We start from the raw sequence: 57,671 nt of genomic DNA on the forward strand, positions 1-57,671 counted from the left end.
AGAAGTTGACCTTGGTGCCTTCGGTCTCGGCGGCCGCGGCGGCTTCCTCCGCGGCGAGGCGGCGGCGCACCGGGGCCAGCGCATCCTCCACCGCGAGGCGCAGGGCCGGCTCCTGCCAGAAGGCGTCGAGGGTGGCGGCGGCTTCCGCTTTCTCCGGCACGCGGCCCAGCATGTAGGAAATGCCGGTGGGCCCGCCCTCCACCTGCATGGCGGCGCGGGTCACGGTGGTTTCCCCCAGATTGAAGGGCGCGCCGTCGCCGCCGGTGCGGCCCTGCACCATGGCGAGCCCGACCTCGGAGGGGCGCAGCCTCTTCAGTGGCGGGAAGGGGCGGAAGCGTTCCACCGCCGCCTCCAGCTCCTTGCGGGTGGCGCGGGCGAACAGGGCCATCATGGCTTGGCGCTGGGTGGTCTCGGTGGCGGGCGCGCCGGGGGCGGGCGGTGCCGGGGGCTGTCCTGAGGAAGGGGCGTCGGGCAACATGCTTGCCTCGAAGGCTGGTGCCGGGCGGGTGCAGGCACGCGGTGACCGCTTGCGGAGCCCGTGGCTCTGCTGGACATGATTTGTATAATAGTCTATACAAATATGCAAGACGGCTTGGCCGTCACGGGGGCGAAAAATGTCGGGAACGCCGCGCAGTTTCTCCGCGAAGGGTCACAAGGCGATGACGGACGTCCCGGACGGCGCCGGGGAAACCGCGCCGGCGGAGGGGCGGGTCGCGCGCGGCAGTGGCGTGACCCTCTGGCGGCAGATCGCCGAGACCCTGGCGCAGGAGATGCAGTCCGGCGCCCTGAAGCCGGGCGCGCGCCTGCCGGTGGAGGCGGAGCTGGCCGAGCGCTTCGGGGTGAACCGCCACACCCTGCGCCGCGCGTTGGCGCATCTGGCGGAACAGGGCCTGATCGAGGCGACGGCGGGGCGCGGCACCTTCGTGAAGGAGCCGCCCCTGCGCTACCCCATCGGCGCGCGCACGCGCTTCTCGGAGATCGTGACGGCGGGCGGGCGCGAGCCGTTCGGCCGCTACCTCGGCTCCTCGGTGGAGCCGGCCTGCCCGGACGTGGCGCGCGAGCTTGCCATCCCCGAGGGGACGCCGGTGCTGCGCATCGAGACCACCCACGAGGCGGACGGCGTGCCCATCTCCTGCGGCACCGCCTGGTTTCCCCATGCGCGCTGCCGCGACCTCGACCTCATCTATGCGGCCACCGGCTCGCTGACGCGGGCGCTGGCCACCCTCGGCATCGAGGATTTCCGCCGGCGCGAGACGCGCATCACCGCCCGCCCCGCCAACCCGCGGGAGATGGAGATCCTCTCGCTGGCGCCCGGCCGCGCGGTGATGGTGCTGGAGCGCCTCGACGTGGACGCGAGCGGCACGCCCCTGCAATGGGGCCGCTCCTCCTTCGCCGCCGACCGCGTGCAGCTGGTGCTCAAGCCATAGGCAATTCCACTGCGTGCGCAGCGGCCTTCCGCCAGGAGTTGCGCAGGAACAAACGGATCGGGCATTTCCGGTGAACCGGGGCTTGCCGGAAATGCTCTGGTGCCGCCGGTCCCGAGGCGGTCGTTCAGGACCCGGACACAGCAGGAGAGGCTCTATGGCCCGCATCGACGACGAGGGCGCGCTGCGCCGCATCTATGGCCAGGCGAACGGGCGGAGCGTGGACAAGCAGCTCGACCGGCTCGATGCCCATTGCCGGCGCTTCATCGCCCTCAGCCCGTTCGTGCTCATCGCCACCGCCGATGCCACGGGCGCGACGGACGTCTCCCCCCGCGGCGACACGCCGGGTTTCGTCGCCGCCACCGAACGCGAGCTGCTGATCCCCGACCGGCCGGGCAACAACCGGCTCGACTCCCTGTGCAACATCCTCGCGAACGGGCAGGTGGGCCTGCTCTTCCTCATCCCCGGCGTGGACGAGACTCTGCGCGTCAACGGCCGTGCCGCCATCCACGACGACGCGGATCTGGCGGCGCGCTTCGCCGTCGCAGGCAAGGTCCCGCGCACGGTTTTGAAGGTCGAGGTGGAGGAGGCGTATCTCCACTGCGCCAAGGCTTTCATGCGCTCCCGCCTGTGGGATCCGGATGCGCAGCTGGAGCGCTCGGCGCTGCCCACCATGGGGGAGATGCTGCGCGACCAGATCGCCGCCAAGAAAGGGAGCGGCAGCCCGGCCGAGGCGGAGAGCCAGGAGGCGATGGTCGCCCGCTATCGCGGCATCCTCTACTGAGGCCTCGGGGCCGGCCGTTCCCCGATCGCTGCGCGGGCCTCAGGGCTCCAGGCGCGCCCGCCCGATGATGGAGAAGCGCAGGCGCGAGGAGATGAAGTCGATCACCGCCACCATCACCAGCATCATCAGGATGAGGAAGGACACCTTCTGCCATTCCAGCACGCGGATCTGCTCCGCGAGGTGGAGGCCGAGGCCGCCCGCCCCGACGATGCCCACGATGGTGGACTGCCGCGCATTGGATTCGAAGTAATAGAGCAGCTGGCTCGCCAGCACCGGGAGCACCTGCGGCAGCATGCCGAAGCGCACCGCCTCCACCTGCGAGCCGCCGGTGGAGGTGACGCCTTCCACGGGCTTGCGGTCCAGCGCCTCCACCGCCTCGGAGAACAATTTGCCCAGCTCGCCGAAGCTGGCGGTGGCGATGGCGAGGATGCCGGCGAACGGGCCGAGGCCCACCACCGTCACATAGATCAGCGCCCAGATGAGGCGGTCGATCCCGCGCACCGTGTCCAGCACGCGCCGCACGGCGAAATGGGCGAAGATGTTGGGGATCACGTTCTTGGCCGCGAGGAAGCCGAACGGGAAGGCGAGGATCGCTCCGCCCAGCGTGCCGAGGAAGGCGATGGCCAGCGTCTCGCCCAGCGCGTGCATGTAGAGCGGCAGCTGCGTGCCGGGGTTCGGCGGCAGCATCAGCGTCACGAAATGCCCGAGCTGGACGATGCCCGAGCCAATGCGGTCGAAATTGAAGCCGAGCCGCCAGAAGCCGAACAGGGCGATGCCAGCCGCGGCGGCGATGAGGAGCAGCGTCCGCATCCGCTCGCCCGGCGCGCCGGAGAGGGCGGCCGGATGGGCGCTCGCGAGCCGCGCGCGGTCCTCGGGGGAAAGGGTGATGCGCGCCCGGTTCATTGCCGCGCCTCCCATCCGATGAGGCGGTGGCGCACCTGCTCCGTCACGAGGTCGATGACCACCACCGCGGCGATGATGAGGATGAGGATGGCCGACACGTCCGAGTAATAGAACTTGCGGATGGCCTCCACGAGGTCCTGGCCGATGCCGCCCGCGCCCACGAAACCCATGATGGAGGCCTCGCGCACGTTGATCTCGAAGCGGAGCAGCCCGTAGGACGCGAAGTTGGAGGTGACCTGCGGCACCACGGCGAAGCGCACCATCTGCGCCCAGGAGCCGCCCGAGGCGACGGCCCCGTCCACCGGCTTCATGTCGATGTTCTCGACCACCTCCGCGAACAGCTTGCCCAGCGCCCCCATGGTGTGGATGGCGAGCGCCAGCACGCCGGGCATGGGCCCGAGGCCGAAGGCCACCACGAACAGCAGCGCGAACACCAGCTCCGGCACCGTGCGGCAGAATTCCAGGAAGCGGCGGGCGGCAATGCGGATGAATGGGTTCTTCACCAGGTTGGCGCTGGCGAGGAAGCAGAGGAGAAAGGCGCCGATGCCGCCGAGCAGCGTGCCGAGATAGGCGATGAGGATGGTGTCGAGGAGCAGCGCCAGCCAGTGGTCGAGGTTCCAGTACCATTCGGACAGGTCCGCCCACAGGCTCGACCAGCGCAGGGTGGGCGTGATGCTCCAGAAATAGTTGGTGAGGCGCCCCGCATTGGCGATGAGGACCGCCGGCTTCACCTCGCCCATCCATGAGGAGAGGGCGATGCACAGGAGCACCACGGCGGCCACGATGAAGGTGTGGCGCCGCCGCGCCTGCACCGCCGCCTCGTAGCGGGCGATCAGGGGCGCGAGCTGCTCGTCGGGCAGGCGGGCGATGGCGTGGGACACGGGCGTTGCTTCACGTGTGGGCCTCGCGCCGGAGGCCGGGTTCGGGATGTCGTCCCCCGGCGGACCCGGAGGATCCACCCGGCCGCAGTCCTGCGGGCGCATGACCGGAGCCGGGCGAAGCCGGACGACGTTGGGCCTGGATGCCCTCCCCCGCCAGGCGGGGGAGGGAAAAGCGATCCCCGGACGGAGATCAGGACGTCGCGATCAGGACTTCTTCTTGCGCAGCTCGTCCACGAACTTGTTGAGCTCGATGATCGAGACGTAGGACTCGTTGTCGATGGGCTGCCAGGGCTGCTGCTTGCCTTCATAGATCTTGTCGAAGGCGGCCTTGTCGTTCTGCTGGATGGTGAAGAACGCGTCGCGGATCTTCGCCTTCAGCTCGGCCGGCATGTCGGCGAGATAGGCGTAGGGCGAGTTCACGATCTGGTCGGACTTGAAGATGATGCGGAAGTCGTCGTACTTCGCCATCCCCTTGCGCTCCATGCGCTTCAGGTTGGACTCCTGCTCGTCGTTCCACCAGTTGAAGGCGGCGTCGCAGGTGCCCTGCTGCACGGCGATGACCGCGTTCTCGTGCGAGCCGGCGTAGACCACCTTGCTGAAGAACTCGTCCGGCTTCAGGCCCATCTTGTTGAGGGCGAAGCGCGGCACGTTGTTGCCGGAGGTGGAGTTGGGATCGACGAGGCAGAGGTTCTTGCCCTTCAGGTCCTCGATGGACTTGTAGGGGCTGTCGGCCTTCACGTAGAGCACCGAGTGGTAGCCCTTGGTGCCGTCCAGGTTCACCTCGATGGCGAAGGCCTCGATCTTGGCGCCGGTCATCAGCGCGCGGGCGAACGAGGACGGGCCGTAGGAGGCGATGTGGATGTTGCCGGCGCGCTGGCCCTCGATCACCGCCGCATAGTCGTTGGCGATGCGCAGGGTCACCTTGGTGCCGAGCTGCTTGGAGAGATAGTCCATCAGCGGCGCGAAGCGCTCGGTGACGCCCGAGGCGTTCTCCGCCGGGATGATGGCGAAGACGAGCTCGGGATACTTCGCCTTCCACTCCTGCGCGGCGGCCGCGCCGGTGGAGACGGCAAGCGCGGCGGCGGCCGCGATCAGGGTACGACGGTTCAGCATGTCTCGGCTCCTGTCGGACATTTCTCGACGTGAACGAACGGATGGGGCCGGCGGCGCCGGGACTGCGGTGCCCTGGCCGGCGGGGCGGCTGGCCGTTCAGGCCATCGCCGCGGCTTCCGGAAGGCCGGCGTCCACGGCGGCCGGCTGCCGGACCTGGGGCGTGTCCATGACCTCCCCGGCCTCCAGGCCGTAGAGGTCGTGGGCGACGCTGTCGGTGAGGGCGGAGGGTGCGCCGTCGAACACCACGCGGCCCTGCGCCATGCCCACGAGGCGGTCGCAATAGGTGCGGGCGAGATCGAGGGAGTGCAGGTTGCACAGCACCGTGATGCCGAAGTGCTTGTTGATGCGCAAAAGCGCGTCCATGACGATCCGGGTGTTGCGCGGATCAAGCGAGGCGATGGGCTCGTCGGCGAGGATGAGCGACGGCTCCTGGGCCAGGGCGCGGGCGATGGCGACGCGCTGCTGCTGCCCGCCGGACAGGCTGTCGGCCCGCTGGGCGGCGAGCGGGGCGATGTCGAACTGGTCGAGGGCGGAGAGGGCGACAGCCCGGTCCTCCGGGCGCCAGGTCTTGGTCAGCGAGCGCCAGGCCGGAACGGCGGCGAGGCGGCCCATGAGCACGTTGGTGAGCACGTCGAGCCGGCCCACCAGGTTGAACTGCTGGAAGATCATGGCCGCCTGGGCGCGCCATTCGCGCAGCGCCCGGCCCTTCAGGGCGGTGACGTCCTGCCCGTTGTAGAGGATGCGGCCGGACGAGGGCTCCTGCAGGCGGTTGATCATGCGCAGGAGCGTGGACTTGCCGGCGCCGGACCGGCCGATGACGCCGATGAAGGCGCCGTCGCCGATCTGAAGATCGACGTTCGAGACGGCCTCCTTGTCGCCGAAGCGGCGGGTCAGGCCTTCGATCACCAGCATCGGGTCGCTCCGTTGCGCGTCGAGGACCCGATAAGCCCGGTGCGCAACACCCGTATGACGCTCCGGCGACCCTTCCATTCCTTCGGCGCGCCGCGGCCGGCGTCAGAAAACTGTCATGCCGGCGGGACGCCGATTGTGACGGTCCCCGGGGTCGCGCCACGGCCCCAAATGCAGCGACGCCGGAGGGGATCTCCCCTCCGGCGTCGCGGATCGACCGGACCTCACATTGTTGTGTTCTTCGGTCCGGCGAGGGCGATGGCAGCCCCTGGCGTCAAACCATGCCGAACAGCACCGCACCCACGAAGGCAAAGGCGGCGCACGTCTCGATCACGGTGAGCAGATGGCCAAATGTCATCTTCAGCCTCGCACGGTCGATCTTGGAAGCGAACTTAGCAAACTCTCATGGGGCCGGAAGAGGTAAGTTGTGCTGCATTGCCGATGCCTTCCGCTGCGGCGCAATGACTGATGCGGCACGAGGCGGTGGGCCCACTTCCTTTTCCCCGACGCTGCGGCGCACGACGAAAGCTTCTGAAATATTGTATTTCAGCTGGTGATCGCCGCTTCCAGCAGGTTGGCCACCGCGAGCGCCTGGCGGTCGCGTCCGAACCGGCCCACCACCTGCACGCCCACGGGCATGCCATTGGCCGCGGTGAGGCCGGCGACGTTGAGGGCGGGGCAGCCCATGAGGGTCCACAGCCGGTTGAACATGGCCGAGCCGGTGGTGGCATGGCCTTCCGGTGCCGGCCCGGGGGCGGAGAAGGTGAGGATGGCGTCCACGTCGCGGAACAGGTCGCCCAGCACGTGGCGTCCGCGCTTGGCCGTGCGCCGGGCGTTGTCATAGGCCTCGGGGGTGATCGTCCGCGCCGCCTCCAGGTGGGCGGCCAGCAGCGGCGAGAGCTGGTCGCGGGCGAAGACATACTCGTCCATGAAGGAGAGGGCGGCCTCGAAGTCCTGGATGACGGGGTGGGCGGCATCCGCCTCCTCGAGCGCTTCGGGCAGGTCGAGGTCGAACACGCGGGCACCCTTCGCCTCCAGGGCACGGGCGGCGGTTTCCAGCGCGGCGTGGGAGTCGGTCGAGGCGTTGTCGGCCCGGGCGGTGCGCACCACCGCGACCCGCGGCGCCTCAGCCATCTCATCGCCGATGTCGAGGTCCCGCCCGGTGAGCGCGGCGACGGCGAAGGCGGCGTCCCGCACCCGGGCGGCGAACAGGCCGATGGTGTCGAGGTGCCAGGAGAAGGTCTTCATCCCCAGCGTCGGCAGCAGGCGGAAGGTGGGCTTGTAGCCGGTGACCCCGCAGAAGGCGGCGGGGCGGATCACCGAGCCGCCGGTCTGCGTGCCGATGGCGAGCGGCAGCATGCCTGCCGCCACCGCCGCCGCGGAGCCAGCGGAGGAGCCGCCCGGCGTGTGGCTGAGCCGGCGCGGATTGCGGGTGGCGCTGGGCTCCAGGAAGGCGAACTCGGTGGTCACCGTCTTGCCCACCACGATGCCGCCGGCGCGACGCGTCATGCCCACCACGGGGGCGTCGGTGATGGGCCGGTGCTCCTCATAGATGGGACTGCCGTAGGCGGTGATGAAGTCGCGCGTGTCGAGAATGTCCTTGATGCCCACCGGCAGGCCGGCCAGCGGCAGCGCATCGAGCCCCTTCAGCATGCTCGCCCGCAGGGCCATGTCGAGGTCGAGGGCGGCGAAGGCATTCACCTCCCCTTCGCAGGCGGCGATGGCGGCGGCCGCCTCCTCCATCACGGCGCGCGGCGTGGTGCGCCCCGCGCGGATGGAGGCGGCGAGGTCGCGGGCGGAAAGCAGGGACATGGAGGAGGACTCGAACGTTCGGACAGGAAGAGGGCGCACCATGCGCAACGGGCGCGGCGAGGGCAACCGCCTTCGCCGGTGCCGGCGCTGGAGCTCGAGGCGGGCCTATTGCACCGGCAGGATGCGCTTGCCGGTGCGCGCCGCCTCGTCATAGACGCGGGTGTCGCCCGGCTTCAGGGAGTAGCAGGTGGCGGCGATCACCGGCTTCCCGGCGGCGAGGAGCTGGCCCACCGTGGCGAAGCGGTAGCCCTTCGCCCTGAGCGCCGGAATGAGGATCTTCAGCGCCTCCGCCGTGTGCTTCCCGCGCCCGTTGGCGTGCATCAGCACGATGGAGCCGGGGCGGATGGCGCGCAGCATGTCGTCGGCCATGCCCTTGGCGCCGATGAAGGCCGGGTCGCCCGAATCCACGTCCCACTGGATGGCGAGGTGGCCGGTGTCGTTCACATAGTCGAGGGATTCGGCGCTGCACGAGCCGTAAGGGAAGCGGAAGAGGGCGGCGGGCGCTGCGGATTTCGGGATCATGCAGCCCTTGGCCTCCACCTCCTTGCGGCGCAGCGCGAGGGCGATGTCCGCATCGTCCACCTGGCGGCGCATGGTCTCCCCGGTGCGGACCGTGAGGTTGGCGTGGGACCAGGTGTGGTTGCCCGTCTCGAACTGCGGATCGACGGTGATCTGGTCGCCCCGCTCCGCATGGCTCATCAGCCACTTGCCGCCGGCGAAGAGGGTGGCGGCGACGCCCTCCGCCCGGAGATAGTCGAAGATGGCGCCGTCATAGCCGGAGGTCTCGCCGGAGGCCTCGCACAAGTCGAAGGTGAGGGCGACCAGCTTCTCCCCCGGCGGCAGGTCCACCCGGCGGATGGAGCCGCGCAGGCCCGCCGGCACGGGCGCGAGGGCGGGGATGGCGATCTCCGGCAATTCCACCTGGCCGCCGGTGCGCGGCCGCACGACCTCCTCGCCCGGCCGGGCCGCGAGGGCCGCGGGCGGGTAGCAGGCGGGCCCTGCCGCGCCGGCACGGGCGGGGGCCGCCGCGAGCAAGGCGGGGCCGAGGAGAAGAAGGGCGCGCAGGGCGCGGGACAACAGGGGGCCGGTCACGGCAGCACTCGCGAATGTATGTTCAGCCCGCCCGGAGGACGGTTCACTGTGGCGGACCCGGCTCCAGAGCGCGATTCGAGCAAAGTGAATCCGTTTGCTCGGTGAATCGCCCTCTGGCTTCAAGCTGGAGAACGCGTGGCTCAGCCTGCTCTAGGCCGGGCGGCACGGCCTTTCCAGACCGAGGCGGTCACTTGCTGTTTCCGCCTGAAACATCAATCCGGAGTGACCGCAGGATCAACAGATTCCATTTGAAGAAGGCAGCAATGGGGGAGTAACCGGCGAAAGGGGCGCGAATCGCGTCCCGTGTCATCGTCTCGCAGACGGCGCCCAGCCGACGGATCGCCCTGATGAACCTGCTCTCCATCCAGTCCCATGTCGCCTACGGCCATGTGGGCAATGCCTCCGCCGTCTTCCCGCTGCAGCGGCTCGGGGTGGAGGTGTGGGCCATCAATACGGTGCAGTTCTCCAACCACACCGGCTACGGCGCCTGGCGCGGGCAGGTGTTCGAGGCGTCGGTCGTCGGCGAGCTGGTGGAGGGCATCGCCGAGCGCGGGGTTTTGCCGCGCTGCGACGGAGTGCTTTCCGGCTACATGGGCTCGGCCGATATCGGCGCCGCCATCCTCGATGCGGTGGCGCGGGTGAAGGGCGCGAACGCCAACGCCACCTATTGCTGCGACCCGGTGATCGGCGACGTGGGGCGTGGCATCTTCGTGCGCCCCGGCATTCCCGAGTTCATGCGCGAGCGCGCGGTGCCGGCGGCGGAGGTCATCACCCCCAACCAGTTCGAGCTGGAGCTGCTCTCCGGTCACGCGGTGGCAACGCTTCAGGACGCCATCGCCGCCTGCGACGCGCTGCACCGGCAGGGGCCGAAGGTGATCCTCGTCACCAGCCTGCACGTGGCGGAGACCCCGCCGGACCGCATCGACCTGCTCGCCTCCGGGCCGGACGGGCGCTTCCTGGTGCGCACGCCGCGGCTCGACGTGTCGCTGAACGGGGCGGGGGACGCCATCGCCGCCCTGTTCTTCTTCCATGTCACGCGCACCGGCTCGACGGCGCAGGCGCTGTCCCTCGCCGCATCCTCCATTTACGGGGTGCTGGAGCGGACCGAAAAAGCACAGTCTCGCGAATTGCTGCTGGTGGAGGCGCAGGAGGAGTTCGTGCGGCCCTCCCGCCTCTTTTCGGCCTCGGCGATCTGAGGCAAAATTGTGGCAATGTCGCAGGGGCTTGGCCCGTGAGGGCGCGGCTGCTGCGGTGAAGGGGCGGAAGGCCGCGCGCGGGGGTGCGGGCCAGTTCGCCTCGTGTTCGAGGCCTGACGGCCTTGGTGTCCTGTCGTCTGCGTCCCGTTGCCCGAGATCTTCCGCCCATGCCTCCGCAAAAGCCCCGCCGCTACGTCACGCTCGACGTGTTCACCCAGCGCCCGTTCGGGGGCAATCCGCTCGCCGTGGTGCTGGATGCCCAGGGCCTCGACGACGCGGCCATGCAGCAGATCGCCCGCGAGTTCAACGTCTCCGAGACGGTGTTCGTGCTGCCGCCCCGGCATCCGGAGAACCGCGCGCGCATCCGCATCTTCACCGTGGCGCACGAGATGCCCTTCGCCGGCCATCCCACCGTGGGCGCGGCCGTGCTCCTCGCCCTGGAGGACAAGCTCGACAAGGGCACGCTCCGGATCGAGGAAACCATCGGCACCATCACCTGCGAGGTGGCGACACAGGGGGCCGGCTCCCGCAGGGGAGCGGCGGTGTTCACCGCCCCGCGCAAGGGCGAGATCGAGACCACGGACATCTCCCGCGAGGCCTGCGCCGAGGCGCTGAGCCTCGATCCGGAGGACATCGGCTTTGATGCGCACCGCCCGGTGGTGGCCAATGCCGGCGTGCCCTTCCTGTTCGTGCCGCTGGCCAACCTCACCGCGCTCGCCCGCGCCCGGCCGGACGAGGCGGCCTTCATCGCCTCCCTCGGCGGGTTCGGCGAGGCGCTCTACCTCTACACCCTCGACGAGGAAGGCGACGCCGACTTCCGGGCCCGCATGTTCTCGCCCGGCCTCGGTACGGAGGAGGACCCGGCCACCGGCGCCGCCGCCGCCGCGTTTCCATGGGTGCTGCTCGACGCGGAGAACCTCGTGGACGGAAACCACAAGGTGCGCATCGACCAGGGGTTCGAGATGGGCCGCCCCAGCCGCATTGACCTCGGCTTCACGGTGCGGGACGACGTGGTGGTGAGCGCCACCATCGGCGGCGGGGCGGTGGTCATCGCCGAGGGCGTGCTCCATCTTTGAGCCCCGCCAATACGTGGAATTGAAAGAACTCAGAGACCGGCCCGTGAAAATCGGGATTGTCCGCATTGCGCGGGGTTGGCGGCGGCGGGATCGTGCCTATCTCCGCTGCATTGCACACGGCCGCGCAGCTGGCGCGGGCCGGCCTTCCTATAGGGAAAGTCTCACATGAGCGAGAGCACCCCGTCCCTGTTCGGTCCCTTCCGCCTCGGCGACCTGACGCTTGCCAACCGCATCGTCATGGCGCCGCTGACCCGCAACCGCGCGGTTGAGGGCTTCGTGCCGAGCCCGATGGCGGCGGACTATTACGCCGCCCGCGCCGATGCCGGCCTCCTCATCACCGAGGCCTCGCAGATCTCCCAGCAGGGCCAGGGCTACCAGGACACGCCCGGCATCTATACCGACGCCCAGGTGGCGGCCTGGAAGAAAGTAACCGATGCGGTCCACGCCAAGGGCGGGCATATCGTCATCCAGCTCTGGCACGTGGGCCGGGTGTCCCACACCTCGCTGCAGCCCGGCGGCGGCGCGCCGGTGGCCCCGTCCGCCATCCGCGCCGAGACCAAGACCTTCGTGAGCAACGCCTTCGCCGCCACCTCGGAGCCGCGGGCGCTTGAGCTGTCCGAGATCCCCGGCATCATCGCCGACTACCGCCGCGCCGCCGCCAACGCCATCAAGGCGGGCTTCGACGGCGTGGAGATCCACGGTGCCAACGGCTACCTCATCGACCAGTTCCTCAAGGACGGCTCCAACACCCGCACGGACCAGTACGGCGGCTCCATCGAGAACCGCGCGCGCTTCCTGCTGGAGGTGGTGGACGCCATCACCGCCGAGATCGGCGCGCGGCGCACCGGCCTGCGCCTCTCCCCCGTCTCGCCGGCCAACGGCATTTCCGACAGCAACCCGCAGGCGCTGTTCAATCACGTGGTGGAGGAGCTGGAGAAGCGGCACCTCGTCTACATCCATGTGGTGGAGGGCGCGACCGGCGGCCCGCGCGACATCGCGCCGGACTTCTCCTTCGAGGAGCTGCGGAAGCGCTACAGCGGCGCCTGGATGGTGAACAATGGCTATGACCTGGCCCTGGCGAAGAGCGTGATCGCCGAGGGCAAGGCCGACCTCGTGGCCTTCGGCAAGCCCTTCATCGCCAATCCGGACCTGGTGGAGCGCCTGCGCCGCGACGCCCCGTTCAACGAGCTGGACCGCGATACGCTCTATGGCGGCGGCGCCAAGGGCTACATCGACTATCCGACGCTGGCGGACGCCGCCGCGTGAATGCGGCATCGGCCGTAGATAACGGCTGGGGCCTTGCCTGGCCCGTGGACCGGCGCATCGCGCCGGTCCATCGCCTCAACTTCCGGGCGGAGCCGGGCGGCTGGCCCGAGCTTGCGCCACGGCAAGAGGAGGTCGAGGCCCATTTTGCCCGCCGTGCGGCGGATAATCCGCATCTGTGGAACGGCCCGATCCTGCTGCTGCGGGACCATGCCTTCGCCGACGGCGCCCTCTCCGGCGCCTTCCGGCAGACGGACTTTGCCGCCTTCACCTGGTGGCGCGACCATGGCTGGCGGGACCTCGGCATGGTGAACGCCTTCGCGCTCGCCGCCATCGAGGGGGCGGACGGCGGCTTCGTGCTGGGGGTGATGGGGCCGCACACGGCCTCCGCCGGGCGCGCCTATTTTCCCGGCGGCACGCCGGACCCCTCCGACATCACCGCCGATGGCCGGGTGGACCTCCACGCCTCCATGCTGCGGGAGCTCAAGGAGGAGACCGGCCTCTCGGCCGCCGACATCGCCCACGACGCCGGCTTCACCGGCCTGTTCGATGGCCCGCGGGTGGCGCTGCTGGGCCGGCTCGTGTTCGATGCGCCGGCAGACGCGCTCGCCGCCCGCATCCGGGCCTTTCTCGCGTCCGAGGCGCAGCCGGAACTGGCCGACGTGGCGGTCGTCCATTCGGAAGCCGACATCACTCCCGCAATGGCGCCCTTCGCCGTGGACTACATGCGGGCGCGCTGGGCGGCGCGATGAGGCGCCACCCCTTGCGCTTCGGCCTTGGCTCCGGTATGAGCACCCTCCCGAACTTCTGAGCGAAGAGTAGAGCGCCCCGTGTCGTCCCGCACGACCAAGACCGCCGCTTCTGCCCCCCGGACCGTCAAGGCTCCGGGCAACGCTCTTATTCTGCGCGCGCTTCTTCTCCTTAGCCGCCCCTGAGGGCCGGCCGGGCTTGCGCCTGGGCACTCAGGGGATCGCACCGCCGCCGGGCACAAGACCCGGCGCCTGTTTCGGCTTATGATCCGGCAAACCCCGCCTCGTGACAGGCGCCCCGGCCGGACCCGCGAGAAGGACCGCTCCCCATGACCGACGCTGCCTCCACCCCCGTTGCGCCCGTATCCGGCCAGGGTTCCGGCAAGGACCGGGTCATCATCTTCGACACCACCCTGCGCGACGGCGAGCAGTGCCCCGGCGCCTCCATGACCTTCGAGGAGAAGCTGGAGGTGGCCGCGCTCCTCGACGAGATGGGCGTGGACGTGATCGAGGCCGGCTTCCCCATCGCCTCCATCGGCGATTTCGAGAGCGTGGCGGAGATCGCCCGCCGCTCGAAGAACGCCACCATCGCCGGCCTCTCCCGCGCCGCCCTCAATGACATCGACCGCTGCGCCGAGGCGGTGAAGCACGCCCGGCGCGGGCGCATCCATACTTTCCTGTCCACCTCCCCCGTGCACATGAAGTACAAGCTCCAGAAGGAGCCGCACGAGGTGCTGGAGATGATCGTCGCCTCCGTCACCCGCGCCCGCAACCACGTGGAAGACGTGGAATGGTCGGCGGAGGACGGCACCCGCACCGAGATGGATTTCCTGTGCCGGTGCGTGGAAGCCGCCATCAAGGCCGGCGCCGGCACTATCAACATCCCGGACACGGTAGGCTACACCACCCCGGCCGAGTATGAGGCGCTGTTCCGCACCGTGCGCGAGCGCGTGCCCAACTCGGACAAGGCCATCTTCTCCGTCCACTGCCACAATGACCTCGGCATGGCGGTGGCGAACTCGATGGCCGGCGTTGCCGGCGGCGCGCGGCAGATCGAGTGCACGGTCAACGGCATCGGCGAGCGGGCAGGCAATGCCGCGCTCGAGGAGATCGTGATGGCCATCGACACCCGCTCGGATGTCTTCCCCTACGAGACGGGCATCAACACCCGCATGCTCACCCGGGCCTCCAAGCTGGTGTCAGCGGTGACCTCCTTCCCGGTGCAGTACAACAAGGCCATCGTCGGCCGGAACGCCTTCGCCCACGAGAGCGGCATCCACCAGGACGGCATGCTGAAGCATACCCAGACCTATGAGATCATGACCCCCGAGAGCGTGGGCGTCTCCAAGACCTCGCTGGTGATGGGCAAGCATTCGGGCCGCGCCGCCTTCCGCGACAAGCTGAAGACGCTGGGCTACGAGCTGGGCGAGAATGCCCTCAACGATGCCTTCGCCCGCTTCAAGGATCTCGCCGACCGCAAGAAGGTGGTCTATGATGAGGATATCGAGGCGCTGGTGGATCAGGGCATCGCCGCGGCCCACGACCGCATCAAGCTCATCTCCCTGTCCGTCATCGCCGGCACCCGCGGCCCGCAGCGCGCCACCATGCGCCTGGAGGTGGATGGCCGCACGGTGACCGAGGAGGCCGAGGGCAACGGCCCGGTGGACGCCACCTTCAACGCCATCAAGGCGCTGGTGCCGCATCAGGCGAAGCTCGACCTCTACCAGGTGCACGCCGTGACCGAGGGCACGGACGCCCAGGCTGAGGTGTCGGTGCGGCTGGAGGAGAACGGCAAGGTCGTCACCGCCCGCGCCGCCAATCCGGACACGCTGGTTGCCTCCGCCCAGGCCTACATCACCGCGCTCAACAAGCTGCACATGAAGCGCCAGAGCGTGAACCCGCAGAGCGCGGCGGGTTGATCCACGTCCCAGCCGCGGACAATCGCGAAGGCCGCCCCTCGGGGCGGCCTTTTTGCTGGGCGGCTGGCCGCCGAATGCCCCGCCGGCCGCAACACGGCTTCCGCGCCCCGGAAGTGTGAGGATACCCCTTATCGACTTTAGTAGGGGGCCGGCGTGGCCGCTTCCGCGTGGGTTTCAGCGGTATCTTCGTAGCTATTAAAAATATTCCTGCTTTTTCAATGCATTATGCGCAGCTTGCCGCGGCGGCGTGGCGACGGCGGGCCTGCGGGATCTGCCGTAGCGGATGCCCCAGGGGAAAAGCTCCCGGCGAGGTGCTTGACGGCTGCCGTTGCGCGACCTTCAAAAGAGAAAAAAGCTTCGCCAAAACACGACGGAGGAAACGATGCGTATCCTGTCAGCCGCGCTGGCGCTTGCCGCCGCGCTCGGCCTCTCTACCGCTGCGGGAGCACAGGGCTACCCCAGCCGGCCCATTACCATGGTCGTCCCCTTCGCTGCCGGCGGCCCCACCGACACGGTGGCGCGTCTGGTGGCGGAATCCATGTCCAAGACGCTCGGCCAGCAGGTGATCGTGGAGAATGTGGGCGGCGCCGGCGGCACCCGCGGCGCGGGTCAGGTGGCGAAGGCCGCGCCGGACGGATACACGGTGCTGCTGCACCATATCGGCCAGGCGACCTCGGCCTCCCTCTATCGCAAGCTGCCCTACAATCCTGCCACCGACTTCGAGACGGTGGGCCTCGTCACCGCCGTGCCCATGACGCTGATCGCCAAGACCAGTTCCACCCCGAAGTCCATGCCCGAGGTGGTCGACTATGTGAAGGCGAACAAGGACAAGGTCACCTACGGCAATGCCGGCGTCGGCTCCGCCTCGCATCTGTGCGGCATGCTGTTCATGTCCACCGTCGGCGCGCAGATGACCACCGTTCCCTACCAGGGCACGGGTCCGGCGATGAACGACCTTGTGGGCGGGCAGATCGACCTCCTGTGCGACCAGACCACCAACACCACCGGCCAGATCAGGGGCGGCAAGGTGAAGGCCTATGCCGTGACCACCAAGGACCGGGTGAAGTCCCTGCCGGACCTGCCGACCATGCAGGAAAGCGGTCTGAAGGACTTCGAGGTGGCGGTGTGGCACGGCGTCTATGTGCCGAAGGGCACGCCCAAGGAGATCGTGGACAAGCTCAACGCCGCCCTCAACGTCGCCCTCAATGACCCCAAGGTGATCGCCCGCTTCGCCGACCTCGGCACCGAGCCGGAGCCCAAGGACCGGCGCAGCCCGGCCTTCCACCAGCAGTTCCTGGCGGCGGAGATCGCCAAATGGAAGCCCGTCATCCAGGCGGCCGGCGTCTACGCCGATTGAGGCGCGCGCCTTTCTGAGGGCGAGGGGCGGATGCTGCGGCCGGTTTGGTTCGATCCGGCCGGCTGCTGCTGCGCGTCCTCGTCATTTCTTCCTTGAGCCGTGGACGCTCCGTGCGGTCGCCGCCGCGCCGGGCGCCCGCCTCGGGTCCCGCCGAAACCAGATCCGGCCGCCTTGTCCACCAGGCCGCGCTCGGGCGCGCGTGGCTGGCTCCACGTCCTTGAAACAAACAGAACAACTCTGAGGGTGGGCCCCGCCCCGCCCGAAGGCGCACTCCAGGGGGGCAAATGAACATCATCCGCAATCCGAAGGACGTCATCTCGGGCCTGCTGTTCATCGCGCTCGGCGCACTGTTCGCCTGGCAGACGCAGGACCTGCCCATGGGCACGGCGGTGCGCATGGGGCCGGGCTATTTCCCGCTGGTGCTGTCTGGCCTGCTGGCGCTGCTGGGGCTGGCGGTGCTGGTGAGCGGCCTGCGCTTTCCCGGCGAGATGCCGAGCGGGATCGCCTGGCGGGCCCTCCTCATCCTCACCTTCTCGGTGGTGTTCTTCGGCTTCGCGGTGCGCCCCCTGGGCTTCCTGCCGGCGCTGGCGATCTCGGTCTTCGCCTCGGCGCTCGCCAGCACCAAGTTCCGCCTCGTCACCGCTTTCGCGAACACGCTGGTGATGACGGTGTTCGCCTGGGCGGTGTTCATCAAGGGGCTGGGGTTGCCCCTGCCGCTCCTCGGGCCGTGGCTCGGCGGCTACTGAGGGGGCGGCGATGGAACTCCTCGACAACCTCACCCTCGGCTTCTCGGTCGCCCTCTCCCTGCAGAACGTCATGTACTGCTTCGTGGGCGTGCTGCTGGGCACCCTCATCGGCGTGCTGCCGGGGCTCGGCCCCATCGCCACCATCGCGATGCTGCTGCCCATCACCTTCGGCCTGCCGCCGGTCTCGGCGCTCATCATGCTCTCGGGCATCTATTACGGGGCGCAGTACGGCGGCTCCACCACCGCCATCCTCATCAACCTGCCGGGGGAATCCTCGTCGGTGGTCACCGCCATCGACGGGCACCAGATGGCCCGGAAGGGCCGTGCCGGGGCGGCGCTGGCCACCGCCGCGCTCGGCTCCTTCTTCGCCGGCACGGTGGCCACCTTCCTGCTCGCCGTGTTCGCCCCGCCGCTGGCGGAGCTGGCGCTCCAGTTCGGCCCGCCCGAATATTTCTCGCTGATGGTGCTGGGCCTCATCGCCTCGGTGACGCTGGCCTCCGGCTCGGTGGTGAAGGCCATCGCCATGATCGTGCTGGGCCTCATCCTCGGCCTGTCGGGCCAGGACATCTACACCGGCACGCCGCGCTTCACCTTCGACCTGCCCGAGCTCTCCGACGGCTTCGACTTCGTGGCGCTGGCCATGGGCATGTTCGGCATCGGCGAGATCATCCGCAACCTGGAGGACGAGCACACCCGCTCCCTCGTGGCGGCCAAGGTGAAGAATTTGATGCTCACCCGGGAGGAGTTCCGGCGCATCATCGCCCCGGTGCTGCGGGGCACCGCGCTCGGCTCCTTCCTCGGCATCCTGCCGGGGGGCGGAGCCATGCTCTCGTCCTTCGCCTCCTATTCCATCGAGAAGAAGGTCGCGAAGAACCCGCGGGAGTTCGGCCGCGGCGCCATCGAGGGCGTGGCAGGGCCGGAGAGCGCCAACAATGCCGGCGCGCAGACCTCCTTCATCCCCATGCTGACGCTCGGCATCCCCTCCAACCCGGTGATGGCGCTGATGATCGGCGCGCTGATCATCCAGGGCATCACGCCGGGGCCGAACGTGGTCACCGAGAAGCCGGACCTGTTCTGGGGCGTCATCGCCTCCATGTGGATCGGCAACTTCATGCTGGTGCTCTTGAACCTGCCGCTGATCGGCCTGTGGGTGCGGCTGCTCACCGTGCCGTACCACGTGATGTTCCCGGCCATCATCGCCTTCTGCTGCATCGGCGTTTACAGCGTGAACAACAACACGTTCGACGTCTATTCCATGGCCCTGTTCGGGGTGCTCGGCTACGCGCTGGTGAAGCTCGACTGCGAGCCCGCGCCGCTGCTGCTGGGCTTCGTCATCGGCCCCATGCTGGAGGAATACCTGCGCCGGGCCATGCTGATCTCCCGCGGCGATCCGATGGTGTTCGTCACCCGGCCCATCTCCGCCATCCTGCTGGCGCTGGCCGCGGCGGCCCTGGTGGTGGTGCTGCTGCCCTCGGTGCAGAAGACCCGCGAGGAGGCCTTCAAGGAGTGAGGCCGAGGCCCGGAGCGCGCGGCGGCGCTCCGGCCTTTGCCAAGCCCGCGCGGCGCGCAATGAAGCCTGCATGAGCCCGGGTGAGGACCGCAGTCGCCGACCTCGCCCGGCCAAAGCCGGCATGGCCGGCGCGGGACCTGTGAAAAACTTCACCGCGCGCCCTTGCCAGCCCGGAATCCATTTGGTACACGGACGCCCTCTTCCGGGGACATCTTCCGGAACGGGCGCATAGCTCAGTTGGTAGAGCAGCTGACTCTTAATCAGCGGGTCCTAGGTTCGAGCCCTAGTGCGCCCACCATAAAATCAAAGACTTAGCCAGCCAGCGCAGACTAGAAAAACAAATTAGTCTGCGGTTTAGTCTGCGGAAATTCAGCCCGATGGCCGCTTCCGCACACCGCGACATTTCGCCCCCCGCCTTCAACCCGTCGCCGCTTCGACAGGAGTTCGTTCGTCGAGCGCCTATGGGGACGGGACCGCCCTCCGAAGGGTCTTTGCCATTATCCTGACCAGGGGAGAGATGGTCTTAGCCCTCTCTCCCCCGCGACCGCCGCCTGCACATGGCAGGGCCGCGCGGTCGCAGGGCGGCCCCTAGCCGCTACTGCCCGAATTTTTTCAATCCGCCCCGCTCGCCGCTCAGCCCGGCCATGCTCGCCCGCGGTCGCCCCCCTCTCTGCCGCGCGCTCACGCGCCCCCGGGAGGCATGTCGGGGACATGCCTCCGGCATTGACGGAGAAGGATCGGAGCTATGGCTAGAACTGTGAGGAAGGCGAAAGCCGGCGCGATGGCGGCGGTGGAAGCGGACATCCCCAATGGTGGGGAAATGATCGGTGTTCTGGCGGAAGCCGGCGCGGCGGCGGAGACCGGGACTGCCCCGGAGACCGCAGCAGTTGCCGGAAATGGCGAAGCGGTCTTCATTCCCCTGAATAAGCTCAAGAAGTCGCCGCGCAATGCGCGCAAGACCCCGCATGCCCCGGCGACCATCGAGGCGCTGGCGGCCAGCATCGCCGTCAAGGGCATGCTTCAGAACCTCGTGGTGGAGCCTGAGCTTGACCCGGCAGGCGCGCCCACCGGCTCCTATTGCGTTACGGTGGGCGAAGGACGTCGACTCGCCCAGCTTCTGCGCGTGAAGCGCAAGGAGATCGGGGAGACCAAGCCAGTGCACTGTGTCATCGACACCGCGCACGATCCCTACGAGATCAGCCTCGACGAGAACGTCACCCGTGAGGCCATGCACCCGGCCGACCAGTTCGAGGCCTTCCGTGCACTCGCCGAGCAGCACGGCTGGGGCGCCGAGGAGGTCGCCGCCCGTTTCGGCGTGACGGCGCAGGTGGTGCGCCAGCGGCTTCGCCTCGGCGCGGTCAGCCCCAAGCTTATACAGGTGTACCGGGAGGGCGGCTTGAACCTCGACCAGTTGATGGCCTTCGCCATCACCGAGGACCATTCCCGACAGGAACAGGTCTATGAAAACCTCTCCTACAACCGCGAGCCGTGGATCATCCGTCGCGATCTCACCAAGGCGCACGTCCCGGCGACGGATCGCAGGGCGATCTTCATCGGCGCGGAAGCCTACATCGAGGCAGGCGGCACGATCCTACGCGACCTGTTCACCGAGGATCGCGGCGGCTTCTACGAGGACGCCGCGCTGCTGGAGCGGCTCACCTGCGAGAGGCTGGAGTGCATCGCCGCCGAGGTTCAGGCTGAGGGCTGGAAGTGGGTTTCCGCCCTCATCGAGTTTCCCCACGCCCATGGCCTGCGGCGGGCCTATCCCCATCCTGTGGAACTTCCCGAGGACGAGGAAGCCGCGCTCGCCGCCGTGCAGGCGGAATACGACCGCCTTTCGTCGGAGCACGAGGGCGCCGAGGACCTGCCGCCGGAGGTGGATGAGCGGTTCGGGGAGTTGGAAGCCGAGATCGAGCGCATCGACGCCCTGTGTCACGCCTACGACCCGGACGACATCGCCCGCGGCGGCGCCTTCGTGACCTTGCGACACGATGGGATCACCCGCATCGAGCGCGGCTTTATCCGCCCCGAGGACGAGAAGCCGGCAGTGGAAGAAGTCGGAGAGGGCGTTCGCATCAATGGCGATGGCGAGATCATCGAAGACGGCGCGCACGACGAGCAGGGGAACGCTGTTTCCGCCCTCGACGCGGAGGACGAGGAGGCCGGGGATGCGGGCAGGCCGCTGTCCGATCTTCTGGTGCGCGACCTCACGGCCCACCGCACCCTCGGCCTGCGTCTCGCCCTCGGCGAGCAGCCGGACATGGCCTTGCTCGCCGTCACCCACGCCCTCGCCGCGCAGACCTTCTATCGCGGCGTCGATGCCCATGCCCTGGACATCCGTCCGAGCAGCGTCCTCCTCGACGGCCATGCGGACGGCATCGGGGACACGGCGGCGGCGAAGGCGCTGCAAGACCGTCATGCCGGCTGGGCGGCGGACCTACCGCGCGACGTGGTAGACCTGTGGGGCTTCCTCGCCGGCCTAGACCAAGCGAGCGTGCTGGCGTTGTTCGCCCACTGTGCCACGCAGACCGTCAACGCCCTGAAGCTGCCGTGGGACACGCACAAGCGCCGTGCCCATGAGACCGTCGAGAGGCTGGCGAGCGCGCTCGCCCTCGACATGACGGCGCACTGGACGCCCACGGTGCGGACCTATCTCGGCCGCGTCACCAAGGCCCAGATTCTCGCCGCCGTGCGGGAAGTCATCGGCGACGAGGCCGCCGACCGGATCGCCGTCATGAAGAAGCAGCCCATGGCGGAAGCCGCCGAACGGCTTATCGCTGGCACCGGATGGCTCCCCACTCTGCTGCGGACGGAACGGCCGGCATGGCTGGGCGCGCCGCAGGACGAGGCTGGCGCATCGGAAGCGGCAGCCGACGCTGCCGAGTGAAGCACACGGCCGGAGCCGTATCGGCTCCGGCCTATCTGTCATCAGCGTCGGGAATTTTCCGCCTGCGCTACTGGCGCGGGCGGAAGCGCCGACTGCGCAACACCTGGAGTAGTCGCAAGGGCATCTCGTCGAGTGAGGGTCTTGCTGGCCCACTCGTCCACGGACGGACAAAGTCAGTCGCGGATCGGGATGCGATGGATTGCGCCGTCGCCCCAGACCGAGCGATTTCCGACCACGTCGATGCGGGCGACCTGGCCGGCGCTTCATTCAGCAACATACAGATTGCCAGCCGCATCGAAGGCCATGCCCACAGGCGCGCCGAAGCCCTCCCACAGCCGCTCGGACAGGGCCGGCGTGGCTTCGGCCGCCGCCGTCGCGACGGAGGCAAGGCCGGCGAGCAGCACGGAAATACCTAGGACGATAGCAGTGCGAAGGAATGCTCTCATGCTGTGCACTCCCCGGTGTCGGCGACGTCGCGGGCAAAGACCTCCTTCGCCGCGAACAGGCCATTTAGCGCCGCCGGAAACCTGGCATAGACGGCCATCTGCATGATGAGCTCGACGATTTCCTCCCGTGGCAGGCCCACATTCAGGCCTGCCTCGATGTGGACCTGCAATTGCGGGGCTGCGTTGCCCATGGCCGTCAAGGCGGCGATGGTGGCGATCTCGCGGCCGCGCAAGTCGAGGCCGGGGCGCGAATAGATGTCGCCGAAGGGAAATTCGAGCAGGTCGGCGGCGAAGTCCGGGGTGATGTCGGCGAGGGCAGCGGCCACCTTCTCCCCGGCTTCACCATCGATCTCAGCGAGCGCGCGTCGGCCGCGCTCCAGCCGGTTTTTGCCGGCGCTCGGGTTGGGGTGCATCATCATTCATCATCCTCGATCTGCCGCCCGTCGGGCCGGACGATGATGACTCCGCCGCCGATATTGGCCACCACATGGCAGCCTGCCTTTGTCATTACCGCCTCCGGCGGGGGAGCTCCAGCGGACTGCCCTGCCGTCGCGGCTAAGGGCCTCGATCCCGTCTTTTTTTGAAGCCCTTCAAGGGGCGCCGGGAAATGTGGCTCCGACGGTTGTCATCGCGGCGGCTTTTTCCCCCGATCAGAAGCCCCCTCCATCACGACCTCGATTGGCATGGGTCTGACCGAAGACCAGCGACGCAAGCGCCGCCTCGATCTTGAACCCGCAACGTCCGTCACCTGCTTTTTTCCGCCGCCAGCCAGGGCCGGCTTTGCATCGCGAGGCAAAAAACCGTCGCCGGCCGCCCTCCACTGCGTTCCGGCCCCAAGGAGCCCTCCCCTAGCGCAAGCGCGATGGGACCCCCGGCGGGTGCGGGCCGTTCGTCCCCGGTCGGGCGACCCTCATCGAGGCCGCGACGGGCGCGGCCCGATCAGCAGAGGAACCACCACAATGGCCACCATCGGTACGTTCTCCGCCACCCCCAAGGGCTTCAAGGGCGCGGTCAAGACCCTGAGCCTCAACGTCAAGGCGGTGGAGTTCCTCCCCGCCGAGGGCGACAACGACAAGGGGCCGGACTTCCGCATCTTCGCCGGCGCCACCGAGTTCGGGGCGGCGTGGAAGAAGTGCTCCCGCGAGGGCCGGGACTACCTCTCCGTCAAGCTCGACGATCCGAGCTTCCCGGCTCCGATCTATGCGAGCCTGGTGGAGACCGAGACCCAGGGCGAGTTCGCCCTCATCTAGTCCCGCCGCGCGGCCGACTGATCCCGGCCCCGCAGGGAGCCCCGCCTCCGGGCGGGGCTTCGCCATGGTCATGCCTGCACGAAGGGGCTCGCTGCCCGGACTGACCCTTCTCGGACTCTGGGAACGTCTGCTTGTGGGTGCCAACCGAGTTTCTCCGTCGAAAGGAGCCAAAATCCCACCAGCTGACCCTGGAAATGGTAGCTTGTCGCCGCGAGAATTTGGAAAGCGTCCTGATGAGTCATCAGAGAACTCCGGGAGGCCCTCGTTTTTCAAAGCATGACAGACCCCTCGTCTTCGCAACCTCATGGTCGGATGCCAGAACCCGACGAAGGCCGCGGCTGATCCCTCGAAGCCGACCTCTTCTGGAAGGCCTACTGGTGCAAACGATTGCGTTCGATCATCCTCTCTAAAATGTCTAAGTCGTCAGCATCCGGATCAAGTCCGATGTCGGTCAGTAGGACGGCGTTCACATCCCGCATGACCGAGTCATCGTGCAGAAGGACTTCGATGTGGCGGGGATCAGAGGTGGGCGACTTAAAGCCGCCGGAGTCGAGGCCGAGCAGATTCATCAGGTCGACAAAGGAATCCGACTGTCTAGAAAACTGCAGTTGCGGCGGGCTTCCGCCCCTGGCGGGCGTCACCACAAAGCTCAGAGTGAAGGGAAAGGCGTCAAATGTCTGTCCGACCTGAAACCTCGATGACCAGCTGGTCGAGCTTGGCAGAAGGGCTCGCGCCCAAACGGCGAACAGACGCGACAGAAGCAGAACCGGTACAGCTTCGTCACCATCGATCAGAAACAGGCGCTGCGCCGGAACCTCGTCGGCTGACAGAGCCGCGATTTCCACCGGCACCACGCCGTCCTCGATAACCCAGCGCCGCTGGTCTCCGAAGGGGCGCGACCAGGCGGTCGCCAGATCGCTGATTCGTTTTCCGGCGATGGCATTCGGATTTTGACGACTGGGCGTCGCACGTTCGATCAGATTTTTTGCCAGCGCATCACCCGCATTCGCGGCGTTGAGGATTGCAGGCATGGGAATTGCTATCATTTCGTCTTCTGTGCCGGAGCGCAATGCCGAACGATAGCGTCGCGCTTCCTTAAGCAAGACAGACGCGCCCGAAGATGAACGAAGGTCGGCCCATTGGTTATACGACACGCGAACGATATCCCGCGCGTCAACGCCGCGCGTCGCAAGACCGCGGTTCCGGGCGTATCGCTGCAAAGGCGGGAGTCTGATCTCCAACGGGAGTGCACAGCTGTCGTCACGCTCGAGAAGCGCTCGAAGGGCCTGACGATCCGTGTAGCGGACAACAGCGGCGCCGATGTGTCGAGCGGCGCGCAGCGTCGCCAGATCAGGCGTTTCGGCGGTCACGACGACAAATTTTTCGCGCCCGGTCGCCAGCCTGACGGCGACCGCCTGCGAGGGCACGTCGAGAACTTCCCGAACAGATTCGGGAAGTTCGTCTCCGTTCGCTGTCAGATGTCGGCCCGCTATTTCCGAGATCGCTGCGTCGACCAGTTGTCGGAAATCCTGTCCAAACGTTCGCAGTTCAATGGTCACTGACCGGCTCTTCTCGTCGGAAAGATCACGAACGAAAGTGTCTATTCGCGCGATCAGAGCTCCACGTGAAGGGGCGCTGAGCTCAGAAATGGCCGAAATGTCGGAGCCGATCACCCCTTCGAAATTCATCGAGAGAACGCGGAGGCCGGCCTCTGTCGGGGTCAAAAGCTGCCGGAGCAAACGGCGGTCCGCAACAGCTGCCGTGCCGATCGCAGCGATGATGTCGGCCATGCGCCTGTCGATGGAACGGCGCTGGTGTCCTGTCCAGTAAGGAGAGCGAGCGAGCGTCGTGTCGACGACCGCGCTGCAGCGGTCGAGCAGATCGTTCGCCCGGCCAGCGCCATCGAGGAGAAGGGAGGGGCCGTCTGCAGGCGGAGCCGGAGCCAGCAAGAACGGTGTATTTTGGTGGATCACGCCTTCTAAGGAGGTTAGACGTTCGAGGGTGTCGGCTTCACGCAGTAACTCGTTGCTCACCAGGCAGATGACCACGTCGTACGCCGCGGAGGCCTCAAGGAGCGACAGACTGTTGATGACCTCCATGACCACCGTGTGGCTAGTAGCGGTGTCGTGGTCTCCTTTCCGATGAGACGACGATCGCTCATTTTCTCCAGCCTTCTTTCGGCTGGACCGCGTATCGAGATATTGCGCGATCTGCTGAGCCCGCCGATCGAGGGCGACGACGCCAATGCGCAGGGCATCGATTTCCGGGAAGCTCAGAGCGGTGGGCTTAACGGGCCCGTCTACGAAGGGCGTTGGCGCCAATGTCTCCTTTTCGGAACGCCGCACTTCACCATCCTGATAGTGAGTGCGCAGGAAGACGCCGAGCTGATCGCCTAATGCGGCGATGGCGGTGCCGAGTCGATCGGCGGCGGCCTGCCCGCCCAGCGCCTGTGCGGCCCCCGGCGGCATCGACACCTCGAAGAGGTTAGTGCCAACCTCTCTTACGGAGATTTCGCTGGCGAGCGCCGAGGCCTCGCCCGCACCGCCGCTGAGATGTTCCAGTCGCCGGAGCGCAACCAAGGTGACGGGGCGCAATACCAGATTGCAGAAAGCAGACGTACCTCTGACCCCGGCGACACGACGTTGCAGGAATGCTCTGGCTTCTTTTGCAAAACTGACCGTGTCCGGTGCGTCGGCAGCCAGTGCAAGGTCGAGATAGGAGAGCGGTGCTAGACGTAGGATGTCCGCCGCGTGTGGGGCGAGAGCGGCAAAGATCTCTCTAGGAGTGCCGGCAAACACCTCCCCATTCCACAAGAACACATCCTGCCACGGCGCCCCCGGCACCGCCAGAACGGTGGCTCCTGCCAGCGGTATGATCTGCTCATTCTCAAGAAGCTCAAACGTGGCGATCGTCGAGCTGTGATCGCCTTCGATGGTCGGGATGGCGCTGTACCAGACATTGGCGCCCGGACCGATGCCCCAGGCGGGCAGCGCGAAGCCGTTTTCAGCAAGCCTCACATAACCGGCCAGTCGAAGCGCACTGTCGATATCTTCGGTCATCACATGATGCCTTCCGCGCCGTACCATTCGCGGCAAATTCTCCGAATGTCCTTCTGGAATTCATCTGGCGCACGGTTGGGTTGCCAGTCATAGAGCTCGACCTGGGCACCGGTCTTTTCGATCAAGTCAGTGAGTGGGTTATTTCCTTCCAAGTATTGTTTGGGAAGGATGACGAGGCGCACGTTGCCGACCAAGTCGACATTGTGGGCCGCGGCCAGCTCGATCGTCGAGGCCCGCTTGTCATGTTCGTTGCTGAGCTCGACCCCCATTCTGGCGACGTCGACGAAACCGCTGGTTACACTCTCGAACACCGGAATGTCGTCGTTGATATCTTCCCGCAGGCGTCCCGCGAAATAGGCCTCCAGGGCGCCGAAGGCCCAGCCGATATGACCAGTGGCCGCAAGATGGCTGGCTTCGAGTGCATAGTCCTCCAGCGGCACGTACTTGTCGGCTTTCGACGAAAAAGCTCCCTTTGCGGCGCCTCCAGTGTCGAAAGGATAGACGTGCCTTGGACTAGGAACTGCCTCGGGTCTGACGATGAAAGCGACAGGAAACCGCGATATCTGATGAGATTCCTCGTTTCCGAACCGGCTCCGATAGGCTGGTCGCAGGACGAAAAAGTAGAGCAGCTCTGCGCCGAAGACGTCGCACCGGCGCGTGACGAATTTTCCACTGCGAACGATTTCCGTGGCCGACCACGCGGCCGTCATGTGCACCAATGGCAATTTGGCCGGCAAGCCATCGGGCCTGGAATGGGTAATCAGCTGACGATCGTAGTTGACCCCGTCGCGCCGTGGCATGCCTCCCGTCCAAGTCCGCGGCTTTTTCGGCAGGACCATCAGACCGGCCCCGCTTGGTCGTCGCTGACGTCTAGCACGCCAGCGGCCCGTGTCGCCTGCAGGGCCTCCAGTCCGAACTTGGCCTGCTTGATCGATGGCCGCTTTTCCCAGCCGCCGATCGCGTAGCCCGCCAGCGTGCGCAAAATGCCTGCCGTTCGCCAGTGCAGGATCCCTGCTTGCTGACCCAGCTCGGCTGTTCTCAGCCAGGTTGCGCTGTCGATCTCCATGGCCTGGCGCACGCGGTCGAAATCCTCCCCCGAAAGTGCCCTGGCCTTATCGCCCTTGCCAGGGGTGATAGACGGACCGGCATTGGCGAGTTCCGGCGGCAGCGGGTCCAGCAACGGCGGAAATTGGTCCCTGACCGCCGTCCAGCATTCTTCGCGCTTGAACCACTCGCCGGGATTGCGCTGGCCTGCGGTCGATCGCAGGGCTACATCCACCGCGGCGGCCCAGGTTCGCAGCAGATCTTCAAGTTCCGCCGATACCGCCTGGCGCCGCCAGACGGCTTCGAAGTCGAGCACGCCACCAGATCGCTGCGACAGACCCGCCACCAGATAGGCCACGATCTGGGAGCGGAAGGCAGGAAATCCCATCTGGCGCACCACACGCTCAGCCGTGCGATAGAGGAGCGCCGTCGCTACCAGGCGCTGGAACCAGGCCTCGTCCGGCGCCGGTGGTGGGTTGTCCTTCAGACGCTGCATAAAGTGTTGGAAGTTCTTCTGACCGCCCATGCAGACTCTGTATGGCAGGCCGTTCCACGCGTTCAGGTATCGCGCCAGATCCAGCTTGCTCAGGCGTCGTGATTTGGGGGTTTGGGCCCGGAAGGCCTGCTCATCCTTCGGCCAGTAGGAGGCTTTCTGCTCGGCGGCCAGATAGGAGCCGCGGGCGCGCTCGTAGAACCAGCGCCCGCGTCCGTTCTCCAGCCAGCAATTGTTGGCCAGGGTCTCGACCGCCTGGTGGAACGGGTCATTGGCCGAGAAGTCGGCCTGCTGGACGGTGTTCTGACGGTTGGCGGCGCGGGAGACAGCGCCCACCATTTCGCTGAGATCGCCGCTTGTCACGCGAATGATTTTGACTGGGACTTCGACGCCGTCAAGCGGCAGCCGGTCCTTGAAGCGGGCCCTGTGAAGCGAGGCTGTCGTCTGGCCACCGTTGACGATCTGCAGGCCGCGAAGAGCGCTGATCAGGGACCGACCAGCCTCATCGGTCTCGAAGTCGATCGCATCGACGGTGGCCACAATGCCGTTGTTATAGGCCAGGAACCTCGACGGCTCTTCGGCGATGGTGCGGCGAAGTTCTGCGTTCACACTCTTCCGGCCCTGGATGCCCAGAAAGGCACGGACGTTCAGTTCGAGCAGGCGAACGCCATATTTCTGATAGATTCGGGACAGCAGCTCGCCGGGCAGGACCGTCAGATAGGCCTCATATCCGCCGGCGCCGGGCCTGACTGGGAGGCAGGCGAGCGGGGCCCCGGAAAGCTCCCTCAGATTGACAGCGATGTCAGAACGCGTCTCTCCCTCGCCAAGGACGCGATGCAAGCGGGTCATGTCGAAGGCGTCGTATTCGATCGTTCGCCCATTCCATTCGCTGTCCTGCGGCAGGAACGACCCCGTCAGTTGATCGGTCAGCAGAATGAGTCTGATGGAGGTGATCTGCGCAGCTTCGTGCTCGATGCGTCTGGCGAGATCGCTGGCGTCCGAGTTGGAGGGCTCCAACTTGTCAGCCAAGCCATCCATGGAGGCGCGGGCAAAGCGCAATGCACGGTCGAATGCTGTCCGGATCTCCGCCGCCGTCAGGCGCGTCGGCGGCACCTCTCCGGTGTGGATGGTGGTGAAAAGCTCCAGCGCACCTCGTTCCTCGTCGATGGCATAGCCATCGATGCGATAGGCGGCTCGGCCCGTGTGGCCCTCTTGGTATAGATCGAAGGCCTGCTCCAGCCGCTCGGCATCCTCAAGCCGTTCCAGAACCAGCTTGGTGAACATTTCCCCGGAAAACAACGTCGAAGCTTCGGGGCTGGCGACAGCTTCCTCGACGTCGGCGGCGAAGGCTTCTGCAAAGGCATGCAAGGGATCGTCCACTATGTCCTCCGCAGGCAGAAGGCGGTCCGGGTTTCTGACCAGGGCCGAGCGAGCGACTGAAGATAGGCAAGGTCCAAAGCGTAGGTCACCTCCGTGACGCCCGGCGGGACATCCTTGCGCAGAAGTCTCGGGAAACCCTCGGCGACGCGATAGGCGGTGATCTGCTGAACCAAGGATTTCAGGCCGCCGCCCGGCCGCCGGTCGAAGGGGCTAAGGCCGCGACGCAGCAGAGCATTGGAGAACTGCCGACGGGCCTCGTCGTGGGGCAGGACCGCGACGATCCTCTCGATCATGTCGTCAACGGTCTCCCCTTGAGCAGATTCGTAGAGCCTGACATGCAGGAAATCGAGGCACTCCAGCCCGTCGTCGCTCAGTTGGTCGACCCCGGAAATCGTCACTCGTGAGCCCGGACCGAGCGTGGTCTTGACCTCGAGCGCGTAGCCAAGATGTTCGAAGTCGTGCAGGGCGTCGTCGGGGGCCCGCCAGGCTGGCAGGAGGCCGGCGTCGGCATCGAGCAGATGGCGCAGCACTTGGAGTTCGCCGATCAAGCCAATCAGTTCCTTGCGACTCATGCCGCCGCCGATCGCGCGAAGGAACGCGCGCCAGGCCTCCAGCCGGCTCAGGACCGCGGAAATCGTCGAAGCCCCGTGGGTGTCTTCGGCATAGGCGATCACGTCCAGGCAGATCGTGGCGAAGAGATCGCGCTTGTTGGCGTCCTCAAGCGACAGGAGCAGCCCCTGGCCATGGTCGAGGAGCACCCTTGAGCAGCGCATGCCGCCGACTTCGAAATCGATATCGCCGAACGCCGCCGGGTTGGGAAGATCGAAAATCAGGCAGGGCGAACGATCGGATGCGCGTAGTGCTGCATGAACATCGAGCGCGACGACCCCCTCGATGCGCAGGCTGACATAGGCCCTGTGGCCCGGTCCGGCCGTGGCGAGACGAAGCCAGAGCGTCTCGAGCTGAGTATCCGAAAGGCTCATCGACGATTGTGCTCTTTCTGAAGCACCGTGTTTTCGACATAGACGCGGCGGCTGGCGGTGTTGCTGTCCGGAAAGCTGACGACGACGCCGATCACCGGCCCGTCGGTCTCGACCGTGCCGGGCCTGTTCGGGTCGAGCGGATAGATGATCAGCATTCCGTTCTGTGCCCGCCGGGTCCGGCGTACGTCAGGGCCAGCCGGGCGTACGGCCGCATCCTGTCCCGTCGCCGCCCTGGCGCTGTTGGTCTCGGCCAGGGCCTCGGCGTATTCGGCGTCGGAAAGGTCGACCGCTTCGTCGGGCGGGTTCAGGATCGATCTGACGATATAACGGCCCGAGACCTGCCGTCCGGCGACGGGCTGGCGAATCGTGCTGTTTAGCTTTTGCCCAGCGAGCGTAACCTCGCGGCCGTCGCCTGTCGGTACAAAGACCGTCCAGGTGGTCAGCTCCGCGGGGTTCTGGCGCAACTGGTCTTCAACATAGTTGGCCAGACGCGCCGCCTCGATCTCCCGGTTGCCCGGTGGAAAGTTCAGCGTCCGGAGATAGGCAGCCACCCGATCACCCGGCACGTTTCGCCAGAGGAGTCCTGTGGCCGTGCCCGTGCCCGCCGGTCGCGGCGCGTCCCGCTGCGGCGGTTCCAGCGACTCCAAGAAGACTTCCGTAGCGGCAGCGTTCTGGTCCAGCACGTCGCGCTCGGCGTACATGACCGTCTGGATCTTGCCCTCGCCCCCGAACCCCGCCTGACGTTCGACGGCGTGCCGCTGCTTGTTCGCGGCGGTCACGTTCATCACGCTGTGGGCCTCTACGCGCAGACCATAGTCCTTTGGCGTCTCGCGCATCAGCCGCATGTGGACCAGCTCGGCGCGCAACTCTTTGCTCGCAGTCGCCACGTGCCTGAACCAGTCTTCCATGTCCGGCGTTGTATAGAGGCGGCAGACGTCGGCGAAGCCACGGCGATAGCCGAACCAACGGCCCATCTGCAGCAGGCTGTCATACTGTTTCGAAATGCGCAGGAAGTAGCTGACGGTCAGCCCTTCCAGGGTGAGGCCTCGGGAGAGCTTGTCGCCCCCGATCGCGATCACCGACAGGCCCGTCCCGGCGTAGCGGTCATAATCGAGGACCGACTTGGAGCGGCCGTTGGCAACGATGACTTGGATCTTGTCAGCGGAAGTCGAAAGCGCCGCCCGGATAGTCGGCCAGTCGACGTCGACGATCCCCCGCTCGAAGACGGTCCCCGCGATGGCGCCTGTCGTCGGAACAAAGTCGTTACGCCACAGCGCTTCCAGTTCGGCCAGGATCTCGCTGTCGCCGCCCGATATGCGGGCGCGGATGTCATCCAAGTAGCGTTCGACCTGGGCATGGACCTGATCGTGGACATCGACGAAGCGCGAGACGTGGATCAACATTGAACAATGCGCCGAAGGCTTGCCGCGGGCCGAGCGGATCGCGCAGGACAGTAGAAAGGCCCGCACCGCCTCCTTCAGCGATGGTGGCGGCTCGTTGGCACCACGATAGCGCGGACGTAGGTAGCGGTCGTGCGTGTCCGGGACCCAGCCGTCCCCGGTCTGGTCGATGTGGCGGATCAAAGGTAGCGCCGGGCTGTTGACGTCGTCGTTGGTTCCGAAGACCGCCGTAGGCCCGAAGTAGTCGTCCGGCGGCGTAAGCGCAAAGATAAAAGTGGAGGGGAAAAGGTCAGACCCGTATTTCTCCGCTGCGCGGTCGTCGTGAATCAGAATGTTGGCGAATGGGGTGGCAGTGTAGGCCACGTACGCAGAGCGCTTAAAGGAGCGCAGAAGCTTGCGAATCTCCCCATTTATCTTCGTTGGGTCGTAGTCTTCATCGAAGCTGCCGTCTGGCAGCGTCGGCTGGTCCTTGGTATCGATAGAGGCCTGATCGGCCTCGTCGTCGATCACCAGCAGCGGCGCTTTGCGGAATTCCTCGGGCAGCTTGCCGATCCAACCGTTCAGGTTGCGGAGGACAGTGGCATTCTTCTTGACCACGAAAAGGCAGGGCTGGTCCAGCGGCGCGAAGTTGGCCTGACGTGCGAACGCGATGTTGAAATCGCCGGTGGGCGAAGCCAGAGTGAGGGCACCGGCGGGAAGCGCCGGCGGTATCAGTCCCACCCCGATGGCCTTCATCCGGCCAGCGTCCTGCTGTTCGGGTCGGGTGTCGTATCCGAGGAAATCCAGCTCGAGCCGGCTTTGGGTCTGCAGACGCAGCAGATTGTGCATGCCCGCCAGGATGATGACGACGCGGTAGCCGGCGTCGACGGCGCGGTTGATCACTCCTGCATAGTGGGCGGTCTTGCCTGACTGGACATCCCCGACGACAAGGCCTTTCCAGTTCCAGGGCCCTTCGCGCGCGGGGTCGTCGAGCAGTTCCACTACCCGCGCGGTGCTGTCGCGCAGCTCTTCGACCGAGCGGACCGGCCAGTCGTTCTCCTGCAGCTTCTGAAGATAGCGGGCCATAAACGGCCCGGGCCGGCGTCGGTCGCCAACGTACCACTCTCCCGGCAGCGAACGGTCCACCACGGCGATCGCGTGGCCTTGCTGGACGACATAGGCCGTCTCAAGCGTCCTGACGGCTTCGGCCAGTTGCGCTTCGGTAAAGGCATGCCCTGTTCGCCGGGCGACAATCGGGCTCACCGAATCGATGGCGTCCCTAATGGCCGTCCGGTCGACGGGCCGATCTTCTGTCGACGTCAGCAGTTGCCGGGCCATGTTGACCAGCGTCTGAATGGCGTCGCGGCTCATTGAGGCGAACCGAGCTTTTCGAGGACGGATTTACGGATCTCAGGGGCGTCAAGCCGCATGGTTCGTAGCAGGCCGTCGAGGACGTCGGCGTGGGCCAGCCCCGGCACAGCCGACCTGACCGCCGTGACCAGATCCTCGACCAGGTGGTCATCGACAGCCTCGCGGCCGGTAGCGGCCTCTACGTTGTCGGAGAGATCCAGCCAGATGCGCTCGATGGGCACGGACCGTTCGATCAGGCTGATCGCCGCCCGGGCCAGCTTGCGCCGGGCGGCGTCGGCAGCGAGCAACTCGGCGATGATTGGATGGTCGCGGTTGATGCGGTAGCGACGTTTGCCGGAGCGATGTTCCTCATTCCAAACCGACAGAGCCGCCTCCTGCGGGCCTTTCTGTCGGACGACGCCGCCGCGCCAGGCGAAGACTTCCCGGGCTCGGTCGCGACAATGCCCGCCCAGGGCGGACAGGCGTTTCTTCAGCGCCGCCGGTGGCCTCGCCCTGGCCTTGCGCACGTCGATACGCCAGGCTGCGTCCACGGTCTGCGGCAGATCGACAGCGATGCGCGCCAGCCGGCTGCTTTCATCTTTCGTCCACTCGCGATGGCCGCCCAAGCCAAGCCAGCTGCCTGCGACCACCAGCCTCTTGGCGCGGTAGATGTAGAATCCCTGACGCTCGGCCCAGCCGCCAGGCCCGCCTGCGGCTGTGAACTCGGCCTCGTTGGCGAACCGGTCGCGATGCGGGAGCACGAACGGCGCCACTTGGACCGCCTGGGCACCGGCCCCGATCCTCCCCGCGCCCAGCGGTTTGGTGGCCGGATGGGTGCGCAGCATCGGATCCCAGCCCTCGACCGGGCGATCGTTGATGAAGATCGTTACGCGGCGGGCGTCACCGTCGAGGAAACGATGGAAGACCATGCCGAAGTGCGCGCGGACGTCTTGGATCTTGGCGAAGAACCCTTCTTTGTCGAGGCCGAAGAGACCGCCCATCTCGTCCATGCGTTCCAGAGCAACCAGAGTGCCATCGGCATCATCCGGCAGCGAGACGTGGTCGAACGGCGGTGGCGTGATACCGATCTCAGCGCACCAGCTCCGGGTTTTGCGGACCTTCTCGACGTCCCAGCACATGCTGCTGGTCACCCCCGCCTGGCGTGTCACCACGGTCAGGCGCTGGCATTGGGAGAGCGACGCAGTCTTCAGGCCGAGCCCGAACCGGCCCAGGTCGTCGGTATCGCGTTCGCGGTCCTCGTCGCCGCCGAATCGCATGCCGTCACGGAGAGCGCTGAACGACATCCCCCGGCCGTCGTCACGGACGGCGATTCGCGGGTCGCCGTCGTTCCAGTCGATGCTCAGCCGGATCTGCCCGGCGCCAGCTGACAGGCTGTTGTCGACCAGATCAGCCAGAGCGGTTTCCGGAGAATAGCCAAACCCGCGCAAAGACTTGAGCAGGGCGCCGGCATGGGGCGCAATTTCCAGACTGTCCATTGCGCCGCCTCCCGCTTTCCCTCCAAGGCGCGGCGTGCGGCTCGGCCACTCTGCTCAAAGCAAGATCCAGCTCTGCGCAACCCGCGTTGCGTCGTGGTGCAGAGCCAGCGACGCTAGGTTATGATGACCACGATGCTACATTACGTTTTTGCTTGAGCTCAAGCTTCGAGCGCGAGGTGGTCACGAATGACACGCATCGAGGGTGGCGGCCCCTCATGACATGGCGGACCAGTCGCCCGACACCTCGCCCTCGGCAAGACCTGCTTCCAGCCAAGCGATCACGCCCTGCGTCACCTGCGGCATGGTGCGCCGGGCCCGGCCGCGCAGCGCGCATTCCCACACGGTCAGAATTCTCCAGCCGGCGGCCCTGAGCGCGCGATCCACGGCCTCGTCACGCTGCCGGTTTCTCGTGATCTTCTCGACCCAGAAGGCGGTGTTGGTGGCCGGCGTGACGCTCTTGGGGCACCCGTGGCCATGCCAGAAGCAGCCGTGCACGAAGATCACCGCCTTGCGGCCCGGGAACACCAAGTCCGGTGTCCCGGCCAGGCGGCGGTCGTGGATCCGGTATCTGAGACCGGCCGCGTGCAGATGCTGGCGCAGTAGCATCTCGGGCTGGGTGTCGTGAGCCCGGATCCGCGACATGTTACGACGCCGCTGTTCCGGGGTCAGGGGGTCGGGATTGCGCGCAATGCGCAGGACTTCCTCGTCGTCAGCCATAGCTTCTCCCGCGGCGGAAGCGGCTGCCAGATGGCGCACCCTGGATCAGGCCTTGAGCCGCCCCGCGCCTCGATCGGCCTCGCGGCGGCTCAGCACGTGTGCCACCTTGCCGGCGATGGCGTGGCTGAGCATAGGCGGGACCGCATTGCCCACCATCCTGAACGCGTCCGTCAGTGCCGCGCTGCCGAATGAAAACCAGTCGGGGAAGCTCTGGATCCGTGCGGCCTCCCGCACCGAAATCGTTCTCGGCGCATAGGGATGGATGTAGGCGTAGGTGTCCTTTCCCATATGGCTGACCATCGTCTTGGCGGGACGCGAGGCGTCCATGCGCGCGACCCAATCACCGTGGTTGCCTTCGCGCTTGTCCATGTAATTTCCCCCAAGCAGGTGGTGGGATTCACCGAGCTTTTCGCCAGTGTGCTCGAGCAGCAGCCGCAGGGACAGCGCGCCGTCCACGCGGTTTCTCAGCGCCTTCAGGGCGTCGCGGTCGGGAAGCAAGAGTCCTTTTCGCTGCGTGGACGCCAGCACCTCATAGATCGATACGGGCAGGGCCAGCAGCGCGTCGATCAGATTCGCCAGTTCACCGATCGTTGGGGCCGCGTCCGCCCGATAGTCCATCCAGCGCTTGCCAGGTCCCATCAGTGAAAAGAACGCCGCGTCATCGGCGCGCGCGGCCCTGCTGGCGTGGGCATCTACCGCCGCTGGCGCCGTCGTAGCGCCGGGCCGGGGTCGGCGGATCCACTGGACGAACGGATGGTCACCGAGGACAGAATCGTCGATCATCGCGAGGCTAGCCATCGCATCACCGCCTTTGATTTCGCCGCCCACGACGGCTGGTGCGGGCAGTCCCGCCAGCGCCAGCGCCATCGGCGCTTCGCGATCGCGGCGGAGCGCCAGGCAGCCCAGTGCCTCCATAGACGCTGAAGCCGCGCCAGGCCTGGCCAGTACGCCGACCATGAAATATCGCAGGCGTGTTTGCGGGATGCCGAACCGAGACGCATCGAGGATGTCCGAGGCGACCTCATAGTTGGCTTCGCCATCAGAGACGTTGGCGATCGCCTCGGCGAGGATGTCGGTGGCCTGGAATTCACCGCCGTCTACCTTCACCACCGACTCAAAGTGCTGGACGTTTTCAAAGACAAACACGTCCGGCCTGAGCGCGCCCAGCACCATCACATACTGCTGGAAGAGAAGGTTCCGCGAGTCGCCGGCTTCAGCGTTACCGTGGACGTGAACGCGCGCGTCGCGGAGGCTGCGGATCTTGCCCCGGCCGATGCGGCTAAAGCCCTGGCACGGCGGCCCGCCGACCAGAACTGAGACCTGCGCGGTTTCCGTATAGAGCGTACGCACCGCCTCAGCGAAGGATTCGTCGGCGAACAGCTCGCTGCGAAGCTGCAGCCGCCGGGCGTGCCAGACCATCCACGACTTACGGACCGAGCGCATGCTCTCGGTGTTAAGGAACCGGACAAAGCCACCGACGCGGCGTGGCGAAACAATCAGCTGCCCCTCGCCTTCCGCCTCCTGCTTGGCCGCCAGGGTCCGGGCCTCCTCATCCCACTCCCATTGTGCCACTTCCAGAAAGGTGGTGTCGGGCTTCCATTTCTTCGGCCGCGCCTCGCCCGGATCGCTTGAAGCCTCACCCCAGAGCAGCCGCGGCAACCCGGCGACCTTTCGTGATGGGCGGGGAAGCGCCAGCTTTTCGTGGAAACCAATCACCGACGTCTGGTCAAGTGCGCGTTGATCCAAGGCCTCCAGTTCCTCGCGCCAGGCGGGCATCGACCGGATGGCCCTCAGCTCGTCAAGGAACAGACGATCGGCGTCGGCCACCGCGTCGAGAAATTCCGGAAAGGCACCGTTCCTGAGGCCAAACAGCCTCGTGTGGATTGCGCTGTTGTTGAGCGCCCCGCCGACGTGCTGCAGGTAGAAGGCCAAAAATTCGGCTTCATTCATGAACTGAGTCAGATCGGTGGTTTGTCCCACCGGATAATCGCCACGGCCCAGGAGCGCCGCATTGCGGTTAAGAGTAGCGATCGGCTTGGGCTGAATATCGAGCGCCAGGATCGTCCTGAAATGGGCACCGTCGCCCAGCAAGTCAAAGCCCAGGCTCAGGCCGCCGCAGCCGGAAAACACGTCGACGACCAGCCGCGGCCGGGCTGGTGGCGGCGGGAGGTCTTCGGTCGCCTCTTCGGGCTCGACATCATGACTGGGCTGGGCCAGCACGAAGATGTTGGAGGTCTCGCGCTCGGCCAGCCAGTTCTCGTACTTGCGGGCGGAATCGCTGCGCACGTGCTCGCCGGCAAGATGCAACTGCAGAGTGGTTGAGCCGACCCCGATGACCGCCGCCGCGGCCTTTAGGTCCAGATCGCGCTCGACCATCGCCTTGCTCACCCGGTCCATCAGGGAGCCGGGGCCTGGGGGGCGCGGATCAAGATTCGTCAGATTTGACATTTCATCACAATAGCGAACACAGCATCCCGAACCCTCATCCTGAGCGTGTCCCCAGGCGATGATTCATCCCTTCCGGATCGGAGATCAAACCTCGAACGGCATCAAGTCAAGGCCGTCGCCGACAACCAAGACGCAGGCGTCCGCGACGAGCTTTGTGCTGACGTGCCAGTAACCCTGCCCGTTGGGCCGGCGGGTCATCTTCATCTCGTCGAGGAAGGGCTCAAGGGTGCCAAGCGGTATCGCCCAGGCGCGGCCGGTGTCGATACCGGTCAGCACCAAGTAGGCGTCCGGGGCACCCGCAAGATAGTCACGCTGACTTTCATAGAAGCAGTACCAGTACGCCTGATAGGCGCGTGGATAGCGGCGCGAGGTCGTCACGACCGCTCTTACCGCTCCGTCGTTGGTCTCGAAGAGCGAGCCTTTCTTGGCGGTCAGGTTGACGGCCAGCCTCTCGGCAAGGCAGGCGGCCGCGCGTTTCCGGGCGAGCGCAGGCGACGGAGCCTCGCCGGAGTTCGGCCGCGCCGGGCGCTCTGGATCAAGCAGCGTAGCCTCATCGGTGATTGCGCCTTCTCTGTTGGTCAGGATCATGCCGCGCAGATCCTGGCCCCGCAGATCGACGCCATCCAGACTGGTGCCGACATAGAGCGTTTTAGGGTCCGCGCCGGCGATCTGCGCCAGTTCCCGCAAGTCGCCGGTCGACGCCCTAAGAACCCTTTCGATTGCCTTGAACCAGTCACCTCCGATGAGGTGGTCCGCATTATCACTCATCGCTGAAGATCACCTCGGCCAGGGTCATACGGGCATAGCGGTCATCCAGTGGGCCATGCATGAGCCCGGCCTCGAACAGACGAGTCCGGATGACGGCTTCGGCCGCGGCCAGTCGATTCCTATGCTGAAACGAACGGCTCAGCTTCGCCCAACCCGTAGCATCCTTCCATTCAATGTCGGAGATTACCAAATCCTCGCGTAGACATCGTACCTCAACGCGTACGCTGGGCGTCAGGCCCTTGTTGCGGTTCTTGCGCATGTCGATGAGCTCAAGACGCGGCGCCGACCTAGCGTCCCAGGGATGTCCGTCAAGCTCAAGGTCCTTCGTCGCCGCCCGAACGATCCAGCGATAGTCGCCATCGACGGTCTGACCTTGGGTTACGATCATCGACCCGCTACGCCGGGAGATACGCGCCTGGCGGTCCTGGCTGACCATCAAATTGCGCTGGAGTTCAATCGCGCCGGCGGCTTTAGCGCCCTTATTTCCTACGTCGCCGGAAAGCTTCATCTTCCCGCCGGCCGACCGGCGCGCGGCGCGCTTGTCTTCGAGTCTCACCTCGACGGCTGGGGCTTCACCGCGTTCGACGGACGCCCTGTCGACCCTCACCGGCTCGAGCTCGTTCATAACGACAACAACTTCGGCCTGCCTGAGGGCCAGACGAAATCTCACGGTCTCGTCGGGTCTGCTGCCGACCCTGGCCAGCCCGAAAACCACATCGACGTGCAGGGCAACCTTCTTGCAGCCCTGAAAGCCGTCGTGCCAGGCGTCTGCGGTGACGACATCGGCAAAGGCGCGGCGCCGGTTGTGTTCGGCCACTTCAGGCTCCCGGTCTGGTGGGCTTCAGTTTTCCGATCACGATGTTCAGTCGCGCACGGCAGCGCTTTGAAAATAGCCAATAGCAACAACCATTGCCTGGGGAAATCAAAGATTGATTGGGCTACCATACCGGTGGTGCTTAGCGTCCGCTTCCCGGCTCCGGGGCCAGCGTCCGCAGTTGGCGCTCCGTGGCCAGCCCTGCTCCCGTTGTTCGCCGCATCAACAATAAATTGCGAGCGTCAGACGATCCTTGCTCGTGCGGCCGCGCTCATCTTCTCCACCGCCCGACGGCGCCCCAGCCCGAGGTTGATTTCCAGCCGCGGCATCCATCGGCGGGAAATGACGTCTCGTCGGATCACATTGGTGTGGTTGAAGATGTCGCAGGTCATCTCTTCGAGGTTCGCCGCCGGCTTTCGGAAGCCGATCTCTCCCGATTTCCCCAGGAGCTTAACTTGCATAAGCCCCGCAGGCGCCGCGAAGCGGACAACCTTGTCGTTCGGTGCCCGCTCGTGGATCACGTGCCCCACTGAATTGGACACCTCCGCAAAATCCAGATTGGGATCCAACACGCTCCCGGTCAGGATTAGAGTGTCGATCGGCACTGGAGTGATGTCGAAGCCCCACAAGTAGGCCGCTGCGATGTAGGTACCAAATGAGTGCGCGATGATCGATAAATCGGAGCCGTAGCGGCTGCTGATATCCTCAAGGTGATTCCGGAAGTTGTCGACAATCTCTTGGCGCTTTTTGCCGTCGAGAAAGACAGTCGCATCGACGTAGCCGTAGGTAAATGGGGCGACCACCCAGCCATTCGCGCTGGCAATGTGCGCGATCTCAGAGTTCCATTCGGCATGGGTGAGGATCCCATGGATTGTGACTAACGCCTTCTCCCCCGGGTTTCGGTCCGTGATGTGTCTGAACGCATAGGCGCGTTGGATGATCTCCAGGCCGGTCGTATCGTCGAGGTCTATGCCGCTCCAGAGCTCGGGCCCGACTGTCTCCTGCAGCGGGATAGCGATGACCCCTACTTTCACGTTATTCCGACTGTTGGCGAACAGTTGGACCATGCTGCCCAGCATGCCCGTTTGGTCGGCGGCGCAGAAGAACATGTCCAACCGAACACCCGAGATTTCCACGCGCTCGGCTCGATCCGGTATCTGCTCCTCCTTTGCAAAGACAATCGCGCAATCTAGATCTGAAGGAACCTCCTTGGTGGAGATGAAGGAGCCACCGACGAGGATCATGGAGGCGCCACGCGCCCGCGCGAATTCCAAGACGTCGTGCATGGGCTTGTGGAAGTGGGCGCGCATCCCCGAGTGGCAAAAGATGCTGAGGAACTCGCTCGGCATGAGCTCATGAAGGCCCTCAGGAAGGAATCCATCGGGACGGTAAGACGGAAGCGACAAGAATTTTCTTCCTGCAAGGGCTGGTGTGAAAGGGGGTTTGTAACACGATCGAGCACGAGGTGCCTGGCGTGTTCAGAGGGCGCTCCGCCGCACCAAGCGACGTCAACCTGTTGGTTCCGGCAATGTCCGGTGTCGGTAATTGCCCAAATGACCGCTGTTGGCGCTATGAGGCACTCTATCTACCTTCACACTTCCGCCTTCGACATTTTCCGACTGAAGATCGCAGCACCTCCTAGGAATAGAACGGCCGTGCCTAGGTTCCATCCAAGGATCATGGCGGTGGCGTCGAGCGGATGGAACATGGACAGGGCTGTTGCGGTGATGGCCGAGACCGCGAGGCTTCCCATCAGGATGACCGACGTGGGCCGGAGCGCCGCCGCATAGCGAAGCATCCCCAGCATCAGCAGCGACAAGGGCAGGCTGGTCAGTACGAGCGTCGCGAGGCAACTCGACGCCACCTCGACCGTGATCGCGCCGGGCGGCACCGGTACCCAGCCGGCGAAGCACTGATAGCCGATGGTCGACAGCCAGACGATGAGCGGTGGGACAGGCAGGAGAAGCCACCCGCGGGAGCGGTCCGGCAGGCTGACGAAGAAGGTGGCGACGGTGGCGAGGATGCCCGTCATGAGCGACGAGATCATGTTGATGGCGAACACGGCGTCTTGCATGCGTTCGGCGAATTGCGGACGCATCCCGTGGCTGACCGTCATGAGGCCCATGATCGTGGCGGCGAGCAGGAGCCAGCCGACGGCGCGAACCAGCGGCGGGCGAAGGCGCTTGACCGGCCGAGCATTGGTGGCGAGGGAGCGGATCAGATCGGCCGTTTCCATCACCAATCCCTCCCGTCCGAGAGCAGCGCCCGCAAATTCCGGAGCGCCCGATGGGTCGCCATTTTCAGCGCCGCGATGGAGAGCCCGGTCGCGTCGGAGGCTTCCTTCAATGACATTTCCTTGAGCTTGAGGAGATCGACAGCCGTTCGCTGAACCGGCGGTAGCCCATCGAGAGCCTCCGCCAGGCGATGCTTCTCGATCGCATCGCCGCTGGTGTCGAGCGCCGCTGCGGTTGCCTCATGCTCGGCGGTGAGCGGGGCCTCGCGCAATATCTGCCGGCCACGCCGGCGCAGCCGGTCGACGGCACGGCGACTGGCGATGCCGACCAGCCAGGGACCGAATGGCCGCGCGGGATCATAGGTGTGCCGGATCGAATGAAGGGTCAGCAATATGTCCTGCACGGTGTCTTCGATGTCCCAATGGTCCTTGTGCCATCGCCTGACCAGTGACCTGAGATAGGGTGTGACTTCCTGGAGAAGGCGCAGATAGGCGACGTTATCGCCGTCCTGGGCGCGTGCCATGAGAATTGTCCAGTCGAGATCTCGCGATGCAGCGGCCTCCGACCCCCGCAGCGTGCCCCGTGCTTTCTCTCCGGTGGCCTCGCCATCCGAGGCGACCAGTGTCAGACGCCGCCGCCCGTCATCCTGCATCGCGCCAGCTCCCGGAGACGGCGGATGCGGGCGGGCAATCGCCTTGCGGACCGTGTTGAATGCTACAGCGCCGCATCACCTTACCCCCGGCCAACGGGATCGAGCGACGCCCGTGTCAATCCAATGGTCGATGGAAATCGCACCGGGACCAATGGCTATGATGCCCACCGCCAAAGCTGCCCAATAGAGGTGGAAATTGGCCCAGCCATCCGGAAACACCAGCTGGATCACGCCGGTCATCACCAGCAGGCCGAGTGCGGCAAAGCGTGTTCCAAGACCCGCGATCAGCAGGGCGGGAAGCCCGATCTCGGCGATCGCCGTCGCCAGCGCCAATTGGTCCGGTGCGGGCAGCGCGTATTCGCCACCGAAGACGTGCAGCTTGAACTGATCCTCGAACAGGAACTGCGTTCCCGGCGAGACGGACAGGAAGCCATCCCATCGTGTCAGGCCGGAACGCAGGAAGGGAAGCGCCAGGGCAATGCGCAACACCGGAGGCGCCACATGCCGCGCCATCGTTTCCATCCCGAGCAGCAGACGACGGACCATTGCAACCGTCCTGCCCGACACTGTCGGTGACGCGCTCATGCGGCCTCCATCGAGCGTGCCGGATGCAGGTCATAGCCAGTGATCACATTGGCCTCGATCATGCCTCGCAGCGTGCGCGCGAGATCGAAGTCCGGAGTGACGGACAGTCCTTCCTTCACCGCATCGCCGATCGGCGAACCCGCTTGCAGGGCTTCCATGAAAGTGGCGGCGCCTGCCGGCAGACGCCGGATCTCGACGTCTGCCTCGGGACGGGCAACGAGCGCATCGCCCCCACCCGCTTGGAGATCGACAGGCCCGACGTCGTCGCCCCCGACATTCGCCTGCCAGACGCTCACAATCGGATAGGCCGATTTCACGATGCGCACGGACGGGTGCAGCGCAAGTCGCAGCGTCGGGACACGGTCCGGCGGTACATGGCCAAAGGCGGACGGCGGCAACGGTGGTGCCTCGGCCGCGTGATAGGCTTCCACCCACGCACGCTCCAGATGCGCGACATCCGGGAGATAAGCGAGCACGGCGGCAGGCTCAAAGCGCGCGATGAAAGCCGGGAAACCGGCCCCATAATCGAGCATGACCGGCGAGGCCGGCGGTTGAGCCACGACGTACAGGCGCGCCATGGCCGCGAAGAACTCCCCGCCAACCAGGCGGTGGACCACTGGATAGGCCGCCTTCAGGGTCTCGACCAGGCCGACGACGACGTTGTTGCGATAGACGGCGAAGCGTCTCGCGCTCGGTCGCCCGTCGGGACCGACCAGACCGGCAGGAGCCGGCTTGCGAGGGTCGAGGATCGCATGGGCGAAGTCGCCCTGCTGGGCTGAGAACCCATGTATGATGGAATCTTGCGCGCGGCCTTCAGGAGGCGACGCCGGGATGCCGATCGAGCCGATCATGGGCGATCCCCCGGACGGGGACGCCGAACGACGTTGGTCCAGAAGGTGCGGAGGCTGTCGACGCCCCCGGCCGTCGAACTCCACAGGGTGGCGTCGCCCACCAGCAGGGCGCCCGCGAACTCATCCGGCTTCGATTGCAGCAATGCGTCGAAGGTTGTGCGGCCGCCGGCCGTGAAGGGATGGGGCGGGGCCGCGAGGTCGATGTTCTGGCGCGCCATCACGTCGAGATGGGTGCGGGCCTCGCCCATGCGCTCGAAGTGCGGCAGATGCGGATGAAGATTGAAGGTGCGCACGCCCGAGAGCAGATGAAGGCGATCGAGAGACGCATCCGTATCGATCGGCGAGGGGGTGCCGTCCGGCTCCGCGGCGGGGCGCAGCCCGAACCGGTTCTCGACGGGAATGCCGAGGCCGGCGAGCAGCGAACGTCCGAAGCCGCCGAACCCCTGTCGGGGCGGGATGGTCTTGTCGCCGTGATGCAGAAAATCCGCCACCTGCCGCGCCACCGTTTCCTCATGCGAGCCCGCCTCCTCCTCGCCGATGTCGTGATGCGGGCCAACGAACAGGAGGTGGTCCGGCACGGAGAGAAAGGAGCGGACGAAGTCGATTTCCGGCTGGAGCGCCTGCTGATGGGTTCGCAGGGAATCGAAGCTGATGACGATGAGCGTATCGATGCCTCCGAGGGTTTCCGACCCGAGCGGGACGAGCCGGCCATCGCCGTCGACGCGCTCGATCTGGAGCACCGGATGGCCGCTGACGGCTTCGCCAAGCTTCACGAACGCAGCGAAGTTCTGCTTCATGATGTGGTCGAGGAAGCCGGCGATGCCCTGGTCGAAACGCGACGGATCGCTCAGTTCCTCGAACCGCGGAAAGAGCATGCGGCGACTTTCGAAGAGCGCCGGAAAGCGGTTCTCGATGATGTCGAGTGGAGCCCCCGTCTCGTCCGGCCGGCTCCAGGCATAGTAGATGGCAATTCTGCGTGCCGACATGTGATCTCCCTCCGGATTAGTGCGCGTGGACCAAAGCGGGTGCCCGGCACCGCAGGCGGGCGATGTCACCCATGATGAGCTCGGCCCGCTCGGCTTCGGCTTTCAGCGTCGGCCAGTCGGGCACGCGGGCGTCCCACTCGATCAGTGTCGGAACCGGCCCGGTGCGCTCGATCACACGGGCGAACAGCCCCCAGACGATGTCCTCGACCGGGCGGTCATGCGCATCGATCAGCAAGGGACGGCCTGCTTCATCGGCGTCCGGCGCAAAGCCGGCCAGGTGGATCTCCTGCACATGGGAAAGCGGATAGCCTGCGAGATAGCTGATCGGGTTCCAGTTCTGATTGGTGCAGGCGACGTGGATATTGTTGATGTCCAGCAGAAGACCGCAGCCTGTCCGTCGCACGATCTCGGCGATGAAGTCGGGCTCCGACCAGGTACTTTCGGCGAAAGCCAGATAGGTGGAGGGGTTTTCCAGCAGCATCTGGCGTCCGAGATCGCCCTGCACCTGATCGACATGCTCGACGACGCGCGCGAGGGTTTCGCCCGTATAGGGCAGGGGAAGCAGGTCGTTCAGGAAGCCCACGTCGTGGCTCGACCAGGCAAGATGTTCCGAGAAGAGCGCGGGAGAGTAACGATCGATCAACCGTCTCAGGCGTGCCAGATGCTCCTTGTCCAATGGCCGATCCGCGCCGATCGACAGTCCGACCCCGTGCAGCGACAGCGGATAACGCTCGCGGATCGCCGACAGGTAGCGATGCGGCGGACCGCCGGCCCCCATGTAGTTCTCCGCATGGACCTCGAAGAAGCCCATATCGGGAGAGGTCTCCATGATTGTCCGATAGTGCTCGGCCTTCAGGCCGACGCCGGCCCGCTTCGGCATCGCATTTCGGCAGGGATTGGAAGTTGCTTCCGGCATGGCGCCCGCCTCGGTCTATGCGGGGAGGAAAGGGCCGGGCCTTCGCGGCCCGGCCGAGCGGTCGATCAGACCTTGGGCTTGAGGCTGCCCGCGCCATTCGGCGTGGAGAGGGTGGTGCAGGTCCCGGTCGGCACCAGCTTGAAGGCGGTGCCCTGGTAGTCGGCGACGCTGGTGCCCGCGCAGGTCGTGCCGGCGCCGGCATAGCAGTCGTTCTGGCCCTTCAGCGCGACGCCAAAGCAGGGCTCGACCTTGCCGGACTTCACCTTCACCGTGTTGTCGGCCTGGATCTTCTTCTGCTGCGCCGTGAACTCCTGCGCATTCGCCGGAGCGATGGCGAGCGTGCCGAAGGCAGCAGCAAAGGCACCGGCCACCAGCGTGGACATCAGACGATCGGACATGTCGGTTCTCCTGAAAGTTGAGCCAGCACGCCTCTTGCTGCTGGCGGATGGCGGCTGTTTCGGCGCGCCTGTAAGGTGGTTCGTCGGGACATTCTCCGAGGTCACTCGGCTTCGGAGGAATTTTCTCGGGCGGTCTTCGGGAAGTTGCCCGTCGAGAGGGCAATCGGGCTGACCACGTGGCCGCTTCTTGCTGTCCTCGACGCATCCCGCCATCCGATCGGGAACAGCGGTTCAGGTCGAGGACTTTGCGAACGCGGATTTCCGTTTCGCTCAGGCTGCCGGCTTTGACGCGATCACTGCGCTCGGATGCAATTCGGGCTCGGCGGCCAGCAGTTCGGGGACGGTTGCAAAGATCTGGCGCGCGGCATTGCCGGACATATGGGCGTTGAGGCTCCCCTGGCTGTCGAACAGGTCCACGAGGAAGATCTTTTCCGCGTCGGCGCTCGAGCGCAGGACGAGCCAGAGCGTCGTGCCTGCCTCCGCCTCCACCGCGGGCAGCACCGCCGCAATTCTCCTCGCCGCCTCCTCACCCAGACCGGGCTTGGCCTTGAACACGACGACACCTGCTGTTCTTGTCATGGATGCGTTCCTTTCCAATGTGGGCACTGCCTAGCTGTCAGGCTCCACAAACGGAGGTTCGCCCCGAAGCCCGGAGAGGTAACGCGATGAAGGGAGCACCGATCGAGGCAACCGCCTCGATTGCGGCCGCGCAGGTCTTCCCGGCCAGATCCAGCGGCATGATGTGGGGAGAGATTTTCCTTGAAGGCATGGCTTTTGTCTTGCGCTGGCTGGATGAGGCTCGAGCAACCGTAACGCAGCGCTGGACTTGGCGGAGAGTGGAGAATTAGCCTATGGAGGCGCAAAAATCGCCACGGAGGTGGCGTGTCATGAACATTGTCGTCGTCGGCATCGACGGATGCCTTGCCTCCGGCTTTCTCGGTTTTGTCGACGTGTTGTCCCTGGCGCGGGAGGTCATCGCCAACTACATGGGCGAAGCGCCTTTCGAGATCCTGACCGCAAGCGAGGATGGACGCCCGGTGATGGACGGTCACGGCCGGCGACTGGAGGTTGATGCCCGCCTTGACGAGATCGCGTCGACGTCTGCCGTTCTCGTGCCAGGACAGGTTCCGCAGGGGCTCAGGCTGCCGGACATGTCGAAGTTCCGTCCGGTCGCCGAATGGATCCGCTATCAGCATGCCCGTGGCTCTCTCGCCTGCGGCTCGTGCGGCGGGGTCTACTTGCTTGGAGAGGCGGGTCTGCTGAACGACCGCCGCTGCACCACGACCTGGTGGCTGCACGACGAGTTGAGGCGGCGTTATCCTCGCGCGGACGCGGCTTGGGGGGGCGCGCTCACCGATGACGGCGGTGTCATCACCGCCGGCGGCGCATTGTCATGGACGGATATTTCCCTCCACGTCGTGCGATGTCTCTGCGGAACCGAGGCCGCGCGCATCGCCGCCGACTTCGCCGTGGTGGACACCACGCCATCAAGCCAGGCCGTCTACATCCCGGCCGGTCATCTTGCCGAATCCAACCCGTTTTTGCTCGAGGCGGAGCGGGCCGTTCGACACGTTCGCGGTCGACGGATGTCGACGAGCGAGCTGGCCGAACGGCTGGCGCTCTCCGAACGGACGCTGCACCGTCGCCTCCAGGCCCTCGCCGGGGAATCGCCTAAGCGGTTCATCGACAGGGTTCGCTTCGAGATGGCGCGGACGATGCTCGACGCCGGCACGATGAGCATAAAGCAGATCGCCCAGGCCGTAGGCTTTGAAGACGACAGCAGCTTCAGGAAAAATTTCAGACATTTTGCTCAGATGACCCCGACGGCCTATCGGGCGAGAGTCAGGGTATAAAATTAAAAGCGAGGGTCAAACAATTTACGATAATTTAGAAGCATGGCAGGCCACCGCGACAAAGCCCGCTCACATCAAAATATAGTGCGGAATTTTACCTATCTATATATCATGACTTATATTGATTGATAAAATTTGAATTTGCATATTCAAACTCTCTCGTTGCAATGAAAGCTGTTATCCAATTTCGTGGAACGAATGAGCGCATCTGGCAGATTCCGGATGTCGCCTTCTGGCGCTCTTGGCCATTTGCATCGCTGTACGGTGATGCCAATCAGGGTTTCAGCCTGCAGCAACCGGATTTGCTCTCCTGAACCGGCGGGCATGGCACGTCGGCGTAGGAGCAGAAGACGCAGCAATCTCCGGGTTTGGGCTTCAGCACGGCCCCGCATGCCCCGCACGTGTAGAAATACCGGCAGGCATCCGTCGGCATCGCCTCCTTGAATGCCGCTCCGCAATGCGGGCAGGTGATGGTGGCCTCAAGAATGGTCATGGGTGGGGTCTTCTGTCGGTGCAAGATCAAATCGCCTGCGTCCCGTGATAGCGGGCGAAAACGCGCTGCGGCCCGGGACCGAACAGGACGACCTCGTAGGGTTCAGGCGCCATTCCGGTCACCTCCATGCCGGGCGAGCCTACCGGCATCCCCGGCACGGCGAGGCCCCTCGCCTCTGGCCGCTCGGCGATGAGCCGCACGATGGCCTCGGCAGGCACATGCCCCTCCAGCACATAGCCGCCCACTTCCGCCGTGTGGCAGGAGATGAGCGCCGGCGGCACCCCAAGCCGTGCCTTGAGGGGTCCGAGGTCGGTCGCCTCCAGCACCTCCACCGGGAAGCCGGCCTCCTTCACGTGCGCCACCCAGCCGCGGCAACAGCCGCAGCTCGGGTCGCGGGTCACGGTCATGCGGGGCAGGCCCTCCGCCGCCCATGCCGATGGCAGGAGCAGGGCAGCACCGGCCTGTGCCGCGCCGGCCAGGAAGGCACGACGGGTCGCAAACGCTCCGATCCTCATGATGCTTCTCCTTTTGTCCCCTCACCGGAAGAACACATATTTCACCAGCGCCGCGATCACGAGTGCGAGCACCACCAGGCCGATCAGCCCGGCGAGGTCCATCCCCCACCCCATGCCTCCCATCATGCTGTTCATCATGAAAACCTCCCGTCATTCAGCCGCCTCGATGCCGGCCGGCGTCCGGCCTGTCGCCGCCGCGTCGGCGGAAGTTCTTTCGCCCAGCCGCCAGCCCTTGACCAAAGCGTAGACGGCCGGAATCACCACCAGCGTCAGCACGGTCGAGGAGACCATGCCGCCGATCATCGGCACGGCGATGCGCTGCATCACCTCCGAGCCGGTGCCCGTGCTCCACAGGATGGGCAGCAGCCCGGCCATGATGGCGACCACCGTCATCATCTTCGGCCGCACCCGCTCCACGGCCCCCAGCATGATGGCCCGGTTAAGATCGGAGCGGGTGAAGGGCCGGCCTTCCGCCCCCCGCGCGGCCCTCAGTTCGCGCATCGCCTGATCGAGATAGATCAGCATGACGACCCCGGTCTCGGCGGCGACGCCGGCAAGGGCGATGAAGCCCACCGCCACCGCCACCGAGACGTTGAAGCCGAGCCACCACATGAGCCAGATGCCGCCGACCAAAGCGAAGGGCAGCGACAACATGACGATCAGGGTCTCGGTGAGCGCCCGGAAGTTGAGATAGAGCAGGAGGAAGATGACGAGCAAAGTCACCGGCACCACGATGCTCAGCCGGGCGGCGGCGCGCTCGAGATATTCGAACTGGCCGCTCCAGGAGACATAGGTGCCGGGCGGCAGCTTCACCTCGCGCGCCACCGCCTTGCGTGCCTCGGCGACATAGCCGCCGAGATCGCGGCCGGCGATGTCCACGAAGACATAGACCGCGAGCTGCCCGTTCTCGGTGCGGATCGACGTGGCGCCGCGGTTGAGCTCCACCTTCGCCACCGCGGCGAGGGGCACCGCCCCGCCGTCCGGCAGCGGCACCTGCACGTCGCGGGCGATGGCCTGCGGATCGCTGCGGAAGTCGCGGGGATAGCGCACGGCGACGCCATAGCGTTCGCGGCCCTCCACCGTGGTGGTCACCGTCTCGGCCCCGAGCGCGGTGGCGATCACCGCCTGTACGTCGCCCACCATGAGCCCGTAGCGGCCGAGAGCCTCGCGGTCCGGCACGATGTCGAGATAATAGCCGCCGATCACCCGCTCGGCATAGGCGCTGGATGTGCCGGGCACGGCCCGCAGCACCTGCTCGATGGCGCGGGCGATCTGCTCCATCTGGGCAAGGTCGGTGCCGAACACCTTTAGGCCCACCGGCGTGCGGATGCCGGTGGCAAGCATGTCGATGCGGGCACGGATGGGCATGGTCCAGGCGTTGGAGACGCCCGGGAACTGCAAGGCCCGGTCCATCTCCGCCTTCAGGCTGTCGAGGGAGACGCCGGGGCGCCATTGATCCTTCGGCTTCAGGTTGATGATGGTCTCGAACATTTCCATGGGCGCCGGGTCCGTGGCCGTCTGCGCCCGCCCGGCCTTTCCATAGACCGAGTCCACCTCGGGAAAGGACTTGATGATGCGGTCCTGCATCTGCAGCAGTTCGGCGGCCTTGGTGACGGACAGGCCCGGCAAGGTGGTGGGCATGTACATCAGCGTGCCCTCGTCGAGGCTCGGCATGAATTCGGAGCCGATCTGGCGGGCGGGCCAGATCGTCACCGCGAGCACGGCGAGCGCGAGGAGGATGGTGAGCGTCTTCGCCTTCAGCACGCTGCGGATGACGGGGCGATAGACGAATATAAGAGCACGGTTGATGGGGTTCCTGTGCTCCGGGACGATCCGGCCGCGCACGAACACCACCATCAGGGCCGGCACCAGCGTCACCGAGAGCAGCGCCGCCGCCGCCATGGCGAAGGTCTTGGTGAAGGCGAGCGGGCCGAACAGCCGGCCCTCCTGCGCCTCTAGGGTGAAGATGGGCAGGAAGGAGACGGTGATGACGAGCAGGCTGAAGAACAGCGCCGGCCCCACCTCGCTCGCCGCCTCGATCAGGATCTCGACCCGTGGCTTGTCCTTCGGCGCGCGCTCCAGATGCTTGTGGGCATTCTCGATCATGACGATGGCCGCGTCGATCATCGCCCCCACCGCGATGGCGATGCCCCCCAGGCTCATGATGTTGGAGCCGAGGCCGATGGCCCTCATGGCGGCGAACGCCATGAGAATGCCCACCGGCAGCATGAGGATCGCCACCAGCGCGCTGCGCAAGTGCAGCAGGAACACGATGCAGACGAGGGCGACGATGAGGCTCTCCTCGACCAGCGTGCCCTTCAGCGTCTCGATGGCCCGCTCGATCAGCCTGGACCGGTCGTAGACCGGCACGATCTCGGCGCCTTTCGGCAGGCTCGGGGCGATCTCCGCGAGCCGCGCCTTCACGTTCTCGATCACGGCGAGGGCATTGGCACCGAAGCGCTGCAGCACGATGCCGCTCGCCACCTCTCCCTCGCCATTAAGCTCGGTGATGCCGCGCCGCTCATCAGGGCCGATCTCCACACGCGCCACATCCTTCACCCGAAGCGGCACGCCGCGGTCGGTCTTCAGCACCACGTTCTCGATGTCGGCGACGCCCTTGAGATAGCCACGCCCGCGCACCATGAACTCGAACTCGGACAATTCCACCGTGCGCCCGCCCACATCCGCATTGCTCGCCGCCACCGCGGAGCGCACCCGCTCCAGCGGAATACTCAGCGCCCGCAGCCGGTTCGGATCCACCACGATCTGGTACTGCTTCACGAAGCCGCCGACGCTCGCCACCTCGGCCACGCCCTCCGCCTTCGCGGCGGCGAAGCGGATCACCCAATCCTGCAGCGACCGGAGCTCCGCGAGTGTCATCTGCTTGGCCACCACGGCATATTGATAGACCCAGCCGACGCCGGTGGCGTCCGGGCCGAGGCTTGGGGTCACGCCCGCGGGCAGGCGGCGCGCCGCAGCGTTGAGATATTCGAGCACGCGGCTCCTCGCCCAATAGGGATCGGTGCCGTCCTCGAAGATCACATAGACGAAGGAGGCGCCGAAGAAGGAGAAGCCGCGCACCACCTTGGATCTCGGCACCGTGAGCATGGAGGTGGAAAGCGGATAGGTGACCTGGTCTTCCACCACCTGCGGCGCCTGGCCGGGATAGTCGGTGTAGACGATCACCTGCACGTCCGAGAGGTCGGGGAGCGCGTCGAGGGGCAAAGTGCGCAGGGCATAGAGGCCGGCGGCCACGGCAAAGGCGGTGCCGACCAGGACCAGCACCAGGTTGCGCGCCGACCAGGCGATGAGGCGGGCGATCATGGCTGCGTCTCCACGGGCGCAAGGCCACGCAGGGCGGCCTTCAGGTTGCTCTCGGCGTCGATCAGGAAGTTTGCCGCCACCACCACAAGGTCGCCCTCGGCGAGGCCGTCGCGGATCTCGGTGAAGCCTTCCCCGCGTTGGCCGACCGTCACTTCGCGCGGCTCGAACCGGCCGTCGCCGCGATCGAGGATCACCACCTGCCGCTTGCCGGTGTCGATCACCGCGTCGTCGGGAACGGCGAGTATGGGGACGGCCTCGCCGGTGCCGATCGTCACGTCGACATACATGTTGGGCAGAAGAACACCGTCCGGATTGGCGATCTCGATACGCACGCGGGCAGTGCGCGTGGCCTCGCTCACCTGGGGATAGACGAGGGACACCTGCCCGTTGAATGCAACGCCCGGCCGGCCACGGACATGGACACTGGCCTGCGCTCCGATCCGCACCGCGCCGAGGTCGCGCTCCGGCACGTCCGCCAGCACCCATAGGGAGGAGATGTCGGCGATGCGGAACAGGACGGCGCCGGGCTCCGCTCTCATGCCGTCCACGGCATTGCGCTCCAGCACGACGCCGTTGCGCGGCGCCCGCCAGGTCATGGACAGGGGCACCTTGCGCGTGCGCTCGATCTCCGCGATGGCCTCGGCCGGAACGCCTAGGTTCTCCAAGCGCTGGCGCCCACCGCCCACAGACGCTCCCCGCACGCCGCCATTGAGGTCGGTGACGTATTGTGCTCCCGCGGCGGCGATGTCCGGCGCATAGAGCCGCGCCAGCGCTTGCCCCTTTACCACCTGGTCGCCGGTCGTGACGTTTGCCACCGCGTCGAGAAAGGCGGGGCTGCGGGTCGCTACCACGGCGATGCGCCGCTCGTCGAGCTGCATCATCCCGGGCACGCGCACGTGCTGGTCAAGGGGGCGCCGTTCCACTGCCTGCGTCCGCACCCCGGCCCGCTGAAGCTTGCCTGGCGGGATCTTAAGGAGGGGACCGTCCTCCGCCTCGCCGTCATAGACGGGGATGTAGTCCATCCCCATGCCGTCCTTCTTCGGCACCGGGGAGGTGTCCGGAAGGCCCATGGGGTTGCGGTAGTAAAGGATGCGCCGCTCGCCGCCGCCGGAAGACATGGCCGCAGCGGACATGGCGGCATCGGCGGGGGGCGTCTCGTCGAAGCTCACCTCTGCGCTCGCCCGGACGGGCAGGAAGGGGCGCCCGCCGGTGGTCCGGGCGGGTGCTGCGGAATAAGCGGGCCGCCCGTCGGGGTCCTTGTAATAGACGACCGGCCCCGAAGGGGGCGGCGGCGTTTCAGCGGCGACGGTCGTGGTGCCAAACAAGGTGGAGGAGCCGGGGATCGCGATGCCGCGATGCCCGGCCCAGTAGCCTCCGGCCCCCGCCGCCACAAGGGCGGCGAGGGTGAGGCCCCGGAGGGCGGTCCGTTTCACGGCACGGCCTTCAGGACCAGCCTGCTCTCGAGCGTGCCGGTCTCGCCCTGAATCTTGGCGCCGAGGGAGAGGCGCCAGCCGCCTGTCATCATCAGATGGGTCTTGAAACGATAGACCCCGGGCTCGGTGGAGGGCACCGCCGCGATGGGCGCCGCCATGGTCGGCATCCCGTCCGGCGCCATGTCCATGCGGCTCGCGAAGATCACGGCGTCCGGCACCGGCTTGCCGGATCTCTTGTCGACGAGCCGCACGGCGACGATGGCGCCGTCACCCTGCTTGATGTCTGACTCAACCAGACGGAACTCGTAGTCGCTGATCTCCGCCCGCGCCACGGATGCGGCCGAAGCGAGCAGTGCGGCAGCGAGCGCCGCCGCAGCGGCGCGCTTCACAAAAATGGTCATCATAGCTTGAAAATCCCAGGTTCATCGCTGTGCCGTGCGCATGGGCCGGCATTGCGCGGCGACAGCCACGCATTCTCGACCGCCCGAGCCTTGCCGGGGCGGCACGAGCCGGCGCCGATGCGCCGGCGATGTCCTAGGTTCGCGGAGGTCGAGCCGGAGGCGCGACAGCCAGCGCGTCGCCCATGACGTCGCTGGTGGGCCGCAAGGCGCCCGCTTCGGCCCGAGACGCCATGCTCGCATGAGAGAGCATGGGCAAGGCGGTCGCGCACTTGGCCATGCACGTCGCCATCAGCGGGCAGCTTTTCTGGCAGTCGGGGACGGCTGGCGTCCCGTCGGGGCAGCACGGCATGTCGTCCGCCATCTCCACGCCCGCTATCGCGGACATGGAAACGTTCTCCATCGCCGCCACGGTGAGCGCGTTCACCGGAGCGGTAAACGGTCCGACGATGAGCCCCACGACCGCCAGGATCGGGAGCAGGCGATGAAGACGACACCAAAACATGGAGCGTAAACTCTCACGATCACCCGTCTGATGGAAGGGAGAAGTGTTCCCATCGCTTGCAATGATGCCACATCAGGGCGTGTATTGTTCTCGCAGGAATGTGATAGCCCAGCTAAAGACGCGTGGATCTCAGCGTTACCGACATTGGCGAGGCGAATTGCCAATGCGAAATGATTGCAATACCGGGGGGCAGAAGGTCCCTGATTGGCCGCCATATGCTCCCCGGTCACGCTATCCGCGGACAGTGCCCTGTTGCTGCGAGGGGTCCTCGCCACGCAACTCCGGCGCTGTCCGGGCATCGAGGACGTGGGCTTTGCCGGGCTTCCTCTTCAGCTCTGTGCGGTGGAGAACCCCTCGCAGCAATAGGGCACGGTCCGAGGCGTTGGCGGCGATCATGGCGGCGGTGGGGGGCTTCGCGCCGCACCGTGCGAATGGTGCGGTCTTAATTTGCTTCTGCGATCTACGAGGAATGTCTGGAATTGGCGTGCCGGAGAAGGACCGCCTTTGGCGAGGAAGCCGCACTGTTCAGGTTCGCGCCGAGCCCGCGAGGCACGCCGACATTGCGAACAAATCAAGAATCAGCGAGTCTCATGCCAACCTTGGGCCATGGGGTTGAGATCGGTGGGGGCAGCGGCGGCGTATCTGGACGGGCTCAATGCCGAGCAGAGGCGTGCGGTCGAACACGGTGTGGCCGAGGGCGCGGCGCGGCCTGCATCACCCCTTCTCATCATTGCCGGTGCCGGTTCGGGCAAGACCAACACTCTTGCCCACCGGGTGGCTCATCTGATCGTGGCGGGCGCCGATCCGGGCCGCATCCTGCTCATGACATTCTCCCGGCGTGCCGCCTCCGAGATGACGAAGCGCGTGGAGCGCATCTGCAACCGGGTGCTGGCTGAACAGGGCGGAGTGCGGACGGATGCGTTGACCTGGGCGGGCACGTTCCACGGGATCGGTGCCCGGCTGTTGCGGGAATATGCCGAGCAGATGGGGATCGATCCCGCCTTCACGATCCATGATCGGGAGGATGCCGCCGATCTCATGAACCTGGTTCGGCACGAGCTCGGATTTTCCAAGACCCAGTCCCGCTTTCCCGCCAAGGGCACCTGCCTTGCCATCTATTCCCGCGTGGTAAATTCCACCCGGCCTCTGGCGGAAGTCCTGGCCCGGGCGTTCCCGTGGTGCGGCGGCTGGCATGACGAGCTGAAGCAGCTCTTCGGCGCCTATGTCGAGGCCAAGCAGGCACAAAACGTGCTCGATTATGATGATCTTCTGCTCTATTGGGCGCAGCTCATCACCGAACCCGCGATCGCGCAGGACATGGGTGGGCGGTTCGACCATGTGATGGTGGACGAGTATCAGGACACGAACAGCCTGCAAGCGTCCGTCCTGCTCGGCCTCAAGCCGGATGGCCACGGGCTGACGGTGGTGGGCGATGACGCCCAGTCCATCTACGCCTTCCGCGCGGCGACCGTGCGCAACATCCTGGACTTTCCGGACCATTTCCGCCCGCCTGCCGAGGTGGTCACGCTGGAGCGGAACTATCGCTCCACCCAGCCGATCCTTGAGGCCGCCAACGCCGTCATCGGTCTTGCCAGCGAGCGCTTCACCAAGAACCTCTGGACAGATCGCCTGTCCGCCGAGAAGCCGGAACTGGTGAGCGTGCGCGACGAGATGGAGCAGGCCCGCTTCATCGCCGACCGCGTTCTGGAAAACCGGGAAGTGGGCACTGCCCTGAAACAGCAGGCTGTGCTGTTCCGTACCTCCAATCATGCCGGGCCGCTGGAGGTGGAACTCACCCGTCGCAACATTCCGTTCGTGAAATTCGGCGGGCTGAAGTTCCTCGATGCGGCCCATGTGAAGGATCTGCTGGCGGTCCTGCGCTTTGCCCAGAACGGGCGCGACCGCATCGCCGGCTTCCGCCTCCTGCAACTGCTGCCGGGTCTCGGCCCGGCCTCTGCGCAGAAGATCCTTGATCGGGTCGCCGACCAGCCGGACCCCATTGCTGCTCTCTCAGACGTGCAGGCCCCCGCGAAGGTGGGGGACGCGTGGAGTCCGTTGGTCGCGATGCTTCAGGGCATTTCCCAAGCGACGTGGCCGGCGCAGATCGAACTGGCGCGGCTCTGGTACGAGCCGCATCTTGAGCGCATCCATGAGGATGCCAGCATGCGCGCGGCGGATCTGACCCAACTGGAGCAGATCGCAGCGGGATATAGCTCACGCGAACGGTTCCTGACCGAGCTGACGCTCGATCCGCCGGATGCCACCAGCGATCAGGCGGGCGTGCCACTGCTGGATGAGGACTATCTCATCCTCTCCACGATCCATTCGGCCAAGGGGCAGGAGTGGAAGGCCGTCTTCGTCATGAACGTGGTCGACGGCTGCATTCCAAGCGATCTCGGAGCGGGGCAGACCGAGGAACTGGAGGAAGAGCGACGGTTGCTCTACGTGGCCATGACGCGGGCGAAAGATGCCCTGCATCTCGTCACACCGCAGCGCTTCTTCGTCCACGGCCAGCCCGCCAAAGGCGATCGGCACGTCTACGCCGCGCGTACGCGCTTCATCCCGAAGTCAGTTCTTCCGCACTTCGAGCATGTGTCCTGGCCGAAGGCTGGGCCCGAGGATGTCAGGAGCGGCGCGGTCCGGAATGTCAGGATCGACGTGGGGGCTCGTCTCCGAACCATGTGGCAATAGCGGCGGCAACCCCCCACGCCTGCGCTGGGCGCCGCGCGATCACCGGCGCTCCTGGCGATCTTGTCTCGCTTCGGGTCGCGTTCGAATAACCGCTCAAGGCGCTTGGCGGCATACTGCGTGTGCACAGTAGACCGTGACCCGGATGCAGGCACCAAGTGCTGGATAGTCGCGCGGCCGGGAACGGAGCCGTCTCGATCGAGCGCTTGGCCCGTCTCTTGGTGGCAGCCGGTCGCGACGTGCCGGTTGGTGATGACCGTGTAATGCGATTGTTGGTTTCGGGCCAACAGCGCCCCCGTCGCCGTGCCGAGCAGCAGGTCCCGCCAGTGGAGTTCTAGGAACAGGGATTTGACGGCCGGGATTTAGACGACCGGCCTGTACGACTCCGCAAGCATCGGGCCTTGGAGGCTCGGCGGCTTCGCCTCGGTCATGGGTCAGAACCGACCTTGGCGGAGGCGTTGCGCCTCCTCATCGACGAGGCTCTTGGGGAGCTGGAAGAAGTCGAAGAGCGCATAGAGGGGCTTTAGAAACTCGAACAGGATCTCCGGCAGGCTGACGGCCACCTGGGTCGCCCGGACGGTCATCACCCGAT

49 protein-coding genes and 1 tRNA gene (2 of these 50 running past the window's edge) are annotated in these 57,671 nt (G+C 66.1%); 16 read left to right on the plus strand and 34 right to left on the minus strand.

The genetic code is table 11. The features are described from left to right. Positions 1–478: the 5' portion of a phosphonate C-P lyase system protein PhnG gene (gene phnG / locus V5F59_RS00770; RefSeq protein ID WP_393979399.1), read on the minus strand. Its footprint begins 26 nt before the window's first position; 478 of the gene's 504 nt are visible here — the first part of the coding sequence; it begins with the start codon at positions 476–478; the stop codon falls past the left edge of the window. A 181-nt stretch (positions 479–659) separates the two neighbouring features. Here phnG and phnF point away from each other — a divergent pair, with 181 nt between their 5' ends. Both phnF and V5F59_RS00780 read left to right on the plus strand, forming a co-directional pair. Next, on the plus strand, positions 660–1,427 hold the full coding sequence (gene phnF, locus V5F59_RS00775) for a phosphonate metabolism transcriptional regulator PhnF (RefSeq protein ID WP_393979401.1): 768 nt from the start codon (positions 660–662) through the stop codon (positions 1,425–1,427). A 154-nt stretch (positions 1,428–1,581) separates the two neighbouring features. Then, entirely contained in the window at positions 1,582–2,208 is a 627-nt protein-coding gene (locus V5F59_RS00780; protein ID WP_393979403.1) for a pyridoxamine 5'-phosphate oxidase family protein, read from the plus strand. A 39-nt stretch (positions 2,209–2,247) separates the two neighbouring features. Here V5F59_RS00780 and phnE (V5F59_RS00785) read toward each other — a convergent pair whose 3' ends face one another. From phnE (V5F59_RS00785) to V5F59_RS00810, 6 genes are all read right to left on the minus strand, one after another. Next, positions 2,248–3,111, minus strand: a complete 864-nt coding sequence (gene phnE / locus V5F59_RS00785; protein ID WP_393979405.1) for a phosphonate ABC transporter, permease protein PhnE — start codon at positions 3,109–3,111, stop codon at positions 2,248–2,250. Beyond that, entirely contained in the window at positions 3,108–3,992 is an 885-nt protein-coding gene (phnE, locus tag V5F59_RS00790; protein ID WP_393979407.1) for a phosphonate ABC transporter, permease protein PhnE, read from the minus strand. The genes phnE (V5F59_RS00785) and phnE (V5F59_RS00790) overlap by 4 nt, the downstream gene beginning before the upstream one ends. 204 nt (positions 3,993–4,196) lie before the next feature. After that, positions 4,197–5,105, minus strand: a complete 909-nt coding sequence (phnD, locus tag V5F59_RS00795) for a phosphonate ABC transporter substrate-binding protein (protein WP_393979409.1) — start codon at positions 5,103–5,105, stop codon at positions 4,197–4,199. A 96-nt stretch (positions 5,106–5,201) separates the two neighbouring features. Next, complete coding sequence (phnC, locus tag V5F59_RS00800; protein ID WP_393979411.1) at positions 5,202–6,017, minus strand: phosphonate ABC transporter ATP-binding protein; 816 nt, start codon at positions 6,015–6,017, stop codon at positions 5,202–5,204. 543 nt (positions 6,018–6,560) lie between these two features. Beyond that, positions 6,561–7,820: an amidase gene (locus V5F59_RS00805; protein WP_393979771.1), complete on the minus strand. Its 1,260-nt coding sequence runs from the start codon at positions 7,818–7,820 to the stop codon at positions 6,561–6,563. A gap of 111 nt (positions 7,821–7,931) precedes the next feature. Continuing rightward, positions 7,932–8,918 carry a polysaccharide deacetylase family protein gene (locus V5F59_RS00810; RefSeq protein WP_393979413.1) on the minus strand — a complete coding sequence of 329 codons (987 nt, stop codon included), beginning with the start codon at positions 8,916–8,918 and terminating at the stop codon, positions 7,932–7,934. A 347-nt stretch (positions 8,919–9,265) separates the two neighbouring features. On the opposite strand from V5F59_RS00810, the gene pdxY reads away from it, so the two are divergent. The 10 genes from pdxY (at position 9,266) to V5F59_RS00860 (ending at position 21,621) form a co-directional block, all read left to right on the plus strand. Next, the gene (gene pdxY, locus V5F59_RS00815; protein WP_393979415.1) at positions 9,266–10,114 is read left to right on the plus strand and encodes a pyridoxal kinase PdxY; all 849 of its coding nucleotides are present in this window, start codon (positions 9,266–9,268) and stop codon (positions 10,112–10,114) included. A gap of 167 nt (positions 10,115–10,281) precedes the next feature. Beyond that, the gene (locus V5F59_RS00820; protein WP_393979417.1) at positions 10,282–11,190 is read left to right on the plus strand and encodes a PhzF family protein; all 909 of its coding nucleotides are present in this window, start codon (positions 10,282–10,284) and stop codon (positions 11,188–11,190) included. Between the two features lie 165 nt (positions 11,191–11,355). Then, positions 11,356–12,456, plus strand: coding sequence for an alkene reductase (locus V5F59_RS00825; protein ID WP_393979419.1), 1,101 nt, complete (start codon positions 11,356–11,358; stop codon positions 12,454–12,456). Next, complete coding sequence (locus V5F59_RS00830) at positions 12,453–13,205, plus strand: NUDIX hydrolase (RefSeq protein ID WP_393979421.1); 753 nt, start codon at positions 12,453–12,455, stop codon at positions 13,203–13,205. The genes V5F59_RS00825 and V5F59_RS00830 overlap by 4 nt, the downstream gene beginning before the upstream one ends. Before the next feature lie 326 nt (positions 13,206–13,531). Continuing rightward, positions 13,532–15,121 (plus strand): 2-isopropylmalate synthase, encoded by a 1,590-nt coding sequence (locus V5F59_RS00835; protein ID WP_393979423.1) that lies wholly within the window; start codon positions 13,532–13,534, stop codon positions 15,119–15,121. A 382-nt stretch (positions 15,122–15,503) separates the two neighbouring features. Further along, the gene (locus V5F59_RS00840) at positions 15,504–16,478 is read left to right on the plus strand and encodes a tripartite tricarboxylate transporter substrate binding protein BugD (protein WP_393979425.1); all 975 of its coding nucleotides are present in this window, start codon (positions 15,504–15,506) and stop codon (positions 16,476–16,478) included. 284 nt (positions 16,479–16,762) lie between these two features. After that, positions 16,763–17,224, plus strand: a complete 462-nt coding sequence (locus tag V5F59_RS00845; RefSeq protein ID WP_393979427.1) for a tripartite tricarboxylate transporter TctB family protein — start codon at positions 16,763–16,765, stop codon at positions 17,222–17,224. 10 nt (positions 17,225–17,234) lie between these two features. Beyond that, a complete protein-coding gene (locus V5F59_RS00850) occupies positions 17,235–18,734 on the plus strand; it encodes a tripartite tricarboxylate transporter permease (protein ID WP_393979429.1) in 1,500 nt (499 codons plus the stop codon). A 222-nt stretch (positions 18,735–18,956) separates the two neighbouring features. Beyond that, positions 18,957–19,032 (plus strand) — tRNA-Lys (locus V5F59_RS00855). A 447-nt stretch (positions 19,033–19,479) separates the two neighbouring features. After that, entirely contained in the window at positions 19,480–21,621 is a 2,142-nt protein-coding gene (locus V5F59_RS00860) for a ParB/RepB/Spo0J family partition protein (RefSeq protein WP_393979431.1), read from the plus strand. 263 nt (positions 21,622–21,884) lie between these two features. On the opposite strand, the gene V5F59_RS00865 is transcribed toward V5F59_RS00860, so the two are convergent. Both V5F59_RS00865 and V5F59_RS00870 read right to left on the minus strand, forming a co-directional pair. Further along, positions 21,885–22,067 (minus strand): hypothetical protein, encoded by a 183-nt coding sequence (locus V5F59_RS00865; protein WP_393979433.1) that lies wholly within the window; start codon positions 22,065–22,067, stop codon positions 21,885–21,887. Further along, complete coding sequence (locus tag V5F59_RS00870) at positions 22,064–22,483, minus strand: carboxymuconolactone decarboxylase family protein (RefSeq protein ID WP_393979435.1); 420 nt, start codon at positions 22,481–22,483, stop codon at positions 22,064–22,066. Before V5F59_RS00870 ends, V5F59_RS00865 begins: the two co-directional genes overlap by 4 nt. A gap of 543 nt (positions 22,484–23,026) precedes the next feature. On the opposite strand from V5F59_RS00870, the gene V5F59_RS00875 reads away from it, so the two are divergent. Continuing rightward, positions 23,027–23,317, plus strand: a complete 291-nt coding sequence (locus V5F59_RS00875) for a DUF736 domain-containing protein (RefSeq protein WP_393979437.1) — start codon at positions 23,027–23,029, stop codon at positions 23,315–23,317. A gap of 371 nt (positions 23,318–23,688) precedes the next feature. Here V5F59_RS00875 and V5F59_RS00880 read toward each other — a convergent pair whose 3' ends face one another. The 19 genes from V5F59_RS00880 to V5F59_RS00970 all read right to left on the minus strand — a co-directional run bounded on the left by V5F59_RS00880 (position 23,689) and on the right by V5F59_RS00970 (position 46,425). Beyond that, entirely contained in the window at positions 23,689–26,376 is a 2,688-nt protein-coding gene (locus tag V5F59_RS00880) for a hypothetical protein (RefSeq protein WP_393979439.1), read from the minus strand. After that, entirely contained in the window at positions 26,376–27,176 is an 801-nt protein-coding gene (locus V5F59_RS00885; protein WP_393979441.1) for a hypothetical protein, read from the minus strand. Before V5F59_RS00885 ends, V5F59_RS00880 begins: the two co-directional genes overlap by 1 nt. Positions 27,177–27,214: 38 nt before the next feature. Next, positions 27,215–29,293: an AIPR family protein gene (locus tag V5F59_RS00890; protein WP_393979443.1), complete on the minus strand. Its 2,079-nt coding sequence runs from the start codon at positions 29,291–29,293 to the stop codon at positions 27,215–27,217. Then, complete coding sequence (locus tag V5F59_RS00895; RefSeq protein ID WP_393979445.1) at positions 29,293–30,276, minus strand: PD-(D/E)XK motif protein; 984 nt, start codon at positions 30,274–30,276, stop codon at positions 29,293–29,295. The genes V5F59_RS00890 and V5F59_RS00895 overlap by 1 nt, the downstream gene beginning before the upstream one ends. Then, positions 30,273–33,026 (minus strand): Z1 domain-containing protein, encoded by a 2,754-nt coding sequence (locus V5F59_RS00900; protein ID WP_393979447.1) that lies wholly within the window; start codon positions 33,024–33,026, stop codon positions 30,273–30,275. The genes V5F59_RS00895 and V5F59_RS00900 overlap by 4 nt, the downstream gene beginning before the upstream one ends. Next, positions 33,023–34,501, minus strand: a complete 1,479-nt coding sequence (locus V5F59_RS00905) for an ATP-binding protein (RefSeq protein ID WP_393979449.1) — start codon at positions 34,499–34,501, stop codon at positions 33,023–33,025. The genes V5F59_RS00900 and V5F59_RS00905 overlap by 4 nt, the downstream gene beginning before the upstream one ends. A 213-nt stretch (positions 34,502–34,714) precedes the next feature. Continuing rightward, positions 34,715–35,218: a very short patch repair endonuclease gene (locus tag V5F59_RS00910; RefSeq protein WP_393979451.1), complete on the minus strand. Its 504-nt coding sequence runs from the start codon at positions 35,216–35,218 to the stop codon at positions 34,715–34,717. A gap of 45 nt (positions 35,219–35,263) precedes the next feature. After that, positions 35,264–37,594 (minus strand): DNA cytosine methyltransferase, encoded by a 2,331-nt coding sequence (locus tag V5F59_RS00915; protein WP_393979453.1) that lies wholly within the window; start codon positions 37,592–37,594, stop codon positions 35,264–35,266. A 156-nt stretch (positions 37,595–37,750) separates the two neighbouring features. After that, complete coding sequence (locus V5F59_RS00920; RefSeq protein ID WP_393979455.1) at positions 37,751–38,434, minus strand: hypothetical protein; 684 nt, start codon at positions 38,432–38,434, stop codon at positions 37,751–37,753. After that, positions 38,427–39,251, minus strand: a complete 825-nt coding sequence (locus V5F59_RS00925; protein ID WP_393979457.1) for a hypothetical protein — start codon at positions 39,249–39,251, stop codon at positions 38,427–38,429. The genes V5F59_RS00920 and V5F59_RS00925 overlap by 8 nt, the downstream gene beginning before the upstream one ends. Before the next feature lie 239 nt (positions 39,252–39,490). Next, positions 39,491–40,597: a DUF6932 family protein gene (locus V5F59_RS00930; protein ID WP_509211152.1), complete on the minus strand. Its 1,107-nt coding sequence runs from the start codon at positions 40,595–40,597 to the stop codon at positions 39,491–39,493. 242 nt (positions 40,598–40,839) lie between these two features. After that, positions 40,840–41,484 (minus strand): NrsF family protein, encoded by a 645-nt coding sequence (locus V5F59_RS00935; protein ID WP_393979461.1) that lies wholly within the window; start codon positions 41,482–41,484, stop codon positions 40,840–40,842. Continuing rightward, positions 41,484–42,134 (minus strand): sigma-70 family RNA polymerase sigma factor, encoded by a 651-nt coding sequence (locus V5F59_RS00940; RefSeq protein ID WP_393979463.1) that lies wholly within the window; start codon positions 42,132–42,134, stop codon positions 41,484–41,486. The genes V5F59_RS00935 and V5F59_RS00940 overlap by 1 nt, the downstream gene beginning before the upstream one ends. A 75-nt stretch (positions 42,135–42,209) precedes the next feature. After that, a complete protein-coding gene (locus V5F59_RS00945; protein WP_393979465.1) occupies positions 42,210–42,680 on the minus strand; it encodes a DoxX family protein in 471 nt (156 codons plus the stop codon). Between the two features lie 35 nt (positions 42,681–42,715). After that, positions 42,716–43,570: an HvfC/BufC N-terminal domain-containing protein gene (locus tag V5F59_RS00950; protein WP_393979467.1), complete on the minus strand. Its 855-nt coding sequence runs from the start codon at positions 43,568–43,570 to the stop codon at positions 42,716–42,718. Next, positions 43,567–44,556: a hypothetical protein gene (locus V5F59_RS00955; RefSeq protein ID WP_393979469.1), complete on the minus strand. Its 990-nt coding sequence runs from the start codon at positions 44,554–44,556 to the stop codon at positions 43,567–43,569. Before V5F59_RS00955 ends, V5F59_RS00950 begins: the two co-directional genes overlap by 4 nt. A gap of 16 nt (positions 44,557–44,572) precedes the next feature. Beyond that, entirely contained in the window at positions 44,573–45,472 is a 900-nt protein-coding gene (gene bufB, locus V5F59_RS00960) for an MNIO family bufferin maturase (RefSeq protein WP_393979471.1), read from the minus strand. A 65-nt stretch (positions 45,473–45,537) separates the two neighbouring features. After that, positions 45,538–45,870 (minus strand): BufA1 family periplasmic bufferin-type metallophore, encoded by a 333-nt coding sequence (locus V5F59_RS00965; protein ID WP_393979473.1) that lies wholly within the window; start codon positions 45,868–45,870, stop codon positions 45,538–45,540. A gap of 270 nt (positions 45,871–46,140) precedes the next feature. Then, positions 46,141–46,425, minus strand: a complete 285-nt coding sequence (locus V5F59_RS00970) for a putative quinol monooxygenase (RefSeq protein ID WP_393979475.1) — start codon at positions 46,423–46,425, stop codon at positions 46,141–46,143. Positions 46,426–46,757: 332 nt separating this feature from the next. Between V5F59_RS00970 and V5F59_RS00975 the strand changes: the two genes are divergently transcribed. After that, positions 46,758–47,723, plus strand: a complete 966-nt coding sequence (locus tag V5F59_RS00975; protein WP_393979477.1) for a GlxA family transcriptional regulator — start codon at positions 46,758–46,760, stop codon at positions 47,721–47,723. Between the two features lie 274 nt (positions 47,724–47,997). Here the strand turns inward: V5F59_RS00975 and V5F59_RS00980 are convergent, their stop codons facing one another. The 5 genes from V5F59_RS00980 to V5F59_RS01000 form a co-directional block, all read right to left on the minus strand. Further along, the gene (locus V5F59_RS00980; protein ID WP_393979479.1) at positions 47,998–48,216 is read right to left on the minus strand and encodes a GDCCVxC domain-containing (seleno)protein; all 219 of its coding nucleotides are present in this window, start codon (positions 48,214–48,216) and stop codon (positions 47,998–48,000) included. Positions 48,217–48,242: 26 nt separating this feature from the next. Beyond that, positions 48,243–48,731, minus strand: a complete 489-nt coding sequence (locus tag V5F59_RS00985) for a DUF411 domain-containing protein (RefSeq protein ID WP_393979481.1) — start codon at positions 48,729–48,731, stop codon at positions 48,243–48,245. A 150-nt stretch (positions 48,732–48,881) separates the two neighbouring features. Further along, the gene (locus V5F59_RS00990; protein ID WP_393979483.1) at positions 48,882–52,055 is read right to left on the minus strand and encodes an efflux RND transporter permease subunit; all 3,174 of its coding nucleotides are present in this window, start codon (positions 52,053–52,055) and stop codon (positions 48,882–48,884) included. Continuing rightward, complete coding sequence (locus V5F59_RS00995; protein ID WP_393979485.1) at positions 52,052–53,488, minus strand: efflux RND transporter periplasmic adaptor subunit; 1,437 nt, start codon at positions 53,486–53,488, stop codon at positions 52,052–52,054. Before V5F59_RS00995 ends, V5F59_RS00990 begins: the two co-directional genes overlap by 4 nt. Next, entirely contained in the window at positions 53,485–53,892 is a 408-nt protein-coding gene (locus V5F59_RS01000) for a FixH family protein (protein ID WP_393979487.1), read from the minus strand. Before V5F59_RS01000 ends, V5F59_RS00995 begins: the two co-directional genes overlap by 4 nt. 245 nt (positions 53,893–54,137) lie before the next feature. Here V5F59_RS01000 and V5F59_RS01005 point away from each other — a divergent pair, with 245 nt between their 5' ends. Together V5F59_RS01005 and V5F59_RS01010 are read left to right on the plus strand one after the other, a co-directional pair. Continuing rightward, positions 54,138–54,374 (plus strand): hypothetical protein, encoded by a 237-nt coding sequence (locus V5F59_RS01005; protein WP_393979489.1) that lies wholly within the window; start codon positions 54,138–54,140, stop codon positions 54,372–54,374. A gap of 638 nt (positions 54,375–55,012) precedes the next feature. Next, a complete protein-coding gene (locus V5F59_RS01010) occupies positions 55,013–57,082 on the plus strand; it encodes a UvrD-helicase domain-containing protein (protein WP_509211153.1) in 2,070 nt (689 codons plus the stop codon). A 431-nt stretch (positions 57,083–57,513) separates the two neighbouring features. On the opposite strand, the gene V5F59_RS01015 is transcribed toward V5F59_RS01010, so the two are convergent. Further along, positions 57,514–57,671, minus strand: the 3' end of a protein-coding gene (locus V5F59_RS01015) for an AlbA family DNA-binding domain-containing protein (protein WP_393979493.1). It continues 1,189 nt past the right edge of the window; 158 of the gene's 1,347 nt are visible here — the last part of the coding sequence; its start codon lies off the right edge, out of view; it ends in the stop codon at positions 57,514–57,516.

It is taken from the genome of Xanthobacter nonsaccharivorans, from assembly GCF_043194755.2.
In the GTDB taxonomy this organism is placed as follows: domain Bacteria; phylum Pseudomonadota; class Alphaproteobacteria; order Rhizobiales; family Xanthobacteraceae; genus Xanthobacter; species Xanthobacter autotrophicus_G.

Excerpts from the sequence above, each read along its gene's own strand:
- V5F59_RS00820 (WP_393979417.1), top strand. The coding sequence starts at position 10,282 with ATGCCTCCGCAAAAGCCCCGCCGCTACGTCACGCTCGACGTGTTCACC.
- V5F59_RS00875 (WP_393979437.1), top strand. The coding sequence starts at position 23,027 with ATGGCCACCATCGGTACGTTCTCCGCCACCCCCAAGGGCTTCAAGGGC.
- V5F59_RS00880 (WP_393979439.1), bottom strand. The coding sequence starts at position 26,376 with ATGACCGAAGATATCGACAGTGCGCTTCGACTGGCCGGTTATGTGAGG.
- V5F59_RS00950 (WP_393979467.1), bottom strand. The coding sequence starts at position 43,570 with ATGATCGGCTCGATCGGCATCCCGGCGTCGCCTCCTGAAGGCCGCGCG.
- V5F59_RS00850 (WP_393979429.1), top strand. The coding sequence starts at position 17,235 with ATGGAACTCCTCGACAACCTCACCCTCGGCTTCTCGGTCGCCCTCTCC.
- phnC (WP_393979411.1), bottom strand. The coding sequence starts at position 6,017 with ATGCTGGTGATCGAAGGCCTGACCCGCCGCTTCGGCGACAAGGAGGCC.
- V5F59_RS00865 (WP_393979433.1), bottom strand. The coding sequence starts at position 22,067 with ATGAGAGCATTCCTTCGCACTGCTATCGTCCTAGGTATTTCCGTGCTG.
- V5F59_RS00965 (WP_393979473.1), bottom strand. The coding sequence starts at position 45,870 with ATGTCCGATCGTCTGATGTCCACGCTGGTGGCCGGTGCCTTTGCTGCT.
- V5F59_RS00840 (WP_393979425.1), top strand. The coding sequence starts at position 15,504 with ATGCGTATCCTGTCAGCCGCGCTGGCGCTTGCCGCCGCGCTCGGCCTC.
- V5F59_RS00975 (WP_393979477.1), top strand. The coding sequence starts at position 46,758 with ATGAACATTGTCGTCGTCGGCATCGACGGATGCCTTGCCTCCGGCTTT.
- V5F59_RS00825 (WP_393979419.1), top strand. The coding sequence starts at position 11,356 with ATGAGCGAGAGCACCCCGTCCCTGTTCGGTCCCTTCCGCCTCGGCGAC.
- V5F59_RS01000 (WP_393979487.1), bottom strand. The coding sequence starts at position 53,892 with ATGATGACCATTTTTGTGAAGCGCGCCGCTGCGGCGGCGCTCGCTGCC.
- phnE (WP_393979405.1), bottom strand. The coding sequence starts at position 3,111 with ATGAACCGGGCGCGCATCACCCTTTCCCCCGAGGACCGCGCGCGGCTC.
- V5F59_RS00955 (WP_393979469.1), bottom strand. The coding sequence starts at position 44,556 with ATGTCGGCACGCAGAATTGCCATCTACTATGCCTGGAGCCGGCCGGAC.
- V5F59_RS00860 (WP_393979431.1), top strand. The coding sequence starts at position 19,480 with ATGGCTAGAACTGTGAGGAAGGCGAAAGCCGGCGCGATGGCGGCGGTG.
- bufB (WP_393979471.1), bottom strand. The coding sequence starts at position 45,472 with ATGCCGGAAGCAACTTCCAATCCCTGCCGAAATGCGATGCCGAAGCGG.
- V5F59_RS00945 (WP_393979465.1), bottom strand. The coding sequence starts at position 42,680 with ATGGTCCGTCGTCTGCTGCTCGGGATGGAAACGATGGCGCGGCATGTG.
- phnF (WP_393979401.1), top strand. The coding sequence starts at position 660 with ATGACGGACGTCCCGGACGGCGCCGGGGAAACCGCGCCGGCGGAGGGG.
- V5F59_RS00895 (WP_393979445.1), bottom strand. The coding sequence starts at position 30,276 with ATGAGCCTTTCGGATACTCAGCTCGAGACGCTCTGGCTTCGTCTCGCC.
- V5F59_RS00845 (WP_393979427.1), top strand. The coding sequence starts at position 16,763 with ATGAACATCATCCGCAATCCGAAGGACGTCATCTCGGGCCTGCTGTTC.
- V5F59_RS00835 (WP_393979423.1), top strand. The coding sequence starts at position 13,532 with ATGACCGACGCTGCCTCCACCCCCGTTGCGCCCGTATCCGGCCAGGGT.
- V5F59_RS00905 (WP_393979449.1), bottom strand. The coding sequence starts at position 34,501 with ATGGACAGTCTGGAAATTGCGCCCCATGCCGGCGCCCTGCTCAAGTCT.
- V5F59_RS00985 (WP_393979481.1), bottom strand. The coding sequence starts at position 48,731 with ATGAGGATCGGAGCGTTTGCGACCCGTCGTGCCTTCCTGGCCGGCGCG.
- V5F59_RS00990 (WP_393979483.1), bottom strand. The coding sequence starts at position 52,055 with ATGATCGCCCGCCTCATCGCCTGGTCGGCGCGCAACCTGGTGCTGGTC.
- V5F59_RS00885 (WP_393979441.1), bottom strand. The coding sequence starts at position 27,176 with ATGCCACGGCGCGACGGGGTCAACTACGATCGTCAGCTGATTACCCAT.
- V5F59_RS00980 (WP_393979479.1), bottom strand. The coding sequence starts at position 48,216 with ATGACCATTCTTGAGGCCACCATCACCTGCCCGCATTGCGGAGCGGCA.
- V5F59_RS01005 (WP_393979489.1), top strand. The coding sequence starts at position 54,138 with ATGGGCAAGGCGGTCGCGCACTTGGCCATGCACGTCGCCATCAGCGGG.
- phnD (WP_393979409.1), bottom strand. The coding sequence starts at position 5,105 with ATGCTGAACCGTCGTACCCTGATCGCGGCCGCCGCCGCGCTTGCCGTC.
- V5F59_RS00915 (WP_393979453.1), bottom strand. The coding sequence starts at position 37,594 with ATGGTCGAGCGCGATCTGGACCTAAAGGCCGCGGCGGCGGTCATCGGG.
- V5F59_RS00940 (WP_393979463.1), bottom strand. The coding sequence starts at position 42,134 with ATGCAGGATGACGGGCGGCGGCGTCTGACACTGGTCGCCTCGGATGGC.
- V5F59_RS00900 (WP_393979447.1), bottom strand. The coding sequence starts at position 33,026 with ATGAGCCGCGACGCCATTCAGACGCTGGTCAACATGGCCCGGCAACTG.
- V5F59_RS00780 (WP_393979403.1), top strand. The coding sequence starts at position 1,582 with ATGGCCCGCATCGACGACGAGGGCGCGCTGCGCCGCATCTATGGCCAG.
- V5F59_RS00910 (WP_393979451.1), bottom strand. The coding sequence starts at position 35,218 with ATGGCTGACGACGAGGAAGTCCTGCGCATTGCGCGCAATCCCGACCCC.
- pdxY (WP_393979415.1), top strand. The coding sequence starts at position 9,266 with ATGAACCTGCTCTCCATCCAGTCCCATGTCGCCTACGGCCATGTGGGC.
- V5F59_RS00870 (WP_393979435.1), bottom strand. The coding sequence starts at position 22,483 with ATGATGCACCCCAACCCGAGCGCCGGCAAAAACCGGCTGGAGCGCGGC.
- V5F59_RS00920 (WP_393979455.1), bottom strand. The coding sequence starts at position 38,434 with ATGAGTGATAATGCGGACCACCTCATCGGAGGTGACTGGTTCAAGGCA.
- V5F59_RS00930 (WP_509211152.1), bottom strand. The coding sequence starts at position 40,597 with ATGCCGAGCGAGTTCCTCAGCATCTTTTGCCACTCGGGGATGCGCGCC.
- V5F59_RS00935 (WP_393979461.1), bottom strand. The coding sequence starts at position 41,484 with ATGGAAACGGCCGATCTGATCCGCTCCCTCGCCACCAATGCTCGGCCG.